58 protein-coding genes and 1 other RNA gene (2 of these 59 cut by a window edge) are annotated in these 57,671 nt (G+C 38.8%); 2 read left to right on the top strand and 57 right to left on the bottom strand.

Annotation, left to right across the window (positions count from 1 at the left end; translation table 11 throughout):
* The 18 genes from DW019_RS02315 to DW019_RS02230 all read right to left on the bottom strand — a co-directional run.
* A protein-coding gene (locus tag DW019_RS02315; protein ID WP_118442397.1) for a DegV family protein crosses the window boundary here: on the bottom strand, positions 1–520 show its 5' portion. Its footprint begins 332 nt before the window's first position; the window shows 520 of its 852 coding nt (coding positions 1–520); it begins with the start codon at positions 518–520; its stop codon lies off the left edge, out of view.
* Positions 521–589: 69 nt separating this feature from the next.
* Entirely contained in the window at positions 590–1,669 is a 1,080-nt protein-coding gene (locus DW019_RS02310; RefSeq protein WP_118442396.1) for a hypothetical protein, read from the bottom strand.
* A gap of 6 nt (positions 1,670–1,675) precedes the next feature.
* Positions 1,676–3,046, bottom strand: coding sequence for a DUF6273 domain-containing protein (locus DW019_RS02305; RefSeq protein ID WP_118442395.1), 1,371 nt, complete (start codon positions 3,044–3,046; stop codon positions 1,676–1,678).
* Positions 3,047–3,072: 26 nt separating this feature from the next.
* Positions 3,073–4,407: a DUF6273 domain-containing protein gene (locus DW019_RS02300; protein ID WP_118442394.1), complete on the bottom strand. Its 1,335-nt coding sequence runs from the start codon at positions 4,405–4,407 to the stop codon at positions 3,073–3,075.
* Between the two features lie 32 nt (positions 4,408–4,439).
* Positions 4,440–6,350 (bottom strand): PASTA domain-containing protein, encoded by a 1,911-nt coding sequence (locus DW019_RS02295; protein ID WP_118442393.1) that lies wholly within the window; start codon positions 6,348–6,350, stop codon positions 4,440–4,442.
* Between the two features lie 17 nt (positions 6,351–6,367).
* Complete coding sequence (locus DW019_RS02290) at positions 6,368–7,102, bottom strand: protein phosphatase 2C domain-containing protein (RefSeq protein WP_118442392.1); 735 nt, start codon at positions 7,100–7,102, stop codon at positions 6,368–6,370.
* 19 nt (positions 7,103–7,121) lie between these two features.
* Positions 7,122–7,673 carry a TadE family protein gene (locus tag DW019_RS02285; protein ID WP_118442391.1) on the bottom strand — a complete coding sequence of 184 codons (552 nt, stop codon included), beginning with the start codon at positions 7,671–7,673 and terminating at the stop codon, positions 7,122–7,124.
* A complete protein-coding gene (locus DW019_RS02280; protein ID WP_118442390.1) occupies positions 7,663–10,479 on the bottom strand; it encodes a DUF5702 domain-containing protein in 2,817 nt (938 codons plus the stop codon). The genes DW019_RS02285 and DW019_RS02280 overlap by 11 nt, the downstream gene beginning before the upstream one ends.
* 17 nt (positions 10,480–10,496) lie before the next feature.
* Positions 10,497–11,108 (bottom strand): TadE family protein, encoded by a 612-nt coding sequence (locus tag DW019_RS02275; RefSeq protein WP_118442389.1) that lies wholly within the window; start codon positions 11,106–11,108, stop codon positions 10,497–10,499.
* A 21-nt stretch (positions 11,109–11,129) separates the two neighbouring features.
* Positions 11,130–12,443, bottom strand: a complete 1,314-nt coding sequence (locus tag DW019_RS02270) for a WG repeat-containing protein (protein ID WP_118442388.1) — start codon at positions 12,441–12,443, stop codon at positions 11,130–11,132.
* Between the two features lie 10 nt (positions 12,444–12,453).
* Complete coding sequence (locus tag DW019_RS02265) at positions 12,454–13,110, bottom strand: A24 family peptidase (protein ID WP_182431021.1); 657 nt, start codon at positions 13,108–13,110, stop codon at positions 12,454–12,456.
* An 89-nt stretch (positions 13,111–13,199) separates the two neighbouring features.
* Complete coding sequence (locus tag DW019_RS02260) at positions 13,200–13,475, bottom strand: Flp1 family type IVb pilin (protein WP_118442386.1); 276 nt, start codon at positions 13,473–13,475, stop codon at positions 13,200–13,202.
* Between the two features lie 63 nt (positions 13,476–13,538).
* Entirely contained in the window at positions 13,539–14,405 is an 867-nt protein-coding gene (locus tag DW019_RS02255) for a type II secretion system F family protein (protein WP_118442385.1), read from the bottom strand.
* A 14-nt stretch (positions 14,406–14,419) separates the two neighbouring features.
* Positions 14,420–15,268 carry a type II secretion system F family protein gene (locus DW019_RS02250; RefSeq protein WP_182431020.1) on the bottom strand — a complete coding sequence of 283 codons (849 nt, stop codon included), beginning with the start codon at positions 15,266–15,268 and terminating at the stop codon, positions 14,420–14,422.
* A gap of 14 nt (positions 15,269–15,282) precedes the next feature.
* The gene (locus DW019_RS02245) at positions 15,283–16,527 is read right to left on the bottom strand and encodes a CpaF family protein (RefSeq protein WP_207663915.1); all 1,245 of its coding nucleotides are present in this window, start codon (positions 16,525–16,527) and stop codon (positions 15,283–15,285) included.
* 11 nt (positions 16,528–16,538) lie between these two features.
* Complete coding sequence (locus tag DW019_RS02240) at positions 16,539–17,312, bottom strand: PP2C family serine/threonine-protein phosphatase (RefSeq protein ID WP_182431019.1); 774 nt, start codon at positions 17,310–17,312, stop codon at positions 16,539–16,541.
* Positions 17,313–17,322: 10 nt separating this feature from the next.
* Positions 17,323–18,534: a DUF6382 domain-containing protein gene (locus tag DW019_RS02235; RefSeq protein WP_182431018.1), complete on the bottom strand. Its 1,212-nt coding sequence runs from the start codon at positions 18,532–18,534 to the stop codon at positions 17,323–17,325.
* Positions 18,527–19,600 carry an AAA family ATPase gene (locus DW019_RS02230; protein ID WP_118442381.1) on the bottom strand — a complete coding sequence of 358 codons (1,074 nt, stop codon included), beginning with the start codon at positions 19,598–19,600 and terminating at the stop codon, positions 18,527–18,529. The genes DW019_RS02235 and DW019_RS02230 overlap by 8 nt, the downstream gene beginning before the upstream one ends.
* A gap of 136 nt (positions 19,601–19,736) precedes the next feature.
* On the opposite strand from DW019_RS02230, the gene DW019_RS02225 reads away from it, so the two are divergent.
* Positions 19,737–19,976, top strand: a complete 240-nt coding sequence (locus DW019_RS02225) for a helix-turn-helix transcriptional regulator (protein WP_118442380.1) — start codon at positions 19,737–19,739, stop codon at positions 19,974–19,976.
* Between the two features lie 74 nt (positions 19,977–20,050).
* Here DW019_RS02225 and rpmF read toward each other — a convergent pair whose 3' ends face one another.
* The 3 genes from rpmF to DW019_RS02210 all read right to left on the bottom strand — a co-directional run bounded on the left by rpmF (position 20,051) and on the right by DW019_RS02210 (position 22,598).
* On the bottom strand, positions 20,051–20,236 hold the full coding sequence (gene rpmF, locus DW019_RS02220) for a 50S ribosomal protein L32 (RefSeq protein ID WP_022375935.1): 186 nt from the start codon (positions 20,234–20,236) through the stop codon (positions 20,051–20,053).
* A 120-nt stretch (positions 20,237–20,356) separates the two neighbouring features.
* Complete coding sequence (locus tag DW019_RS02215) at positions 20,357–21,547, bottom strand: acetate kinase (RefSeq protein ID WP_118442379.1); 1,191 nt, start codon at positions 21,545–21,547, stop codon at positions 20,357–20,359.
* Positions 21,548–21,665: 118 nt separating this feature from the next.
* Entirely contained in the window at positions 21,666–22,598 is a 933-nt protein-coding gene (locus DW019_RS02210; protein ID WP_243024083.1) for a serine O-acetyltransferase, read from the bottom strand.
* A 109-nt stretch (positions 22,599–22,707) separates the two neighbouring features.
* On the opposite strand from DW019_RS02210, the gene DW019_RS02205 reads away from it, so the two are divergent.
* Entirely contained in the window at positions 22,708–23,592 is an 885-nt protein-coding gene (locus DW019_RS02205; RefSeq protein WP_118442378.1) for a hypothetical protein, read from the top strand.
* Here DW019_RS02205 and DW019_RS02200 read toward each other — a convergent pair.
* The 36 genes from DW019_RS02200 to DW019_RS02025 all read right to left on the bottom strand — a co-directional run.
* Positions 23,572–24,246: an HrpE/YscL family type III secretion apparatus protein gene (locus DW019_RS02200; protein WP_118442377.1), complete on the bottom strand. Its 675-nt coding sequence runs from the start codon at positions 24,244–24,246 to the stop codon at positions 23,572–23,574. The genes DW019_RS02205 and DW019_RS02200 overlap by 21 nt on opposite strands.
* Positions 24,247–24,278: 32 nt before the next feature.
* Positions 24,279–24,869 (bottom strand): 16S rRNA (guanine(966)-N(2))-methyltransferase RsmD, encoded by a 591-nt coding sequence (rsmD, locus tag DW019_RS02195; RefSeq protein ID WP_279217632.1) that lies wholly within the window; start codon positions 24,867–24,869, stop codon positions 24,279–24,281.
* A 41-nt stretch (positions 24,870–24,910) separates the two neighbouring features.
* On the bottom strand, positions 24,911–26,947 hold the full coding sequence (gene recG / locus DW019_RS02190) for an ATP-dependent DNA helicase RecG (RefSeq protein WP_118442375.1): 2,037 nt from the start codon (positions 26,945–26,947) through the stop codon (positions 24,911–24,913).
* Positions 26,948–27,184: 237 nt separating this feature from the next.
* A complete protein-coding gene (locus DW019_RS02180) occupies positions 27,185–27,862 on the bottom strand; it encodes a hypothetical protein (RefSeq protein WP_117477796.1) in 678 nt (225 codons plus the stop codon).
* Positions 27,855–29,249, bottom strand: coding sequence for an ATP-binding protein (locus DW019_RS02175; protein ID WP_117477795.1), 1,395 nt, complete (start codon positions 29,247–29,249; stop codon positions 27,855–27,857). Before DW019_RS02175 ends, DW019_RS02180 begins: the two co-directional genes overlap by 8 nt.
* Before the next feature lie 210 nt (positions 29,250–29,459).
* Positions 29,460–29,708, bottom strand: a complete 249-nt coding sequence (gene rhuM / locus DW019_RS02170; RefSeq protein WP_118442374.1) for a RhuM family protein — start codon at positions 29,706–29,708, stop codon at positions 29,460–29,462.
* Positions 29,709–29,949: 241 nt separating this feature from the next.
* Positions 29,950–30,315: a transfer-messenger RNA gene (gene ssrA / locus DW019_RS02165) on the bottom strand.
* Positions 30,316–30,582: 267 nt separating this feature from the next.
* Positions 30,583–31,590 (bottom strand): NAD(P)H-dependent glycerol-3-phosphate dehydrogenase, encoded by a 1,008-nt coding sequence (locus tag DW019_RS02160; protein ID WP_118442373.1) that lies wholly within the window; start codon positions 31,588–31,590, stop codon positions 30,583–30,585.
* The gene (locus DW019_RS02155; RefSeq protein ID WP_118442372.1) at positions 31,591–32,265 is read right to left on the bottom strand and encodes a glycerol-3-phosphate acyltransferase; all 675 of its coding nucleotides are present in this window, start codon (positions 32,263–32,265) and stop codon (positions 31,591–31,593) included.
* Between the two features lie 6 nt (positions 32,266–32,271).
* Entirely contained in the window at positions 32,272–33,597 is a 1,326-nt protein-coding gene (der, locus tag DW019_RS02150) for a ribosome biogenesis GTPase Der (protein WP_118442371.1), read from the bottom strand.
* 78 nt (positions 33,598–33,675) lie between these two features.
* A complete protein-coding gene (locus DW019_RS02145; protein WP_118442370.1) occupies positions 33,676–34,029 on the bottom strand; it encodes a YraN family protein in 354 nt (117 codons plus the stop codon).
* Complete coding sequence (locus DW019_RS02140; protein ID WP_022375946.1) at positions 34,029–34,313, bottom strand: EscU/YscU/HrcU family type III secretion system export apparatus switch protein; 285 nt, start codon at positions 34,311–34,313, stop codon at positions 34,029–34,031. The genes DW019_RS02145 and DW019_RS02140 overlap by 1 nt, the downstream gene beginning before the upstream one ends.
* Before the next feature lie 13 nt (positions 34,314–34,326).
* Complete coding sequence (locus tag DW019_RS02135) at positions 34,327–35,088, bottom strand: ribonuclease HII (protein ID WP_118442369.1); 762 nt, start codon at positions 35,086–35,088, stop codon at positions 34,327–34,329.
* Between the two features lie 17 nt (positions 35,089–35,105).
* Entirely contained in the window at positions 35,106–37,820 is a 2,715-nt protein-coding gene (locus DW019_RS02130; protein ID WP_118442368.1) for a hypothetical protein, read from the bottom strand.
* Between the two features lie 14 nt (positions 37,821–37,834).
* Positions 37,835–38,362, bottom strand: coding sequence for a prepilin-type N-terminal cleavage/methylation domain-containing protein (locus tag DW019_RS02125; RefSeq protein ID WP_182431017.1), 528 nt, complete (start codon positions 38,360–38,362; stop codon positions 37,835–37,837).
* 25 nt (positions 38,363–38,387) lie between these two features.
* Positions 38,388–38,873: a prepilin-type N-terminal cleavage/methylation domain-containing protein gene (locus DW019_RS02120; protein WP_118442366.1), complete on the bottom strand. Its 486-nt coding sequence runs from the start codon at positions 38,871–38,873 to the stop codon at positions 38,388–38,390.
* A gap of 32 nt (positions 38,874–38,905) precedes the next feature.
* Complete coding sequence (locus DW019_RS02115; protein ID WP_117477785.1) at positions 38,906–41,098, bottom strand: hypothetical protein; 2,193 nt, start codon at positions 41,096–41,098, stop codon at positions 38,906–38,908.
* Between the two features lie 5 nt (positions 41,099–41,103).
* Positions 41,104–42,132: a prepilin-type N-terminal cleavage/methylation domain-containing protein gene (locus tag DW019_RS02110; protein ID WP_117477784.1), complete on the bottom strand. Its 1,029-nt coding sequence runs from the start codon at positions 42,130–42,132 to the stop codon at positions 41,104–41,106.
* Between the two features lie 40 nt (positions 42,133–42,172).
* Positions 42,173–42,919: a hypothetical protein gene (locus tag DW019_RS02105; RefSeq protein WP_147353001.1), complete on the bottom strand. Its 747-nt coding sequence runs from the start codon at positions 42,917–42,919 to the stop codon at positions 42,173–42,175.
* An 18-nt stretch (positions 42,920–42,937) separates the two neighbouring features.
* Entirely contained in the window at positions 42,938–44,593 is a 1,656-nt protein-coding gene (pilM, locus tag DW019_RS02100) for a pilus assembly protein PilM (RefSeq protein WP_117477782.1), read from the bottom strand.
* 74 nt (positions 44,594–44,667) lie between these two features.
* Positions 44,668–45,441 carry an A24 family peptidase gene (locus tag DW019_RS02095; RefSeq protein WP_117477781.1) on the bottom strand — a complete coding sequence of 258 codons (774 nt, stop codon included), beginning with the start codon at positions 45,439–45,441 and terminating at the stop codon, positions 44,668–44,670.
* 36 nt (positions 45,442–45,477) lie between these two features.
* The gene (locus DW019_RS02090) at positions 45,478–45,951 is read right to left on the bottom strand and encodes a type II secretion system protein (protein WP_117477780.1); all 474 of its coding nucleotides are present in this window, start codon (positions 45,949–45,951) and stop codon (positions 45,478–45,480) included.
* A gap of 179 nt (positions 45,952–46,130) precedes the next feature.
* The gene (locus DW019_RS02085; protein ID WP_118442364.1) at positions 46,131–46,910 is read right to left on the bottom strand and encodes a hypothetical protein; all 780 of its coding nucleotides are present in this window, start codon (positions 46,908–46,910) and stop codon (positions 46,131–46,133) included.
* A 25-nt stretch (positions 46,911–46,935) separates the two neighbouring features.
* Positions 46,936–48,153, bottom strand: a complete 1,218-nt coding sequence (locus DW019_RS02080; protein WP_118442363.1) for a type II secretion system F family protein — start codon at positions 48,151–48,153, stop codon at positions 46,936–46,938.
* A 23-nt stretch (positions 48,154–48,176) separates the two neighbouring features.
* Positions 48,177–49,313, bottom strand: a complete 1,137-nt coding sequence (locus DW019_RS02075) for a type IV pilus twitching motility protein PilT (RefSeq protein ID WP_118442362.1) — start codon at positions 49,311–49,313, stop codon at positions 48,177–48,179.
* 28 nt (positions 49,314–49,341) lie between these two features.
* Positions 49,342–51,042: an ATPase, T2SS/T4P/T4SS family gene (locus DW019_RS02070; RefSeq protein WP_022375960.1), complete on the bottom strand. Its 1,701-nt coding sequence runs from the start codon at positions 51,040–51,042 to the stop codon at positions 49,342–49,344.
* 11 nt (positions 51,043–51,053) lie between these two features.
* A complete protein-coding gene (locus DW019_RS14930) occupies positions 51,054–51,197 on the bottom strand; it encodes a hypothetical protein (protein ID WP_022375961.1) in 144 nt (47 codons plus the stop codon).
* A gap of 35 nt (positions 51,198–51,232) precedes the next feature.
* The gene (gene hisIE / locus DW019_RS15605; protein WP_278286494.1) at positions 51,233–52,474 is read right to left on the bottom strand and encodes a bifunctional phosphoribosyl-AMP cyclohydrolase/phosphoribosyl-ATP diphosphatase HisIE; all 1,242 of its coding nucleotides are present in this window, start codon (positions 52,472–52,474) and stop codon (positions 51,233–51,235) included.
* A gap of 20 nt (positions 52,475–52,494) precedes the next feature.
* Positions 52,495–53,082, bottom strand: coding sequence for an imidazoleglycerol-phosphate dehydratase HisB (hisB, locus tag DW019_RS02060; protein ID WP_022375963.1), 588 nt, complete (start codon positions 53,080–53,082; stop codon positions 52,495–52,497).
* A gap of 76 nt (positions 53,083–53,158) precedes the next feature.
* Positions 53,159–53,863 (bottom strand): tRNA (guanosine(37)-N1)-methyltransferase TrmD, encoded by a 705-nt coding sequence (gene trmD, locus DW019_RS02055; protein ID WP_117477777.1) that lies wholly within the window; start codon positions 53,861–53,863, stop codon positions 53,159–53,161.
* On the bottom strand, positions 53,860–54,372 hold the full coding sequence (gene rimM, locus DW019_RS02050) for a ribosome maturation factor RimM (RefSeq protein ID WP_118442361.1): 513 nt from the start codon (positions 54,370–54,372) through the stop codon (positions 53,860–53,862). Before rimM ends, trmD begins: the two co-directional genes overlap by 4 nt.
* Before the next feature lie 91 nt (positions 54,373–54,463).
* On the bottom strand, positions 54,464–54,691 hold the full coding sequence (locus DW019_RS02045) for a KH domain-containing protein (RefSeq protein WP_022375822.1): 228 nt from the start codon (positions 54,689–54,691) through the stop codon (positions 54,464–54,466).
* 11 nt (positions 54,692–54,702) lie between these two features.
* The gene (gene rpsP, locus DW019_RS02040) at positions 54,703–54,948 is read right to left on the bottom strand and encodes a 30S ribosomal protein S16 (protein WP_022375821.1); all 246 of its coding nucleotides are present in this window, start codon (positions 54,946–54,948) and stop codon (positions 54,703–54,705) included.
* Between the two features lie 75 nt (positions 54,949–55,023).
* Positions 55,024–56,379, bottom strand: a complete 1,356-nt coding sequence (ffh, locus tag DW019_RS02035) for a signal recognition particle protein (RefSeq protein ID WP_118442360.1) — start codon at positions 56,377–56,379, stop codon at positions 55,024–55,026.
* Between the two features lie 16 nt (positions 56,380–56,395).
* On the bottom strand, positions 56,396–56,758 hold the full coding sequence (gene ylxM / locus DW019_RS02030; protein WP_118442359.1) for a YlxM family DNA-binding protein: 363 nt from the start codon (positions 56,756–56,758) through the stop codon (positions 56,396–56,398).
* Between the two features lie 65 nt (positions 56,759–56,823).
* On the bottom strand, positions 56,824–57,671 hold the 3' portion of the coding sequence (locus DW019_RS02025) for a diguanylate cyclase (RefSeq protein ID WP_118442358.1). 1,228 nt of this gene lie beyond the right edge of the window; the window shows 848 of its 2,076 coding nt (coding positions 1,229–2,076); its start codon lies off the right edge, out of view; the stop codon is at positions 56,824–56,826.

The following is a 57,671-nucleotide window of genomic DNA, read 5'->3' as shown; positions in this document are numbered from 1 at the left end:
CGCTTCGCTCTAACATCGTCAAATCATTTAACACAAATTTCGTCATCATATCCCTGCGGAGTTTTTTTATCCGCTTACGAATTTCATCTTCGGAATACCCTTTATTTTCCCAGCGCATCAATGCTCCTGCCAGTAATGTCTGCCCCGCGGATGCACTTTTGCTGTCAATGATATAAATTTTCTGCCCCTTTTTTCCTTTGTTCTCCTCCCGCCAAAGTTTTCTCGCCAGGCTCGCGCTGTTATAAGAACCGGAAAGAGCTGAAGAAACCGTTATCACATAAATACGGTCTGCATTTTTATCGAACCTCTGCAAATAAGCATCCGGTGCCGGACACGCCGATTTTGGCAGCACATCCGTCTCTAAAATTTCATCAAACAACTCCTGTTTATTGATATGTCCATCGTCCGGCCACTCTTTCTGCCCCACTCGGATTTGCAGAGGAATCATCCGCAGATGCTCATTATTTCTCATTCCTTCCGATAAATCGCCGCAGCTGTCCATTAAAATCTGGTAACTCAAAAAATCGTCTCCTTTGCTTTTTGAGTTAGGGTTGACAAGATAACGATATCCTATACAAATGCTGCAAAATTATTTTTTTACACTTAGTCTTTTAATTTTGCTCCACTTACTAAAAACCTTTTGCTTTGAATGGGATTTATTTTTATAATATCTCACTCGAATGTAATATATCTTTTTTCTCTTTACAGAAATAGCCACACTCTTCTTTTTTCCCCAGATACTTTTGCTTTTTTTCATCTTTTTATTCGTCGCATATTGAATCTGATAACCTTTAAATCCTCTTATAATCATCATTTTTAAACGAATCTTCACTTTCTTTTTGGCAGCGTTTTTACCAGACTTCCCGGTACTTGTTTTTACCGTATAAGTCGTTACAATTGATGGCGCAATACTTTTAATGCTATCTTCTTCATATCGATATGCTATTCTTTTCTGAATTTCACGATTGCTTCCAGGCACCGGTGCAGAAGCTGACCAATCCGAATATTTTGACCATTTATGGTATTTAAAAAGCTTTTTGTACTGTTGATAGGAACAGCGATACACCGGAATATTAGCCGCAACTCCTTCTCCATATCCAATCCACCAATAGGTATCATTACAATGTTGTGGTAAATCACCATAAAATGCACCTTTGGAATCCCATCCTAACGGTGAAGAAGTAAAAAAGGCATGGAAATTCCAAAACTTATCCGTATATACTCCGTTTACTGTCCGATTCTTCTGATTTCCATAATAGGTTCCATTTCTGCACCAGTGATAATAAATATAACCAATGTGGCTGGTACTTACTGTTGTCTTGTTTGTGGCTGTTTCCGAAGGGGCTACCGGTGCACGATTGTAATATTGATAAATGCCGCTCCTTGCCTCAAAACCACTCGGAAAAGAACTTACATAGTCGACTTGCCCACTTCCTGAAGCAACCCAGCTTCCTCCCGCCTGTGTCCATCCACCTAATGATGTACTGTAAGATGTTTGTGTGGATTTATCACGAAACCGATATTCTGTCCTTTTTTCCACTCCTTTCGCACCTTCTGGCGGCTGTTCTGCATTCCACGATGTCATCACAGCTTTTGATTCACTCTGCAAAAACAGTATTGTCATCATAAACAATGCAACTGTTAAAAATAAATATCCCTTTATCTTCATAAAATGTTACCTCCTCCATTTTTTTAACAATTTTGTATACCTCTTTTTCATTGCTTGTGGTACAACAATCTTACATTTCTTAGGAAATTTGTTCTTTCCTATTTTGGTGATTGTTCGGCTTTTAATCGTTAATTGCTTTAATTTCTTACATCTTGTAAATACATTTTTGCCAATCTGCGTTATTGTAAATTTATAATCATATTTTTTAACCTCTTTCGGTATTGTTATCTTTTTGGTCTTTTTGTTTTTCACACTTATCAAACTCAGCTTGCCCTTCTTTCCTGTCAGCTTTGTGATTTTATAGTTGATACCTTTATCATTAAATATCATTCCCATTTTAACCGTTGACCTTGCCAATGTATTATTAGCGGTTTTATCCGGAAGTGCTGATGCAATCGTTTCTTTCCGTGAGTTTTGAGTTGCTTTTGCAGTTGGATTCGGTGTTACCGTTGGTGTAATTGTTGTTTTCGACGTCACATCTGCTGTTGGGGTGATTTCTGGCACAATTGCCGACGTTTGTGTTGGGGTTGGCGTTACTTCCGGTGTTGTTTCTATCCCATCTGAAGACACAGTTCCAGCCAGTTCTAATTTCCCCAATGCCGACGATATTGATATATGCATAACCGGACGAACACCAACATCTTCGTTTGAAACACTTAAGCCACTATAATAGCTGTCACCAAATACATATCCGGGGCCATCAACAATTGCAGCTTGTTGGTGATTTGCTCCTGGTGTGCGAATCCACCATACTCCATATTGAGACACATTGGATTGGTTTATATAACAGTTCATTGTATATGCTGTGTTTTTTGCCTTTCTGGTAACACTCCTCGAATTATAGTCCACAAATCCATAATTTGTATTAGTTACCTCTTTTATTGATGGAATATAAATTTTGTCTTTTGTTATATTTCCACCTGATGTTCCATACACCTCATTCTTGTCATTTACTACAGTCGTAACCTTTATCACATTTTGCTCTTCCGTTGAAAATGCCTTTCGGTAAAAATTACTGTATAACCATGTTCGCAAAGTACAAGTTTCCCAGGTAACATCAACTTCATTATTATTATATTTTTGACAATCCAAATTTTTATCCGACATAAGGAACACATCATCCCCATCAACCTGCAGCACACGCCACTTAATTGGCTCCTTTGCATCATTTTGGTCTGCTACTCCATCCCCATTTGTGTCATTTTGCCAATAGGTTCCAAAGTATACGCAATCCCAAGTCGACACACCATTTATCATCGTTGGATTATGTAAATTTAAAGTTGCTGCCTTTGCAGATTCATTTGTAACATTCACTGTCAAATAAACACTTTGTAACACTAGTGCCATTATCAATATTTTTGCACATGTTTTCTTCATAATACTCGCTCCTTTAAATCCATCTATCAATTTCTCCTGCACTTTGCCAGCAATTTAATGTATTTCTTCTTCATCGCTTGCGGTACAATAATTTTGCACTTTTTAGCAAATCTGTTTTTTTCCATCTTTGTTATTGTCCGACTTTTAATGGTCAACTTTTTTAGTTTCTTGCATTTTGTAAATACATTTTTTCCTATCTGTGTTACTACAAATTTTATCCCATATTTTTTTATTTCTTTAGGAATTACAACTTTCTTTGTCCTTTTATTTTTTATATCCTTTAACGTCAGATTGCCTTTTTTACCTGAAATCTTTGTAACCCTGTAGCTAATCCCCTTATATACAAATGTTTTCCCTGCTCGAATTGTATCCTCTGTTTTTTTCACCTGAGCAGTTTGAGTTTCGATTCTCGATTTAGGGGAATTCGTGCTGTTTGGCGTCTGCATATTCTTAATTGGTATTTGCGTTGAAGGAATTACTGATGCTGTCGGTACCGGTGTCTCCGTTGGAGTGATTGTTGGTCCCAGTGTTGTCTCCACACCATCTGAAGATACTGTTCCAGCAAATTCTAACTGCTTAGCAGCAGATAGTGACAGATGTAAAACCGGGCGAACCGTGAAATACTTTTCTGCCACACTCCAGCCTGTATAATAACTTCCTCCATAGGCAAGTCCCGCACCGTCAACTAATGTCGCCTGCTGCTTTAATGCCCCCGGTGTACGCAGCCACCATGCTCCATATTCAGGTAAAGTATCATTTTGTTTGCTTAATTGCGCCGAATATAACGTATTTTTAGCAATTCTTGTATTATTTCTGACACTATATTTGCTGGTAAATCCATATTTTGTATTAGAAATTTCTTTTATTGATGGGATGTAAACTTTATCCTCGGTTGTATTGCCACCAGGTGTCCCATGTACCTCATTCTTATCATTTTCTACAGTAGTAACTTTTATGGCATTTTGTTCTTCTTCTGAAAATGCATTCCGATAAAAACTACTATAAAGCCATTTTCTCAGGTCGCAGTTTTCCCATGTAATCTCCACTTCTGACGCATGATACTTTTGACAATCCAATGTTTTATCAGACATCAAAAAAACATCATCACCATCTACTTGCAGGACGCGCCACTTGATTGGTTTTTTTGCATCATTCTTATTTGCTAATCCATCTCCATTTGTGTCGTCCTGCCAATAGTTTCCAAAATACACACAATCCCATGTGGATATACCATTTATCATGGTAGGATTATGGAGCGTTAATGCTGCCGCTTTTACCGTTTTCTTATACACACCAAAGTCACAAAAGAGTAGCTGCATCACGAGCGTTGCTATTAAAATAATTGCACATTTCCTTTTCATATAATCACTCCTTACGTATATTTAAAATGATTTTAATTCAATTCAATATAATCATCACTGCCAATCACCTGGAAATCACTGCTTTTATTTGACTTTTTACTTTTCTTAGAAGATTTTCCAGAACTAGTAGTCGGACGCTGTGGACGCACCGTTGGTCTAGGTGTTGCCTGTGGTTTTTTTGTTGGTTCTGGTCCTTTACTGACAACCAGCTGTATTGTCGTATTTTTCTTGACTTTTGAAGAGGCCTTTTTGTTTTGCGAAATCACCTTTCCTTTCGAATATGAGCTGCTATACTTACTTTTCGTTTTCAACTTCAATCCACTCTTTTTTAATTTGCTTTTTGCTGTTGTCAAACTTTTTCCTTTAACATTAGGAACCGTCATCAACTCTTCACCCTTACTAACTTCCAAAGTTACAACAAGTGGTTGAGACTGATTTAATAAACTTCCAGCTTCCGGTAACTGACTGACAATATTGCCAACCGGAACCGTATCGCTATAAACTTCAATTGTTTTAATATTCGCACCTTGTTGAATCGATTGAATTTGCGGTGTTATTTCCTCAATCTTTTGATTTACAAGATTAGGCATTAAAACTTCCGGTGTTGCTGTTACTTCCACTGTAGGTGTTGGTGATGTTGTCGGTGTAGTAACCGCATTTTCTTTTGATGCAACATTAGTTAATTCTTTTTTATCACCAGAATTTTGTGCTGTAAATACGAAAATTCCTCCAATCAAAACAATAGCTAACGAAACAATCACAGCAAGTATCTTTTTTTTGCCATTAAATTTCACAATTCTATTTTTTTCAACTACTATCTGATCGATTTTTTCAGCTTCATCCATCAAAACTGTTTTATTCTCATCATCCATTAATACTGTACTATTATCATCCAGAACATTTTCACCAACTGCACTCTCAACCTCCATCGAAGCCATATCTTTTTTTGGAATAACACGTTTTTCCTCTTCACCGTATATATCATGAATCAAATCACTCATCGATTGATATCTGTTTTTAGCCAAAACACAAAGTCCTTTATCAATTGCATCGGCAATTTTTGTATCTAATTCGATATCATATTCTTTTAGCGATACGTATTTATCTTCTAATACGCGTTCCATGGATTCCGGTGGAATTACACCCGTCAGCATATAATACATCGTTGCACTCAGTGCATAAATATCCGTCCATGGTCCCTGATGTCCTTTGCTGCGATATTGTTCTTCCGGTGAAAATCCTCTTTTTAGCATCACGGTCAAACTTTTTTCGTCTTCCTCCTGCGCTACTCGTGTAGCACCAAAGTCAATCAATTTGACCTGCCCATCTCGGCGAATCATAATGTTATCCGGACTGATATCTCGATGAATCATACCGGTTCGATGCATTTGCTCTAACGCTTTCATAACAGGTTTCATAACCTTTAGCACATCTTCCGGCTCCATTTTCCCATTTTCTTTTAAGTATTCTTTTAATGTTTCTCCATCTACATACTCCATGATAATGTAAGCTGTTTTGTTTTCATTAAAGAAATCACGAATTGAAACAATACCTTCATATGCTTCTAATTTTGACATACTGCGTGCTTCTTTTACACTGCGACGCATACCCTCTTCAAAACTCTTTTCATCTGCATGATCAAACATATAAATTGTATTATTTCCTGTTGTCGTATCACGGCTGGCTATTTTAGGAGGAAAAAATTCTTTTATTGCAATTGGTAGTTCTAGTTTTTCATCCCATCCAATATATGTGATACCAAACCCACCTTCACCAATCACTTTTCCAATAATATATTTTCCTGCAAGTTTCGTCCCTAAACGCAGACATCTTGGATTGACTTTATACGCATTGGGGTTGAATCCGCAATGAGGACATTTGATATCATCCGTATTAATTTCCTGCATACAGCCCAGACATATTTTTTTGTTATTCTCACTCATACTCTGCCTCCTGCTAATCAATCTAGAAAAACAGCAATTGCTGAATAATTATCCATATTTTCATTTTTACCATTTTTTTTGACAACCTTAGTCATTTTTCCAAGCCAATCCTCTGCTGTCTTCGCTCGCTTCAATGTCTTTTCCATATGTTTTTCATCAATATATTCCCAAAAGCCATCGGAACAAAGCAAAAATTGATGCCTGTTTTCATTTTTTTCAATTGTCTGCACTGAATTCAATATTCCTGTTTGATCGTGCATGCCAACCGCTCGTAACAAACGATTTCTATCCTGATGATGGCGAATTTCTGACTCGTCAATTTCTCCTGTTGCTGCAAGGACTTGACAAACACTGTGGTCTTTTGTTCTCTCAACTATTTTTCCATCTGAAAAATGATATAATCTGGAGTCACCAACATGTCCCCAGCTAACTTGATTATCATCTACAAGCAAAACAACTAATGTCGTCATCATATCTTCGGTTATATCTTCCTGTCCTTTTACTTCCATCAAATTCCGTTGACATTCACTCACCATATCCGTAATAAATTTTTCAAGACATTTTTTTCTCTTTTGGTCATATTTCTTTTTGACTTCCTCCACTACAAATTTTGATGCTACATCTCCTTTTCCCTGTCCTCCTAATCCATCAGCCAAAGCAAAGCAGCCTTCGTTTTCTGTAGCAACAGCATAAGTACTATCTTCATTATATGGCCTATCGCCCTTATCACTAAACACAGCGTATGTAAGCATAATGTCCACTCCTTGTTTTTTACTTAAAGCACTTAACTTTAGCCTCTTGATGCATATACAGATACTGTTTTCCGATAAATGGAAAATTAAAACGAACCTTGTAGCTTGCTTTCACAACAACATCATCACCAATTTTTGATCCAGCAAAATTAATATCACTTACTCCATGTTCAATACCAGCCCATTTTATATAAGTTTCTCCATCCATTGTATTGTTAGATGTTATAACATATTTGAACTCCTGTTTAATAACATCCACGTCCCCTTTATGTGTTATTTCATTTACCTGTTTTCTAGATGGCAACTTGCCTTGTCCAAAAAACAATTTCATATATTCATAAAACTGTGTTAATCCATCTGCCACAATCTCCACCTTTGAATCAGGCAATGTTTCATCATATACTGTTTGAATAGATAGATTTCTTGCCGTCTGAAGCACTGCATGATTCACCATATTTTGTGCAATGTAAAGTTTTCCAAAGGACAATATAAATACAATCAATAAAATAAAAATAGTAAATGAAATTGATGCTTCTATTGTCATAATGCCATCTGAACGCTTAATATCCATTGTAAGTCACCTCATTCATTTTAAATAAATCGATCGAAAAACTACCACCTGACATTGATTTTACTGGTAATAGCGGATTTAAAGTAGCAGTCACATCGCTTCTTAAATATGTATTAGCTTTACTAAGTTTAAATGTTGCCTTTCCTTTTTTCTTTCTTTCCTCATAACGCGTTTCCATTTGTATCACGTCCCCCATTCGCTGTAACGAACGCCCCTGCGGCAGAAGAATTAAAAATAAAAGCAAATATTCTTTGTATGACCAATCCCAAAAAGGTATTTCTTTTGAATCCTGCAGAAAATTTTCTGTCTTCTTTTTATTTTCTTCTTTTTTATCATTTTCCATGGCATCATCACATATATTCTCTATATAAGCCAATAGTGTGCCTTCTGGATCCTCTAATGTTTCTTTTGATAATACTAAATGTTTTTTTATCAAAGGAACTTTTGTCTCCACACGAACTAAAAGATTCATGTCCACATTTGCTTCATAATAATTCCATGCCAAAAAAACAAGGGGCGCAAATATCGAGCAACTGCTTATAATCTCCATGCAATTTTCATCCATTAACATTGTTATCATATTCGAAAGCATTCTTAAAACAAGGATTCTGCCAAATACTTTCTCTTGATTTACTTTTTCACTCGGATTTCCGTACAAAACATATTCCAGATTGCACGAATTAAATATTTGCGCATCCGAGTAATTATCATTTCGAATGTCATCTAACCTTGTTGTTGCTTTATTTTTGATATAATAACTTGTCAGCAATTTGTCTCCAATTCCATCCACTAAACTTTCTAATACAACCTTACCCTGACCATTTATCATAAGTTTAGCAAGCCACACAACACTATCATAAATATTTTTCACATCATTAATTATTGGTTTTAAATTCAGCAAAACCTTTACAACATTAACGTTAGTTCCTGGCATTAATATCATAATCGGATCATGATTACTATTTCTGGAAATCAAATCATAGACCCCCTCATACAAATTATCCATTTTTTGTATAATCTGCTCATATAAAGCATCATCATTCTGGCTCTCTTCTTCTGATAACCGGTCAATGTCTGCCAAGTATTCTGGCGGAACATATTTTTTTGCATCTTCTAACAGTTTTGTTTTATTATTCAAATCTCTTAATCGGTTTTCATTATCATCTGCATCTCTTGAATTATTTGTTCGAAGTGTCTGTTGAGACAATATCACCTTTTTCCCTGGTACACTCCTATATGGAAATGGTGTCAATGTGTTTCTAAGCTTCTTTAACCCTTTAATTATTTTCATAATTGGACTTGCATCCGCTAATACTTTTTTTAATTTCAACCCATTAATAGCTACTGCCAATGTTCCTGCATCTATGTAACTCATGTGATATTTTTTTAAATCAGAAACCGTTGGTATTTTTACGTCGTCCTCTGTCATATTATCAATATTCTTATCTTTTATTTCCTTTGATTTACTCTCACATAATTTTAATCCACCATCCACTTTATTAATATATTTTTGAAATCCGCCCTGAAAGGCTTTATTTATCGCTTCTAATATGGCTTGGCAAATATCTCCCTGTTCACTTCCTAACTCTCCTGATAGTTTTGAAACAGTATCACCAAGTTCTTTTACTTTTGTTTGATAAGCAACCATTTTGTCTTTTACATTATCAATAGCTTTTATATATTTCTGCTGGCAATCCATCACCTTGTTTGTTGCCTTATCTAATTTTTTTGTATTCTTTTTCCCTAACAAATTCTTTTCATTACCTATAATGTTCTCAATTTCATCAATAGTAAATGACTCGCCAATATTTTCAAACTCATACTTACTTTCTTTTACAAGTTTGAACCATTCATCAATCGTTGCATCTTTTTTCAAATTCAGACTATCAATTCCATCAAATCCGGGTATCATATTCTGCAAATTGGTTAATCCCGTTATTTCTGTTTGTTCGTTTGCAGCCAAATACTCTTGAATATTTTTAGCCACCTGAATAATAGATGCAATTTCCTGTTCTTTTGATTTCAGTTTATTTATTATTTCATCACGCTTTTTGATTGCGTCAAGCAACTCATCTTGTGCTTTTTTATATGATGTTCCTTTTGCTGGAACTTCTTCTTTCTGAAAGAATTTTTTTATATTTCTCCAGCCATTTGCCGCACTTTCAAAAATGTTATATCCTTCAATGCTTCCTTCTAAATCCATAATTGTATACATAAATTCTTTTGTTTTAGAGACAAAATCTATGCATGCACTCAATTGCTTAATAGATGTTTGAACTGCATTGTACATATGAGAACCAAAGATTTTCTTCCCTAATTCTTTTAAAATATCTTTTTTGATTTTTTCAAGATTCACCGCATACTCACACAAATCAGCCGGTGCCCGATATTTTGAGTATTCCTGTATCTGCCTAAGTAAAACATTATTTGTTCTTAAACTATAAAAAGTATCTACATCTACATCTTTTGTTAACTTCATTAGTTTAGATGCTGCCACTGCATATTCACTTTCTGTTGGAACAGTCTGGCAATTTGCTTTTAAATACTTTACAAAATTATCTTTCAATTTTTCTTCATCTTGTTCATCAAATGCAAATAATCCAAACTTGCTATACAAAGTCTCATTGTAATCGGCAAGAATAGAAATGGCTGCATTTTGTGCTGCTTCTTCCAATAAGTTTACTGCACTCTTATAACGTCCAATTTCCATCAACATGGTACTAAATATCATAGTTGGAAATAGAACAATTAGTAAGAATATTGAAACAATGCCTTGATTTCTTTTATTCATACAAAATTTCAACATCTCTATGTGACCCTCCTCTATTTCTTTATGTAATCAATCATTTGCCTTACCAATTTTATTTCTGGTGTTTCTGTTATTTTTTCAACCTGTTCCCACAAAAAATCAACCGCATTGATATAAGAAATAGGGTCAACGCATTCCGCACAAGCAGTCACACGAAACTCTACCTTGTCGTTAATTCCAAGCATAGATACAAGTGGAATATGATACGATTCCGTCATCGTAACTATTAAATCTTTCTGCATTGTTTTTCCTTGCTTTATATCAACTTTTGCTTTTATTTTTACACCATCTTTTTTCAGCAAACAATTTTTACTCAATAAATAATAGCCAAACCATTCTGCCTGACGTTCAATTGGCAAATCTAGCTTGTCTGTCGTCCCAAAAATCTCCCGATATAACACACTTCGATTATTTAATTGTTCTTTATTAATAAAGCTCATAAATGGGTCTTTATCAGAAAACCCATAGTTTGCAGAAACACAGCTTACTGTATTATTTGCAACTGTCGTTAAAGTAATTCTTTGATACATTAGTAACACAAGAAACATTAGTATCCCATAAATAATAAGAACCAATGGAAATACAATACTTGCTTCTATTATCATTTCTCCCTTATCATCCTTCATCTTTTATCCCCTCTCTACCACTTAAATAAGTTTCTTAATTATTGTCCACAAATCGTTTTCTTTGACAAAACAAGTTTTGTCCTTTGTAAAATACAAAACATCCTGATAGTCACCCTCCATTTGAAATTGGTTTTCGGCATTTATAAATCCCCATTTCCCATCTTTTTTTACTCCCGCATAACCATTACTGAATGCCTTTGCCTCTTCATATTGTGGTTCTATTACCACATTTCCCTTATAATCTGCAAACCCCCATTTTCCATCTTTCTCAAATGCAAAATATCCGCCCCCATAACATATGTCCACATCATCACAAACAAAAGCTGATACCTTTTCCATTTTAGCATTCAACATATGCCATCCACCTTCTTTAGCAAAAATAACATCGTTTGTAATGCATTCTTGTAGATTGTTTAATTTTATATCGCTATATTTTAAAGATATCCTTTTCCCTTCTCCATTAACAATATACCAGCTGCCGTCTTCATTCACCGCTGCCATATTCTGATTAAATTTTCCCACATAATCAAATTCTTTTGACGTATATGTTCCATCTAATTTTATCCAACTAGATTTATCACCCTTATTTATAACAACCAGACCATCTCCTATTCCACATGATGATTTAACATCTTCATCTAAATACTTCCATCTCTTTCCGTTTTCATCCGCTATATATACAAACTGTCCACTTTTTACAACTGCATATCCATCATAATAAGGGGATGCAAAATCATACATACACCCTATCTGTGTATTACCGAGTCCATCAACATATCCATATTGTTTGCCATCCGAAACACAATACCATTCTCCATTAGAATATTTAACATCCTGAAAGCAAACATCAAGTTTTGCATATTCTTTTGATAATCTTTCATAAGCCTGATTAATTTTATCGCTTGATATATTATTGATCAGTGCCCTTTGAATCACTTCAACCATCTGTTCATTCTCATTCTCCTTGTCGAAATACTCTAATGCCGTTTCATAAATTCCTACTTGATTCCATAATTGATCTACGGATGCTAAAACAAAATCATCAACGATTGTCTGTTCATCTATTTCACCATCCTTCAAAGCCCCTCTATATGCCTGAATCATTTCTCTCCTTACTTCAACCGTATCTGCTTTTTCCAAAGCATCTTGATAAAAATCCAACGCTGCCATATTCAAATTTTTGTCTTTATAATCCCTAGCTGTTTCAAGGGCATTATTCAATTCGTTATCTTCTGTCACTTGCATCTTTGTATTGTCTGCTATTTTTACAATAGCTAACACATTAAATATAATTAATGCTACAATAATTAACCTTTTTCTCGATTTTGAATTCATTTTTTCCTCCTCAATAGCTACCAACAATAGATGTTACAATATAACCAATCAATATTAACGGTGCAAATGGAATCGTTGTCTTTTTTCCTTTATGAAAACACAGCAACATGACAATGCCAATGATTGCCCCTAATAATACAGAAACAAACAAAACAGAATACACAAAAAAAGCTCCTGTATACAACGCCATTAACCCAAATAGTTTTATATCACCCATTCCAATGCCTTTATGCGTTAATGCAGCAAAAATTAAGAGAACCACGACCAAAAGCAATGCGATACCTTCGGAATAAAATTCAAATCGTAAATCACCCCCTAAATTTACATACTCAAAAATATATACTATAAGTCGTATGCACATTCCTGCAAGGAGCATTCCATTTGGTATAATTTTCATTTTATAATCAATCCACGCACATATCAGTAATAGCACATAGAAAATAATCAATTTTATTAGATTAAGTTTTGTGTCTACATTTTCATAAACTCTGCTTATCATAAAAACAGATATAAGACACGACACCAATAGTCCTGCCAATAAATTTTTTTCATCATATTTTAGTTTATTTTTTTCCCCATTCTTATTTATCAGTTTAAATTTTCTTAAACTTGCGTAGCACAATATATGTGAACATATTGCTATAATTGTAATTATTAAATATTTCATTTTTGTCTCCTCGAAAATTTTTATATGGGGGAGAACAGTTTCCCCCATATAAAAGTATCAACTCATGTTTCGCTGAATCGATCCAAAGTTTAGCGACTACCACCACCAGAAGCACCTGGTGCTCCAGAACCGCCTCCGGATTTTAACTTATCAAAGTTTGTAACATTTGCTTCATTGCCACTAATACTGTTCCAAATCGAATTTGCAAGATCAATAATCTGGTCTTTGAAGAATATTCCAAGTGCAATTACAATTGCTAAAATGATAATAATTTCAATAACTGTAACACCACCATTTTGTTCTTTAAACCAATTTACTGCTCTTATCCTCATCAGATTAAGTTCATGTAAAGCTGCATAATACATATTTTTTCACCTCCTTAATTTATATTCTAAACCCCTATATAAAAGGGAATTAGTAACAATTTATTAAAACATATTGGTAACAATTGGCACCATTACCATAATTAAAATTCCAACAAACATCATCATGATTGGAATTAAAACTTTATTGCCAGCCAATTCTGCAAGTTGTATAACTCTTTGTTTTTTTGTATGCCATAATTCTTTTGACATATCACTTAGCATTTCTGCCAGCTCTTTATTTCCTTTTTCCATCCCCTGAATTATAGAAGATGTAAATTTTCTTAATTCCGGTGTGGCACACCGATTAGCAAAACGATTTAATGCCATCTTTAGTGATACGCCATTCTCTATCTCTTCCATTGTTATCTGCATCTGTTTATGTAATTCATCCTCATCTTCATAAGCTATAACTTCCCATGCTTCTGTGACAATCATACCAGCATTGATAAGTAATGCCATAGTAGATGCAACATTTGGAAATTGTAACAAATACCGGTCACTATTTTTCTTTATCTTTTCGGATAACAAAACAATAAAATAGTAATTCACTACAGCAAGTACAACAAGCATCAAAACGACCATCATGAGTCGATCTTTTGGTGAACATACACATAGCAAAAACATAAACACATCTACTAAAAACAATGAGAATGTTAATCTTTGAGCGTAATATACGCTCACATAATATTCTGCATATTTTTCACCATATATTACAACCGCATCTTTTCTCATCTTTAATGCAATTGTGCCTTTCAAATTTACTCGAAGCAATTTCATTAAATGGAATCCTACCCCATAACACTCTTTCAAAGCAAATTCTTCATCATCTAATGGTTCTATTACATTCTGATATTTAGATGAAACCAAAAAAATCACTGTCATCCACATACAAATTGTTGTTATTCCACCAATCAAAATATTTAATATCATAAAACAAATCTCTCCTATGCCTTAATATCTAGTACTTTCCTGCCAACAAAGTAAGCAACAATAAATACAAAAATTGATACTGTTGTCGAAATTATTCCTGAGACAGAAACAAAGTTTTCTGCGAACCCCTCTCCAGAGGATTTCAGCATAGCAATCAAAAAAATTGGCATTAGAATCATGATATTCATTTGATTTGCACTACTCGCTACTTTTGTCTGAATCTCCATTTCTATTTCTATTTTTTCACTTAATATTTCATAGCAGTTCTTTATAATTTCTTTTAAATTGCCACCACGACGGTATGCTACTTCAAACACCTTGCCAAAATTTGAAATATCCTCAATCCCTGATCTGTTTCCGAAATCTAAAAACAACTCCTCTATTTGAATCCCATTTTCCATTTCACGTAAAAAAACAGAAACTTCTTGCACAATATAATCTTTTTCTGTATACTGAATCAACAAATCATCTTTTACCGTTTGCATTGCATTTGGCACATTTTGTCCTGCAGCAATCGAAATAGACAATGATTCTAGCATATCCACAAATTGCTTTCGAATCTTTCTTTTTCGATTTGTTTTTAATTGTTTCCTTCGCATAGGCATAAGAATTTTGAATGAAATCCCTCCAAAAACAACCATCACACTCGTGTTAATTATATAAGTAATTCGAGTAGGTTCTCCATGTATATTAATTCCAATTCCACCATAGAATATATAACCAATAATTGCTCCCAACACAAAAAAGGCAATCGCATATAAAACCCATTCCATTTTTTTCATATAATACTCGTTATAATTTAACACTGGTATTTTCGTCGATGACATATACCACTGTGGCTCTCTCTCTTTTTTCTTGCTCATACAAATCCCCTTTCTCATATAACCTGATTAATTCCGGCAAGTTTCAGTTTATAATCATTCACCAACGGATTTTTTGTTCGTAGCAAACTTCCGCTGACTTTTTCCAGTGTACTATTCTCATCTTCTTCGAACACATACAACGGATTTAGTTGTATCTCACCGTCCTGATATCCTAAAACTTCTGTAATCTCCATTGTCTTACGTGAATGGTCACGCAATCTTGACAAATGAACAATAATATCTACTGCGGACGCAATCTGTTGCCGAATTGCTTCCAGTGGCAGCCCATCTGCTCCCTGCAGCACCATTGTTTCTAATCGGCTCAGCATATCATGAGTCGAATTGGCATGTCCGGTCGACAATGAACCATCATGTCCGGTATTCATTGCCTGAAGCATGTCGAGCGCTTCACCGCCTCGAACCTCACCGACTACAATTCTCTCTGGTCTCATTCGAAGAGAAGATTTAATCAAATCACGTATCGTAATTGCACCAGCTCCTGCTGCATTTGCATTTCTAGTCTCCATACTTACCAGATTTTCAATTCCGGTAATCTGCAATTCTGCCGAATCCTCAATCGTAATAACACGTTCCGTCTTTGGAATATAATTGGAAAGCGCATTCAAAAAAGTCGTCTTTCCTGAACCGGTTCCGCCACTGATAAAAATATTGTATTTCGCCTTTACCAGACATTCTAATTTATCCGCAATCTCCTGTGTCAGAGAACCATAGGAAATCAGTTTATCGATTGTCATCGGTTCCTTGGAAAATTTACGAATCGTTACCGTTGGACCACACAATGCAATTGGTGGTAAAACTACATTAACACGCGAACCATCCGGAAGTCTTGTATCTACAATTGGATTTGCCTGGTTGACTTCACGACCTGCCAGACCGACAATACGCTGGATAATATCCTCCAATCTGCGCTGACTCTCAAACTTGCGGTTTAATTTTGTCAAAGTTCCATTCTTCTCAATAAAAATATTGTCCGGTCCATTAATCATTACTTCAGTCACATTATCATCCGATAAAATGGAATCCAAAATACCAAAACCACGAATAGAACCGTAAATTTCCTGAACTATTTGAACCTTTTCCTCAATTGAAAAGAAGCCATCCTTTGTTTTTTCAAAAATTAATTCTTCGATTTTATCTTCCAGTTCTTCATTACTCATAGATGTTATCGCTAGGTTATCCATGATATACTGTCTGGTTTCCTGGATCATGACATCCATCTGTGTTTCTTTCTTTTCCATGTTTTCCTCCACTACGGTTCTACCCGTATAGCAATTGCTGTTATGTTATCGGTTTCCTCTCTTTTTTTATTTTCTTCCACTAACTCCAACAGATTTTTTTGTATTATTTCATCTTTCTTTGCTTTATTCGGTCGAAGTTTTCTCCACATTTCTTTTTCTTGTAATTTATGGACAAATCCATCCGAGCAAAGCAAAAAAGTCTCTGCCAAATCGATATTTCCGGAAAAGAATTCTGTCTGAATATTGCCCCTTGCTCCAATGCACTGCAGTAATTGATTCTTTCTTGTATCTCTCTCCGCTTCAGTCGGTGTAATAATCCCCATCCGGACTTCCTGCATCACTCTGCTATGGTCGTTTGTAATCTGCTCCATCGTTCTTTTACCGATTTTATAAATTCTGGAATCCCCAACATGTATTCCAAAATAGCGTCCCGGCAACATCAGCAAAAGTGACACTGTCGTTCCCATTGCTCCTCCCATATCATTGCCGTACTCTATGAGATACTTATTGTGCTCTACCAAAAGTTCGTCAAGCTGCTTCCTTAATTGATTTACTTCCACTCCCTGTACTAACAGTTCCTTGAATTCACTGTCATACCATTTTTCTATTTTCTCTATCATGGACTGACTTGCGAACTCTCCATGGGATAATCCCCCCATGCCGTCACAAACCACAGCAAGCCCAACATTTCCAACGATTGAATCCTGAATATGGATACACGCCGAATCCTGATTCACTTTTCTCGTTGTACCCACATCGGATACTACACCACATTGAAACTCCATATTTTTTCTCCTAACGCAGTTGCAGTATATATTCATCTCTTCCAAAACGAATGACATCGCCATCCTTGATTTGAACATTAATATTGCTTTGTATTTTCTCCCCATTGACAAAAGTTCCATTTTTCGAATTGGCATCTCGAACAAAAACAATTTTCCCCTGTTCGTCCAACACGATGCTGGCATGCAGCCTTCCAACTGTCGGTTCAGAGGTTACATAATCTACATACTTTTCTTCGCGCCCAATCTTAAAGTCTTTTTTATTAATCGGAATTTGACTGTTTGTTTTTTTATCTATCAAATATGGCATAAATAATGACGCTTCACTATCATCAGCTAATAAAGTTTCGCCGATTTCCTGTACCGCCTCTTTTTCCTTTTTCTTTGAAACATCCACTGATTTTTTCTGTCCCGGAATTTCAAAGGCAAATGAATCCGCCTGTTTTTTTTCCTGCTTCTTCTCTTTTTTCTTTTTCTTTGAAAATAAGCCAATTATGCCTTCCTTTTTTTCTTCTTTTTCTGTTTTCATAACATCAGAGGATATCTCACTATTGGGGTCCGGTACATTGTATATCACATTTGGTTTTTCTTTCATTTTTACTTCTCTTACTGGTCTTTCACTTTGTTTATTTTCCTTTTTAACGTCTTTGTTTCTTGCAAAACCAAGTGTTTTTATCTTTTCAATTTTTTCTGCATATTCCTTTAAAGTAATTTTTTCATCTGCCAAATAACTTTGCAAAGTTTCTAATTTGCCAATATCATCTTTCATATCATAGTTTAAATTATGTAACAGTGTAATCAGAAAATCTTTCCATGTTATCTGTGCCAGCAATTCATTTTCAACAGGAAGAAACATCAATTCAATCTTTCGGCTCGACAAATCAATAAATATGTTTTCTGCCTCCAGTACAAAATGCCCCTCATTAAGCATATACTGCGCGCAATCCATTATTGCCGCAATGATTCCCTGTACCGCCGGATATAACTCCTCCCAGCGAACAAGTCCGCCTAAAAACTGGGATAGTTTCATCTTATTTGTCATTTCATACATAAACTTAATTTCATCATTATTTTGTGCAGAAGAAAAAGGAAGAAGTCCTTTAATATCATTATTCTTCAACATCTCCACTTCAACATGATCCATTTGTGCTGCATCATCGACACGATACATCAAAAATTTCTTTTCTCCAAATTCAGCTTCCTGAAAACTAATATTTTTATACATACTCCTGTCCTCCCGGCTGGTATATCGATAATAGGCTGGCATTTTCAGCATTTACAAGGGTGTCCATAATTAATTTTTCCATTCTGGTTTCCTTTACATATGGAAGCTCAGCTAAAATAGGCAAGCCAATTTCCCGCCTTGGTCCTTCACATTTATTTTGTATCACACTTACTTTTGTGGATAAATCAGACCCATTCACTTCATCATATTTGCTTATACAAGTCATAAGTGTCTGTGTTTTTTCCGTTGTTGTGTCACTTCCATCTGTAATAAATAAAACACGGTCAGACAGTGGCATAATTTTTTTTGCTGTATCTTCATTCGCACACGGTAAGTCAATAACAATACAATGAAACTTCCCCATTGCCCGCACAGCATCCAAAAATTCATTCCATTCATTTTGATCCAACTCATCAATTTCATTTGGATTCATCGGTTTAGAAAAAAAATAAACGCCACCATAAGTTTGCTTTAACGAACTTTCTATTTTCATTTGCAGATTTCCTTTTCCACATTTCACAGCAAATAAAACATTCGAGAAATTTGAACTTCCTTCTGCGTTCAGAAAATAATCTATATTCGAAAAACTCTCAAGTGACAAATACATCACCTGAAATCCCTTTTTGACAAGTTGCCTGGTGTAGACTAAGGCTGCCGTAGTTTTTCCTACCCCTCCTGCCGCTGAGGTAAAAGCAACCACTGGCGATTCTTTTGACGTTTCATATGAATAAGTAATTCCGCTTTTTTGCTCTGCTATCGTATCTAAAATTCCTTTATATAGATTTTCTACTTTTTGATATTTGCAAATAGCCGGTCTTCCATTCATTTCCTTAATTCCCATTTCTGAGGTTAATATCATACTCTTTTCTTCAGCTTCTTTGGGAAGCAAAGACGCAACGGAAAGCAAAATATCATATGCTCTGCTTGAAATATATTTTTTTAATGCCGTCGAATCCGAAAATGTGACGATATCAACTTCATTAAAATAATAAATTTTAAAGGCACGAATAAAATGATCTATGTATTTTTCGTCGGTATCTGCTAAAACAATTCTTATCTTCATCATACTCTCCTCGTCCAAAAATCTATTTAATAAATATATTTACTTATATTATAGTAAATATATTTACTAAAATCAATAGTTAATCTTCTCTCTATGCTATTATCAGTATCTAATAATAAAAGAAAGGGATGATGATTCGTTGGCTGATTATTCATATTATACTCGACGAATTCGCGATATTAGGGAAGACAATGATTTAACACAACAACAAATTGCAGAAATATTAGGAACATCCCAAACAATGTACGCACGCTATGAGCGTGGTGCAAATGAATTACCAATCCGGCATTTAATAAAACTTGCAGAATACTATCGACTCTCAACAGATTATCTGCTTGGTCTTACAAATGAAAAGAAACCCTATCCAAGCACAAAATAAAGACGAGATAAGAAACCACACAGTTTCTCCTCTCGTCTTTATTTTATCTGTACACGGCGGCTAGGCCGTCACAATTATTCTGCTGTAGTAGAGATAATCTCTTTTTTATTGTAGCTTCCGCAATTTTTGCAAACACGATGTGGTACCATCAAAGCGCCACATTTACTGCATTTTACCAAAGTTGGAGCAGTCATCTTCCAGTTTGCTCTACGCTTATCTCTTCTCGCTTTCGAAGATTTATTCTTAGGACAGATACTCATGTCGATTACACCTCCTCTGAATTACTCAAACACTTTTTCCATTATACTTGCTTAACTTAGTCTTGTCAACAGTTTTTTAGAAAAAATAGTCGAATTTTCCAATTATATTTTTCAAAAATCTTATTTCAAAAGAGCAACTGTTTCATGAGCAATTGCCAATTCCTCGTTTGTCGGAATAACAGCAACAGTAACCTTAGAATCCGGTGTAGAAATAATCTTCTCCTCACCGCGAATCTGGTTTGCTTCTTTATCCAATGTGATTCCCATATAACCAAAATGATTAAGAATCTGCTCACGTACAACGATGTTGTTCTCGCCAAGACCTGCGGTAAATACGATGGCATCTACACCATTCATGGCTGCAATATAAGAACCGATATATTTTGCTGTGCGGTAACTGAATACTTCAACGGCAAGTTTTGCTCTTTCATTTCCTTCGTTAGAAGCCTTGTCCAAATCACGGAAATCACTGGATACGCCGGAAATACCGAGCACACCGGATTTTTTATTTAAGATAACCATAACTTCCTCTAAGGATTTATTCAGGCTGTGTGCAAGATACTCAACGATAGTCGGGTCCATATCACCGCAGCGGGTTCCCATAACAAGACCTTCCATTGGTGTCATACCCATACTGGTATCTACAACTTTTCCGTTCTTTACAGCGGAAATACTGGAGCCGTTGCCAAGGTGGCAGACAATAATTTTAGAATTATCCGGGTCCAGGTTCAACATCTGAATCGCACGCTTGGAAACAAAGCTGTGGCTTGTTCCGTGGAAGCCGTAACGACGTACTTTATATTTTTCATAATACTCATATGGAAGACCGTACATATAAGCAACCGGTTCCATAGTCTGATGAAAGGCGGTATCAAATACACCGATGTTTGGCACGCCCGGCATAATTGCCTGACAAGCGCGGACACCGATTAAGTTTGCCGGATTATGTAATGGTGCTAAAGGACTGCATTCCTCTACACCGGCGATTACTTCGTCATCTATAATAACGGATTTTGTAAATTTCTCGCCACCATGTACCAGACGATGACCAATGGCATCAATTTCATCTAAGTTTTTGATGACACCATAATTTTCATTCGTCAAAGCATCCAATACCATACGGATTGCTACTTCATGGTCTGGCATAGCCTGCTCAATTACTACTTTTTCTCCACCATTTGGTGTGTGGTTCAAACGTCCGTCAATTCCAATTCTTTCGCAAAGGCCCACTGCCAATGCAACCTCTGTTTCGGAGTCAATCAACTGATATTTCAGTGAAGAACTTCCGCAGTTAATAACTAATACTTTCATCATAACCTCCATTTCAGAGCGTAGCTAAATACTATGTCTGTTATTCATACCGTATTATTATACGCCTGAATTTTCAAAAAAACAAGCGTACATTTGTAAATTTATGCAATGGATAATCCTAAATCACCCAATCCCAGAATCCATCCTGCTCTAACTCACTTCTCGAATCTCTGCTGTACTGCAATTCCGGATTTTTCACATTTACTTTCATGCCGGCGGAAACCGATTTAACAATAAATGCATTACCGCCAATTGTAACACCGTCGCCAATGACGGTATCGCCGCCAAGTACCGAGGTTCCGGAGTAAATCGTTACGTTGTTTCCAATTGTTGGGTGTCGCTTTTCGCCCTTAAGAAGCTGACCTCGTTTTGTGGATAACGCTCCAAGCGTAACTCCCTGATAAATTTTTACATGGTCTCCAATTGTTGTTGTCTCACCAATTACAATGCCGGTTCCATGGTCAATGCAAAAATACTTGCCGATGGCAGCACCCGGATTGATATCAATTCCTGTCAGGCTGTGTGCATACTCTGTCATAATACGCGGAATCAGTGGCACACCAAGAAGCACAAGTTCATGGGCAATGCGGTAAACCGTAATAGCAAAAATACCGGGATAAGAAAAAATAACTTCATCGGTACTGTATGCTGCCGGATCACCATCATATGCTGCCTGAACATCGGTGTATAAATACTCTCGTATCATCGGAATTTTCGAGAAAAATTCTTCTACAATTTTTTCCGCTTTATTTGATAAATCCGATTTTGGGCACTGGTCACATGCCTCATCATTTCCCAATACGCGTGCAATCTGTTTGCGGAGATGGTACTGGACAAATTCCATGCGGTCGCCCACTAAATATTTGATATATTCACTTCTCACGCGGTTGGTATCAAAAAATCCCGGAAACAAAATTCGGCGAAGTTCTTCCAATACCTGAATCAATACATTTTTATTTACAATATTCTCCGTATCCATCCGAACTGTCACCGGATACTCTTTGTAACTTTCTAATATGGCTTCTATCATTTTCTCTGATTTTTCGCTCAAAGTCTGCCCCTCCATTCTTTTTCCATCCTTTCTGATTATCGTAACACAAAACACTTCTATTTGTCCATCTCTACCGCATAAGATAGAGTAAAAACCGTGAGGTATTGTTATGATTGTCGGCTCACTTCTCTTTATCGGCTTCCTTTTATTTTGCCCGGAAGCAGCGATTTCCGGCAGTAAATATGGCTGTTCTCTGTGGATTTGCGAACTAATCCCGACACTTCTGCCATTTTTTATTGCCTTAAATTTCTTCCGGCTGCAATTAAAAAAAGCATCCGAGCATCCGGCATTTCTCCTTCTTGGTCTGCTGTGCGGTTATCCCGCCGGTGCGGATTTGGTGAGTAAACAATACGAAAAAGGACTGCTAGCAACGGACAAAGCCTATTTTTATCTTGGATTTGTCAACAATCCAAGTCCAATGTTTATCATGGGGTACTGTTGCAGCACCATTTTAAATGTTTCAACACCAAAAGCGATCCTTTTTTTCCTCACACTGGTTCTGTCCGCTTTTTTAGGAAGTTTTTTTGTTTCTTCCATTCTGAAAATAACCGGCAGAAATAAAAACACTTTCCATGGCAGCAGTACACAAAATGCATGTTCCCCGCAAAAGCTTTCTTTTTCCAAACTAATGGATAAAATTATTTTGGATAGTTTTATCCTGATTACAAAAATCGGCGGCTATGTGATTTTGTTTTCGATTTTTGCCTGTTTCTTGAAAATGCTTTTGCCTACCTCCAGTTTATTCGGCATTGCCTGTCTTGGTTCTATGGAAATCACAACCGGAATGTCCTATGTTGAGACTGCTCCACTTTCTCTGCAAATAAAAGAAGTTCTAAGTGCTTCGATTCTTGCCTTTGGCGGTCTGTGTGCAGCCGCACAAACGAGCAGTGTTCTATCGCAGTCAGAACTTCCCATTTTCCCATATCTTGTTAATAAACTGATAAATGCCGTAATTGCCGGCAGTCTGGTTTATTTACTCTTCTGCATTTTTTAAGAAGGCATCTTCCGGAACCTCAAAGGATTCCTGTCCTTGTGGCTGTGGCTCAAGCTGTTCCGGCTCTTCCGGCATCTGCGGCTCACTGGCTGCGGCTGCTTTAGTCGGCTCAAGCTGCATCATAAGTTCTTCCTTATTGCTCCTCATCAACTGAATACTGTTTTTAAGTGCGCTGGTAAGCATGCGGGATTTATTATCAATTTCTTTTAATGATTCTTCCACATGTCCCTGTGCCTCGCTCAGTAAATCATTTGTATACAAAAGTGCCGCTTTTCTCATCTGATCGCTTTCGTCCTGTGCGGCATTCACCAGACGCTCTGCCTCTTCCGTTGCCTGACGCATAACGTCCTCGGCACGCTGATATGCGGTTTGAACAATCTCGTTCTGGTCAAGAATCTGTGCGGTCTGCTGCTGTGCCTGAGAAAGCATGTCCTCCGCACGCTGCTGCGCCTCATTTAAAATGCCATCGCGGTTTGTAATGATTTTCTGATAGCGTTTGATTTCTTCCGGTGCACACAGACGAAGTTCGTCTAATAAATCATAAAGCTGCTCGCGGTCTACGACAACTTTACTTGGATAAAGTTTTGATGGTTTACACTCTTCTACATAATTGTAAATCTCGTCAATTGCCTGCTCAATTCTGGATGGATTCATATTCTTCTCCTTTTCTCGTTCTTCCGGCTCCCTTATTTGGCACGAAGGAACACATGCTGATTGTTTTTATATTCTTTGATTCTCACAATTTCAAACTGCTCGGTGTCGACATAATCGACCGGTGTATCTAACGAAGTTTCTAAAATCAGAATCGTATCCGGATTCATGATTTTAGCATCACTAAGCCACTCTAAAATCTTTGGCTCAAAACCTCTCTCATAGGGAGGGTCGGCATAAATAATATCAAACGTTTCCTGCTGTCTTGCCAGTTTGGAAATCGCATAACTGACTTCCACCGGAAATACAACTGCCTGACTTTCTAACTTTGTTTTTTTCAAATTCGCCCGAATACAGGAAAGTGCTTCTTTGCCAAATTCAACAAAGACTGCTTCTTTGGCACCTCTGCTGATTGCCTCAATTCCAATCGCTCCGCTTCCACTAAATAAATCCAAAAAACGGCAGCCTGGAATGTCATCCTGTAAAATATTAAAAAGCGTTTCCTTAATCCGGTCAGTCGTAGGTCTTGTCCCCCTGCCCTCCGGAGAGACTAGAGGAAGCCGCCTTGCCTTTCCTGCAATCACTCTCATATCCAATTCTTCCTTCCCAATGCTTATCGTTTTCATTGTATATGATTTACGCCTTTTTTTCAAGGAAAACATTCACCTTACAGCGTAATCTGCCCCAAATACCGGTTCAAACGGTTTCTCAAACGCTCATTTTTCTTATATAGAAGTGCTTTTTCATCCGCAGACATCTCTTTTGCCTCTTTGGACGCCTGCTGCAATAACTTCGCGTCTTCAAAAATATCGGCAATTAAAAACACCTGCTCTCCACTCTGGCGGATGCCAAATAAATCCCCCTGTCCGCGGAGCACCAAATCTTCTTTTGCAATATAAAATCCATCGTTGGAATTGACTAAAACCTGTAGCCGCTCCCTGCTCTCTTTGGTTTCTTTTGTCGACATCAAAATACAATAGGACTGCCACTTACCACGTCCGACTCGTCCTCGAAGCTGATGTAACTGCGCCAGTCCAAAACGCTCTGCATTTTCTATCATAATCACACTGGCATTTGGCACATCAATTCCAACCTCAATCACTGTTGTTGAAACTAAAATATCGATTTCACCTTCTGCATAACGTGCCATAATATCTTCTTTCTGCGCCGGTTTCATTTTCCCATGAAGATATTCAATCGTTACCGAAGGTGGAAACTGGCTTTTGAGTTCCTCGGTGTAAAGCATTACACTTTCCAGTTCGGATTCGTCGTCCTGTTCCACCATCGGGCAGATAATATACACCTGCCGCCCTTCTTCAATCTGTTTTAGCATAAATCGATAGGCATTCGGACGATAATCCGTGTTGACTGCACAGTTCTTTATCGGCAGACGATTAGCCGGTCTTTCATCAATCACAGACAAATCCATATCACCGTACAAAATTAACGCAAGCGTCCTTGGAATCGGCGTCGCACTCATCGCAAGAACATGTGGTTCTTTTCCTTTTTGATAAAGTTTCTCACGCTGCTTTACACCAAAACGATGCTGTTCATCGGTAATCACAAGTCCCAAATCGGCAAATGCAACACCATCCTGAATGAGCGCATGCGTTCCAATCACAATATCCCATTCCCCGGAAACAATTTTTTCTTTTGCCTGTCTCTTTTCTTTAGCTGTAAGAGAACCGGACAATAATCCAACCGTCACGCCGTAATCTGCCAATAATTTCGTCAGATTTTGATAGTGTTGTGCCGCTAATACTTCCGTCGGTACCATGAACGCTCCCTGATATCCGTTTTTAACGACTTCCAAAAGTGCTAACACGGCAACAATCGTTTTTCCCGAACCAACATCTCCCTGCACCAGACGATTCATCACAAAACCGCCTTCCATATCCGCACAAATTTCTTCATACACTTTTTTCTGTGCGCCGGTCAACGAAAATGGCAGATTTTCCAAAAACTCAGCAGCCTCTTTTGTCTTTCGAATCCGGTGTGTGCTGATTTCTTTTCCATTTTCACGGATATAATTAAGTGCCATTGTATATAAAAATAACTCATCAAAGGCAAGTCTTTTCCTCGCCTCTTTCAATTCCTTATGATTTGCCGGGAAATGAATCTGACGCATCGCTTTTTTGTATTCAATCAATTGCTGGCGTTTGCGCAAATCCGCCGGTAAAAATTCTTTGAAATCCTCTACCGCCATGATTGCCTCCTGCATTAATTTTGCCATGGTATGATTGGTAATCCCCGCCGTAAGCGGATAAATCGGCTGCATTTTCCCTACAATTTTGTAAAATTCCTGCCTTGTGTAACGCTTTGGCTGCACCATCTGCAGCCGCCCGTTTCGCTTTTCGACCTTTCCACGGAACAAATATCTTGTCCCCATTTTTAACTGATTTCGCAGAAAAGGCATATTAAACCACGTAATTAACAGACTGCCGGTCGTATCCCGCAGCGTTATCGTTAAAATACTTTTTGAGCCACGTTTCATAATCTGCGGCCGCGCCATAAGCACGCCTTCTACAGCCGCTATATCTCCTTCTTCCAATGCTTCAATCAGACAAACCGGCTTGATTTCATCGTAGTTTCTTGGGTAGTGCTCTAGCAGTTCTCCCACCGTTTCAATTTTTAATTTGTGAAGATTTTGTTCCGCTTTTTCGCCAACACCTTTGACGCTGCGGACCGAGTCTGTTGTCTGCATTGCGATTTCCTTTCCATAAAATACTCAATCCTGTTGAGAATTTTAATCTATACTAGTATCATCCAATCTCTGTCTTTCGCGAATGCAACGCCATTTTACTGTGCAATCATAAAGTTATGCCAGTCTCAAGATTCGCTTTATATCATCCAGATTTTCAACAAAATAAATTTCCTCTTGTCGATCGTTGGAAGACAGACCATTACTATATTGCTAATCATACGCTGCTCCTCTCAAAATTCACTTTTCAAATATTAAATTCATATTAGAGTGTCTTTCTAAAGAATGCTTGTCCTTTTCAATAAATCTCCAAGTTTCCTTATATGTACCTGGGACAGCTACTGCTTCATCCGATATAAAGCTAATAAAATCATTTACCTTACCTTCATATCTTTCAGCAAAATCATCCGACATTTCTTCTTTCTCATCATCCGAAAAATTCTTCAGTACACCATATAATACATGTTCTAAATTACAGGAATTAAAATACAAGCGGTATCCTATATTATGAATTTTACCGGTTGAATAAAGCTTAAATAAGATTTCCGACTTATGTTTATTTCTACGTTCTATTGCTTCAACAACTGCTCCTTCCATATGATCTTCATAATATTGAATTTCCTCAACATCCGCCTCCACCACACAATCTTTTGCAAACACTCCATCTGTATCGGCAATATGAATCACCTTTATAAAGTCATCCCAATGATATCCATACTTCGACTTTATGCCATCTAAGAGACCATCTATCTTTCTAATAACATTATCAACCGTAGTAAATTCATTTGATGTAATATCTCCATGTACTACAGCAAATTGCACCTCTTCGGAAGAAAAAAACTCTTTTAAAATTCCACCGATAGCATTTTCATCACTCGGTCCTTCTACAATTACCGCAATAACTTTTTTTTCATTCATCAGAAAGGCTCCTTCCTGCTTTACGAAATGCTCGCGCAATCTTTAAACTATCCGTCTCTTCATAAATCGCCTCATCCTGTCCACCCAGAGTAATGCTTCTGATATACATACTACGAAGATTGTTATTCTCCTTTACTCTCTTCATATGGATATAGCGATTTTCCGGATTAACAGTTGAAAACATAATACTGCTCTTATCAAGCATCTCAAGAGCACGCAAGTTATGAGATGTAAAAATCAGCTGTCCCTTAGCACTCTTTTGAAAGATATCAAGCAGCTCTCCAAGCATATATTCAAAAATTCCTGCATCTAATTCATCAATCACAAGACAAATTGATGGATTCCCAAATGCCTGAATAAGCACATTCAAGATAGAAATAATCTTAATAATTCCCTCTGATTCCATACGAATAGGAATCGGATTTTCCCCTTCGCGCACAGACATCAACTCTACCTTCCATCCCTCTTCGCCAGAATCTAGTGCCTGTTTCCCATAATCTTTCACATCAATCATCATTCCTGGAATGATTGTATATAATACAGCATTTATTTGTTTAATAATTACATCCAAAATTTTCTTTGTTTCAACATCTAATACAACTGGTTCAGTCAAAGGTACCGCAAAATCTCCCTTTGCACCAATCTTGTTATTTTCTATACGAAAAGCCATTGGTAAAAGAAAATTTGCTGTTATCATTCCTGAATGAGTGTTTCTAATAACAAATAAATCCTTAAAAGAAAATTCAAATAATGCTTTGATTACATTAGAATAATTCTTAAATTTATCCTCAACTTTTTGACAGAAAATTTCTCTACTGCTATCTCCAAAAATAAAAGAACAATTACTTTTCTCTGCCATCTTTCTGGCCACGATTAAATCTGTTCTTCTCTCTTTATCCTTACCAATTAACTCATCAAGTCTCTTTTGTGGTTTAAAAATACTCTCCGACTCGCAGCGTATATAATCCATGAAAATATTCTTATTCGTTCTCTTTCCATCCTGGTTAATTGCACAATTCAAAAACTCTCTCTCTATTACAACATCACCATCCATTTTTTTCAACTCAATATTGTATCCAACCTCATATATTTTTTTCTTACCAAATATCTTAAATTCAGCATTCATATGAGCCGCATCATCGTTCACTCCAATATAATCACTTATACTCTGATCAATGGTCTCACCAATCATTATCTGCTGGAGGAAATATAAACCATCTACAACAGCCGTTTTTCCTGAACCATTCTGTCCATAGATACCAAGAATCTCTGCACCGCCAACATTAAGTGATTTTTCATTAGCCATAGGCATAAAAACAGTACCTTTTTTTACATTTTTGATATTTTGCAATGTCAATGAAGACAAACGGACAATAAATTCTCCCATTTTGTCACCTCCACAATTCGTCTATGTACAAAACCATAATAACATATTCTCTGTTTTTAGTCAACGCAATCTCTTTTCTGATACATTTTGTTCTTTTTTCCAAATTTCGATATTATTTTACATTACTACATCTCTTTTTTCTGTTCATTTGGATCTTCACAAGAATTACTTTGTTTAGCATATATCGAGCCTACGCACATTCGACTTTCCCTATCCAGCTGCAACTGCCCTTACCAAGTCTCCAATAAAATCTTTTTCTTTGGGATCTGACTCTGCACTCATCAATGTTATTGCCACTAAAGCACCTTCGCTTATCCTCTTTTGTCCCTTTTCATAAAGCACATTATTAGCCCATTGTCTAAATTCTACGCCCCGATTAGATTTCACTCTATAACCTACAGAAATAATTACCTCCAAACAATAAAACTGAACCGGCCTGTCAGAATTTGGAATGTGCATTTTTTGCACATTTCTTTGTTTAATGCATTATTAATATGTTTACCGATTGCCTTTACATCTCTTCTATAAATCCCATTTTGTCAAATTCATATCCGAATTATACCATAAAAATAACAGCACTGTATATCTTTATTCATATACAGCACCGCTATTTTTTTCGATACACCAAACAACTTCGGACATACTCTACATATGTTGTCAGAACTCCTCCCAACTTCGTTGGGTCCCTCCTTAGTACAAATAATGGACCTGGCGGGAGTCGAACCCGCGTCCAAACCAGAATCCCACGTTCTTCTACTATCATAGTCAGTTCTTTTGTTTTCTTGCGAAAACCATTCCCTCCAAATAGCGGGAACTAACACCCACTAAATATCAGTAGCTTCATGTTTCTCTTACCGATTCAAAGCTTTACCGGCAAGGTTCCCTACAAAGGAATGATGCTGTAACCTAGGTTGTAGGACGCCTAAGCACAACAGCCGCCATAATTAGGCAGCGTAAGCTAATTTATTATTATCAGCGTTTAAATTTAAGTCTGCGTTTTAACGTGGTCACAGTCCACGGATAGCTTCACCGTCTTCAGCTGGCCTGTCGAAACCAGTACAAGCCCGTACTGATAGATAACGTCAGGATCACAAAACACCCTAACTGTTATACATATACTATCACACACACATTTACGTGTCAACACCAATTTATCATGAAGATACCAAAACAACTCTTTCGCTAAAATCTACGAAACAGAGTTGCCTTAATGGCTGCCGGCACAAAAAAATATCCGTATTGAAAAGCCAGCGGATTTTTAACTCACTACAAGTGCAAAAATCCGCTGGCAAATATTTGTATTTTAGACTTTCTGCTTACGTTTAGGCATTCCCTACCACGTCAAACTCTTGTACTCACTGACTTTATCGCGCATCAGCAAGTCTGCCACTGCCTGCTCTGCCGTTTTATCGGAGAACAAAATTGCGTTAATCTGTTCCACAATTGGCATTGTTACGTGGTTTTTATTGGCAAGTGCCATCGCAGCTTTTGCACAGTTTACGCCCTCGATAACCTGCTTGATTTCTTTCTTTGCTTCCTCTAACGTCTTGCCCTGCCCTAACATATAACCGCAGTTATGATTCCGGCTGTGGGTGCTGATACAGGTTACAATCAAATCACCAATACCTGATAAACCGCAGAATGTTTCCATTTTTCCGCCAAGTTCCACACCAAGTCTGGAAATCTCAGCAATTCCGCGTGTCATCAAAGCAGCTTTCGTATTATCGCCAAGTCCCATGCCATCCAAAATACCGGCAGCCAGTGCAATCACGTTTTTCAGTGCACCGCCAAGTTCAATACCAATCATATCCGGACTTGTATATACACGGAAGCGGTCACTCATAAACACATCCTGTACAAACATCGCCGTCTTTTCCGTCTTTGCTCCGACAACAACCGTTGTTGGCACCCCATGGGAAACTTCTTCCGCATGGCTTGGTCCGGAAAGGACACAGACATCTGCCATCGGCAGCTCATCCTCAAGGATTTCGCATAATGTCATCAATGTATTTTCCTCGATTCCCTTGCCGACATTTACAATAATCTGATTATCTTTGATAAAAGGTTTTGCTTCCTGTGCCGTCGAACGGACAAACGGAGAAGCGACTGACCATACAATAACATCCTGATTGGTACATGCCTTTTCCAAATCTTCTTCAATCACAATACTATCCGGAAGTTTTACACCAGGCAGACGTTCCAGATGTTCTCTATGCTCTTTGAGCATATCGGTCTCTGCTTTCACCTTTGACCAAATCGTAACCTGATGTCCATTGTTTGCACACAAAATAGCAAGTGCGGTTCCCCAGCTTCCTGCTCCTAAAAAACTAACATGTTTCATCTACTCGTTCTCCTTTTCCTTTTTTTCTCCCAATTTACGTTCTGTATGATTCATCAACCGTCTTATATTTCCTGCATGCTTAAAGTAGGCAAGTGCTGTAAAAAGCAGCGCAATGAAAAGCATAATGACAAACAAAGACGTTTCAATCCCATGATACTCTAAAATCACATAAAGCGGAAAATACCACACAACAATCAATGAGCCAAGAGACACATATCTGGTAATTCCAACTACAATAATAAACACTGCCAAAAAGACACCAATCATAATCCAGCCAAGACTCGTATTGGAAGAAGAAGCAACAATAACTGCCGCCGATACCGCAATTCCCTTGCCGCCTTTAAAATGAAGGTAAAAAGGGAAATTATGTCCAATTACGACGCCAAGACCAATCACCAAAGTCATAAGATAGGTCATTTCCGGTGAATACCCCATGTTCGGACAGAAAACAAAGCGCACCAAAAGTGTCGGAATAAATGCCTTTAATAAATCTCCGGCAAAGGTAAGTGCACCGCCTTTTGCTCCCATAGTACGAAGAGCATTGGTCGTGCCAATGTTTCCGCTTCCCTCCGACTGGATATTATGTCCACTCATCTTTCCAACCACATATCCGGTTGAAAAGCTTCCAAAGCCATAACCAATGATTAAAAAGATTATTGAATAAACAAGTTCCATGATAAATTACTCCTTTTCTTTACGTTCCCTGATAAAAATACGAATCGGTGTACCCATAAAACCAAATGTATCACGAATCCGGTTTTCGATATACCGCTGATACGAAAAATGCATCAGTTCTTTTTTATTGACAAACAAAACAAACGTCGGCGGCTTTGTACTCACCTGCGTCATATAAAACAGTTTCAACCGCTTTCCTTTGTCAGAAGGTGGCTGCTGTAATGCGACTGCCTCCATCAAAATCTCATTTAGCACACCGGTCTGGATGCGCATTGCGTGATTCTCAATAACTGTTTCAAGCATATCAAAAATTTTCTTTGTACGTTGTCCGGTCAGAGCAGAAATAAAAATAATTTCTGCATACGGAACAAAGGACAAAATATCCCGTACTTTTTTCGTATATTCTTTCACCGTATGATTGTCTTTTTCGATTGCATCCCATTTGTTGACCGCAATAATCAATCCACGGCCTCTGTCGTGGGCAATTCCCGCAATTTTCGCATCCTGCTCAGACACGCCTTCCGTGGCATCAATCATCAGAATGACCACATCCGAGCGCTCAATTGCTGCAACTGTGCGAATAATACTGTAGCGTTCAATATTTTCCTTAATTTTACTCTTCCGTCTGAGTCCGGCAGTATCAATAAACACATATTCCGTGCCATTGTAAACAATTTCTGTGTCAATCGCATCTCTTGTTGTTCCGGCAACATCCGAAACAATAACACGATTTTCACCTAACAGATTATTAATTAAAGAAGACTTTCCGGCATTTGGCTTACCGACAATGGCAATCTTAGGTCTGTCATCCTCTTCCTCTTCAATTTTTTCCAAATCAAATAATTCCATAACGGCATCCAACATATCACCAATACCAAGCTTAGATGCTGCGGAAATCGGATGCGGGTCTCCAATACCCAAATTGTAAAATTCATACACATCCGGCATATATTTTTCAAAATTGTCGACTTTATTTACAACTAAAATCACCGGTTTCCCGGATTTTCTCAGCATATCTGCCACTTTAAAATCCGCATCTACAAGTCCCTGTCTCACATCCACGAGGAACAAAATCACATCCGCTGTGTCAATCGCAATGTCCGCCTGTTCTCTCATGTGCTTTAACATCTTATCCTTTGAATCCATCTCAATACCGCCGGTATCAATCATTGAAAAGGAATGATTCAGCCATGTAACATCTGCATAAATACGGTCTCTTGTAACGCCGGGATGGTCTTCTACAATCGAAATCTTTTCCCCGGCTAATGTATTAAATAATGTTGACTTTCCAACATTCGGCCGTCCAACAATAGCCAATATTGCTTTTCCCATGCTCATCCTCCATTTCTGCCAATCTATCCTATTATATTGCTTTTAGGAACAAAAAGCAAGTAAACGTTCTACTTTCTTTCATCCGAAAAATGAAAAAGCATCCCTCACAAGACGACATTCATCCCCGATTATAAACACGACATCATACCGCACCGGTGTATCCTCCGGCAATTTATGCTCCCATAAATAAAACTGACTCGTTTTGCAAATCCGTTTTATTTTCGTGGGCGAAATAGCACCTTCCGGCGCACCGTATTTTTCATTTTTCCGATATTTAACCTCGACAAAGCAAAGATACTTTCCTTCTCTGGCAATAATGTCAATCTCGCCAAACCGGCAATAATAATTTTTTGCTTCCAGTTCATAGCCGCAGGATTTCAAATATTCTCCCGCCTGCTCTTCTTTTTTTGCTCCCACTTCTCGTTGATTCATTATTTTTTCTTCACCTTACTTTGAATTTTATCCATATCATCCACAAAAACTAACACCTCTGCCACAATCGAGTACAGTTCCTGCGGAATATATTCTCCAATATCAAGAACCGACAGCGAGCGGGCAAGTTTTTCGTCTTTATGAATCGGCACATTTTCCTCTTTTGCCACATCTATGATTTTATCTGCCAGATAACCGCGTCCACTGGCAATGACCTTTGGAGCCTGCTCACCCGGCGTATATTCAAGCGCAACCGCTGTCTTTTTTTCCTTTTCATATGCCATACTTATTCCCTCCTTAGGAAATCCAGTTATGAATAAATGTGCTCCTGTGAATCGGACACGGTCCGTATTTTTTCAGTGCCTCACGGTGCTCTGCCGAACCATATCCTTTATTTTTTTCAAAGCCGTACTCCGGATAAAGATCTGCATATTCGACCATCATGCGGTCCCTCGTAACCTTTGCCATAATGCTGGCAGCCGCTATGGATAAACTTCTTGCATCTCCTTTTACAATACCGACCTGACGAATCGGAATCAAAGGAATCGTAACTGCATCGTTTAATAACAAATCCGGAACAACATCCAAATCCTCGACCGCATGCTGCATAGCTTCATAAGTCGCCTGTAAAATATTGATTTCATCAATTCTTGCCGGTGAACTCATGCCAATGCCGACACTCACAGCCTTTTCCTTAATTTCATCATACAATTCCTCACGCTTTTTTGCACTCACCTGTTTTGAATCGTTTAACCCTTCAATCGTAAGTCCTTTTGGCAGAATGACTGCCCCTGCAACAACAGGTCCCGCAAACGGTCCGCGCCCCGCCTCATCAATACCGCAGATACAGGAAAATTCATCCCCATATTTGCGCTCAAACTCTAGCATTCGATACAGTCTTTCCTGCTCCTTTTTGTGTTTCAAGAGCTTATTCTCATACTGTGTAATAAGTTTCTGCACACCTGCACGTTCATCCGTTTTATACTGCGAAAAAAGAGCATTCCACTGCTCTTTTTCCGCCTGTTCAAACAATTGCTTTATATCTTTAATACTCTGCATAATTCCACTTCCGTTTCTTATTCCAGACTAAACAGCGTCCGCTCACCAATCGTAATCTGAGAGGTGACAGGGCTGCCCATAATCGTCTTTTTCTTGCGCTCGCTGTACGTTCTTCCTACGGTTTCAAATTCGATGATGTTATATCCCTTTGCCCAATCCTTTATGGAATATGGGATATACGCAATCAAAGGCGCCGATGTTTTTACCTGATAACCGGTCTTACCACTATAGGTAGTTTTCTCGCAAGCTGTCGTCATATCCTTTGTCGTATACAGAATAAGATTTGAGCCGGGTGCCGTTTCACCGCTCTCGTTCTTTAGCGATATCTTTGTCACCAAACCATCTTCAGTATTGTTATTATCGTGAATCTGAACTTTCAGATACGAGGTTTCGCTGGTATACGAACGGTCGGACGAATAATCAATCAAAACCGAATCATCGGCTAATTTCACATATTTCTTTGCCTGTTTTAATGCCTTTACGACCAAATTATTTACGGTTTCCGGACGATTATTCATAATCTGAAATGCCGTATCCATCGCAACATTTAAAACATCTGCATTTTCCGTATTACCAAGTAATGTCGAATAGTTTTCATTGTTTGCATTTTGCGGAATTGCCACATTACCATGTTCACCGTCACTGCCCTTGGCTTTCATTCCCATCTTTGATGATGTAAAAATATTACTCGCATCATTCACATCAAAATAAGAACGATTATAGCCATAGGAAACAAATTTATCTACGTTAATATTACATTGGCTGTCTGTACTCCAGAGCGCATCCATCTCATCTGCTTCCGGATAGAAAGTAAGCGGATTCCACAAATAATAACACTTTTGCTTTTCGGTCAAATCATCGGTTTCAATTGTCTTAGGTCTGACATAATAACCGGTGTTATCTGCCGGCGTTTTTGCATCTGTTTTCGCCGTATCATTTAAAACTATCTGCTCTAATTTTCCCGTCATCAAAATGTCATCATAAAAAGTTCGGATATACGATTCATCCTCTTCTTTTTTCGCCGTCAAATCAAACTGTGACGCAATGATATAAAGTTTTGCCAAATTATTCAGCGTCGCTTTTCTCGTCACATTCGGCGTCTTTTTCGATTGATACATCTTAACATCTGCCGTTCCATATTTTTCTAGATTACCAAGACGGTTTGTCATGACTAATGGCAGATTTTTGTTATTACACAAACGATATATCAATTTAAAGCACAAATTCCAATCCAAATCCTCGTCCATAAATTCTGCTACTTTGGACGAATCGTACTGATAATCCTTCTGATTTTCCACGTATTTATAATATAACTTATATACATTCGCAATATTATTTGTTTCTGAATCGTAACTGCCTAGATAGAACATATCCGCGCGCTCTATCATATCCACCTTTTCTTTGGTATCCTTTTTCCCAATGGCATTAAGTTCCGAAGGTGTCATGCAAATAACCTGCATGTGGAAATTATCGTATGCTTCCTGCGTTGTAAAATGGAACAACTGACGTTTTAACACGTTATTATTTTTCAATCCATAATAAGAAAAGGTATAAACATCCTTTGTTTCCTGTGGAGACTTCACATATTTGCTGGTCAAATTGCTGTTATCGGATAATTTCAGCATCATTCCAGTCAACGCCGAAGCCTCTTTTCCATTTTGATTATTATCATAGTTATATAACTCAGATGTTGAATCCGTCCAACCAATATTCGTTTCGTTATTCCAAAATCCATACTGCCCAATTTGTGCCGTCCGGTTTGTGTACCTCTCCAATACCCCCTCCGGCAAATCCTCTTCCTTCTCGACATAAATCCAGCGGTCTGCATCCGTTCCCATTTTTGTGAAAATGAAATTTGAAGCATCACTCTCGCTGGCAAAACCAAACTCACCTTTACCCGGCTCTACTGCCACAAGATATCCGGTTTTCTTATAAATCTCTTCTTCTGCTTCCGTCACAACTTCCGTTTTCTTTTTCACCGACCAGTTATTAATATCCTCTTTTGCCGGTTTACGAATGGTATTTTTATCGCTGTCTTTCTCAAAAAAATCCGGATATTTTTTGATTAATGCCGGAACATCATAAACTTCTCTGTTGAATTTCTGTGTTTTTCCTTTCTGTAACTGCTCGTCAAATGCCTCTGTTGACACACCCGCCTTTTCTAAATCGTTTGATGTAATCTCAACATTATATAACTTGGCAATCTCCGTATAAGGAATGGATTCTTTTTCTGCCTTTTTCCCAATTTTATAAACCGAATATTTCCAGTTGCAGAACCACTGTCCGATTTCTTTCAAATTATCCTGTCCCATAATAGAAGAACTGCCCGGAACATAAGATCGTTTTTGCTCTGCGGCAGTATCAATGCCGTACTGCAAAATATCCAGCGGTTTCGTCTCATTTTCATCCATCGCAAGATACCCCATCTGCTGCTGCGCCTTGTCTGCAACAATCTCCAAAATCACAAACGAATTATCTTTTGTTCCTTTTTTCCCTTCGCAGGTCGGCACATCCGAGATTGCCGGTTTCGCTCCGGTACCCATTTCGCCAATCCAGTTCTTTCCTTCATCCGTCACGGAATCCAAAGCAATTGAGTCCGGTTCCCCTTTCACATACGGTTCTTTCGGACTAAACATACCAAATGCTCTTGTATAAACGCCGATACCTACAACAATGGCGATTACAATTGGAATCAAACTATATAAAAACCATATTTTCTTTCTTGTCCTCAAAAAAACCGCCTCCTTTATTGATTTCTCATCATAACTTCTTTATCACAGGTAAACTCTGCCATATCTTCATTTTTCAACTGCAGTGAAATATGGAGAATATCCTTTTGCTTTTTCTCTTTATCTTCTTTTTTCTCACATGTAAAATCTTTTACATGATCTAATAAAAGATGTTTTTTATCCGAGGTCAAAACCGCCTTCTTCGTCTCGGTGTCCTTTGCAAAATAAACGGCATCGCCATCCTGCCAGTAATAACTTGCAAGCGAACTCTCCGGCTTATGATCTGCACCGATTTTATTCTTTGTTATTGTAAGTCGTTTTTTATTGTCATCCCATTCGACACGGCTTCCTTCCATCACATAAGTCGTCATGTGGTTTAATGTCTCTTTTGCCTGATTCTGCAAATCCACCGAGGTCTGTGTAATTCTCATGTTCCTCGTTGCAAAACCAATCAGACCAATGATTGCCGTAAGAACAATAGCTGAAATCGCCATGGCTATCATTAATTCAATCAGCGAATATCCCGCTCGTACTTTTCCTTTCATACAATCACCTTCCACAATCAACTCTTTACTGTAATTCTTCCACATAGTGTTTACCGGTATCTTTTACCAGATATACCATGTAGTCATTTACATTATCGTCATAAACTTCAATTTCTTCAGGTCCAACGGAAAATGCGCCGTCTTTTTTCTGAATTCCTATCGTGATGACCTCTCCGTCCGTCAATTCTTTTCCATCATATTTGAGGGAAATGCCAGATTCGCCAACCGACTCTCCTTCCCCTGACGGGGTGTAACTTTCCTCTTCGGTATAATCAATAAAATAATTTCCTGACTGTTTATACAAATGCATAAATAACTGCTTATTGCTTCCCATGTTTTTGGATTTCAAGTTCGTCAAGCTCGAATCAATATCATAAGCCATCCCCTTTACATCGGCAGAACGGACCATATTATAAGTAACCGCAATACCACCGGTAATCATTCCCAAAATGGCAATAACAATTATCATTTCCATTAAGGAAAATCCATCTCTTTCTTTTACTTTTTCCATGTCCGCTGCCTCCTTTCCAATGTATTTTCCGCTTAATAAGAGTTTTTCTCCCAGTTTTCATACGAAATACAGGATGAAAAATCCGTTGCATTCTGTACACCGCGTCCGGTATATCCATAAAACAGTTCTTTCAATTTATCGTCACTTTTTGCCGTTTCCAAAAGTTTTCCAACCAAAACCATATTGGATTTTAAGTTCAAATTACTTCTTGTCGTTGTCACTTTTCCTTTGGCTAAAATAAGTCCCTCGAAATCACTCTGTACTTCGACATCACCACCGGCAATAATAATTCCCTTTTTCATCGAACCATCTACAACATAATCTCCCGGTGTCGCATAAATTACACCGGAATTTTTTTCATCTTTCTTTGTCATAACCGTCGTTAATTTAGAAAAATCAATCAGCCGGTCTGCTACCAATGCATTTGCATTTTCCGGCAAACGCATACCTCCCGTTGCTCCGGAGGCAAGAAGGGATAACTGATAACCCACATAATCCTGACCCTGCTTTCTGCCATCCGCTAGCAATTCTTCATTTGGATTTCCGGCATTATTAAAATAATTATCGGACTGCATACTGCTTCCACCCGCCGCATAATAATTCTGAATCACATTACCGGCAACTAAAAACAGTTCCGAAGAAAATTTCATATTCGTATCATCCACCGTAGATACATACGGTTTTGCCCGCTCGTCAAGCTGGTCCTTATTGGATACAGTTTCTCCATCTTCCTCTTTTGAACCTTGATAGTAATTTCTGAAATATTCGTTTGCATTCTTCTCATCTTTAAATTTCAAATAATAAAATACATAGCCGCCGGAGTTACTATAGTTCGCCGTATATGGCTCGGCAGAGTCTAGATATTTTCCAATATCCGAATTTAAAAGTGCTGTTTTATCAATCGTAATTTTTTCTCCTCGAATCACCGGATTGTGTGTATCCTGTGCATCTCTTCCATCTTCCGGAATAATATACTCATCCGGCAAAAGATAGGCAATCTGATTACTCTTTACTGCGATGGACTCACCCATCATAATATCGGAAACCCTAGCATTTCCGCTCTCATCGTTTCTCGAAACAAAAGTTCTTCCGGCAAGAATCAGTTTATCCAGATTTTTTGCTTTCAACGTTGTATTTAATCCATTCACCAAAATCGCACTGCTGTAATCAGAGCGCGCCGTCGATGTTGTCTTTGTATTCTGCTCATTATAACTGTAGCCATAATACTTTCCGGAAAGGGTAACAATCGAATTGTTTGCCTCAATATCCAAATCATTTGCCACATAAGCATTTTCATTCAAATCCAATTTTGTCTGCAGCGTTGACTCCGAATCCATCCCCTGTGATTTCAGGCGGATGTTCTGTACCCACAGATTTCCCGCTGCTTTTTCACCCTGTAAAGAAACCGTCGCACCGCCAAGCAAATCAAGACTTCCTCTGCTGATAATGGTCGGGCTGTAAAAATAGGCTGCATTCTGGCTCTCTACTTTTATACCGGCATCTTTATCCCCGGTATAAATATTTCCCCGGAAAGTGACACCTTTGTTATTATCATTATTCGCTACCGCCAAAGAAGAATCCGAAATTACAATGTAATCCTTAATCTCCTCTAACGTAGAATCCCCCTCAAATTTGTAATCCGGCACCTTCATGCAAAGATCGGTGCGAATCGTCGAGCGGTAATCCGCAGCGTCCGTATAGTCAATCATCATATTTTTAATGGTCAGCGAATACTGGTTATCCGAATCCACATCAATCACAAATGCTAAGTTCGTTCCCTTCTGCGTTGTAACGGCATCCGGAACTTTCGACAATTTCTTCAAAATGGAAAGGTCACAGTTCTGCTCCGTTCCCACTTTGCTTTCATCCCACGCATACGAATATCCCATCAGTTTTGATGCCAGCAAACTGATATACTTTTCGGAAAAAGTTTTGTGCATACTGTCTTTTGTCTTTGTGTAATGCTCCACCACATCTTTATAAGCTTCTTCTCCTGCATCCCCGGCATACTCCAAAAGTCCGGTCTTTACTTCCTCAAGAATTCCTTCGGTCTGGTAAAAATTATCCGATGCGTTGTGGTCAACATTTACTGAAATCAAATAACGGCTTGCAATCGTCAAAAGAATCGTTCCAATGGCAGCAATAAAAAGAATCCCAATGATTACGGTAACCAATGAGGAACCCTCTCTTTCTCTATGCCAAATATTTTTTATCGTATTTCGCATCCTTTTCACGCCCCCTTCGATGATTGCAGACGGACAATTCGATTATCCTCTGAATAATTCGTTTCTGACGCTTCATAAACATCTACCGTAACACCGGCGATTCTCTCCTGCTTTTCATGGGTAACAAAATCTGTCTGAAAACTTCCGGCAGAAAGAGACGCCCCGTTTGTATAATAAACAGGCTGTAAGAAATTCCCAGAGCCACTAAGCATAATTTTATAGCCTGCCGCCGGTGCTGCATCTCCTTTCTGGCATATGAAATAGAACTTCAACTGTTTCGCTTCGTCAATTGATAAATCTCCCATATTCACTTCAACCGAATCCGTCAAAGCATTGTCATGAAGAAGATTATATAAAATGTATATATTTTCTAATGTCTCTTTTTCCGCTTTCTGGTTTTTCACTACCGCGCTAAACTCAGACCCATTATATGAATAACGGTAGGAAACATCAATCCGGTAAATGCCTTCCTGTTCCGTATCATTCTGAATATCAATCACAATATCTCTTGAAAGTCCATTTTCAATTGTGCTTTTGCTGACACTCAGATTTTTGTAGTAAAAATGACTTACCGCCGCCTGCATCTGGTCAGATTCAACAATAACAGCATTTTTCGCCGAATAAATTTCCTGCAGCTTTGGCTGCTCATAATTATTGTATTTGGATTCCACCTGGTTTCCCTCAGAATCCGTTGTGTCATAATCATAATCAAATAACACGCGTGCCTGATAATCAGAGCCATTTAATGTGACTTTTTTAGACAATGTCATCTGCTTGTTCTTTTTTTTCACAAGCGTCCACGCACTGCCTGTCGCCGCCATCAACTGACTGTCAATATCCGTAAGTGTCTTGCAGGAGTCTACCTCTTCTAATACCGATTGTGCCACAAGATCTGCTTCCTGCGTGCTCTTACCGGTTGATGAATAAAAATTTGCACTCGAAAAAAAGGAAAGTAGAGCCAATGAAGCGACACCCAAAATGGCAATCGCAATCAATACTTCAATCAGCGAAAACCCCTGTACCTGTCTTTTCATTCTCTCACTTCCCTTCACTCACATACAACTTATATATACCTTATTTCTTAAACGTACCGAAAACATCTTCATTTCCAAGAATGATGCCTGAAATATCCGGCTCAACATATGCCTTTCCGTTTCCATTCAAGCTGAAAAAGTGAACTAAAATCGTTCCACTTAATTTTCCGGTACTGTTATCAAACGTAAGGTTAATTGATACAACCGACATTGGTTCTACATTTTTTGCCACCCAGTCAATTGCCTTTAAAATCTGTTTTTTCGTACCGGTCAACTCAATTTCATAAGGAGAAGCCTTTCCAACCATCTTCATAACAGAAACTTTTTTCTCCGGATTCTTTTCCACATCACTCAACGTCGTTTCTTCGGATTCTGTGGACTGCTCCGCATCATCACCGGTTCCTGTTGTCACAATAAACTTCCCATCCTTAAAAAAGGTCTTATCTGCCTGTGGACGTATTGCACGCAGACGAACACCACTTGCCACTGACATTTTGTAAATATTACTAATCGCTTTCTGCTGTGTCATCTTGCACGGATACGTCTGCGATTTTTTCTGAATTTCCTTCTGCGTCTTTGCCTGAGAAGCATTCATCTCATTTACGCGAATCTGTAAATCACTTAAATAATTCACTTCATTCATTTTCTGACTGGAATCCGTTTTCAAACGATTTGCCTGCTTCATATTTCTTTGAAATACAAATATCACGGTTCCAAGCAGAATCAATAATCCGCCAAGAATCAATATCAATCGTTTTTGTACGGTTGTCAATCCATTCTTCATCATTTCATCCCCGCTCTCTTTTTACTCTGTCTGACTGCCCTCTATCTCAGATGCTTTTTTATTCGCATCCACCACTTTATTGTAGGCAAAGGTTATCGTATATGAATATTGTTTCTTCTTTGTCAGTGCTTCGTTGGTCTCGGTAATCGAGTCAATTTTCACACTGGAAATTCCATCAATTTTTTCAAGCTGAATCTGCAGGGCAGACAGCGATAAAAGTTTATCGGTACTGATTGCATTAATCGTAACTTTTTCTTCATCACTGGTAATGCTCTGAATCTTAAAGGATTTCGGGCACTGTGCTTCCATACTCTTTAACAAGGCATGAAAATGATTGTTTTTATTATCACAATATAAATCAAACACATCGAGCATTTTCCGATTCACTACCTCTTCCAGCAAGGTAGCGAATTCAGACTCTACCGGTTCCATCGCCTGTACGCGGTTCGTCCACATACGGTTGGTTTCTTTTTCCTGCAACAATCGCATCACAGAAAAGCCACCCACTAAAATACTAATCAAAAGGCAGCCTGCAAAAATCAGAACTGCGCCTGTCATGGAACCTTTCTTTTCTTCTTTTTGACGCACGGCGTTGGATACAAAATGAACCGAATCAAAAACAGCTCCAAAACAGTTAATATACTGTAAAATGTAAGCGTTAATATTTACTTTACGGTTAAAGCGAACGCCTGCAAGTTCTTCCGGCGTATGTGTCTGGATTCCCAGTTCATTTGACAACAGTTCATGAATTCCTGCTACTGCACAGCCTTTTCCCATGCAAATAATTTCCTGTATCGGCCGGTCTTTGTATTTGGAATTATAATATTCAATCACTCGTCCAATATTGCCAATCAGATAAGACGCATTATCTGTCACTTCAATTCTTTTATCCAATGACGGATTATTCTCCGGATTTTCTGAATTTAAGTTGTGTAAAATCACACGATTCCGTTTCAGAAGTGTATAGGCTTCTTCTTCCGTCTGCACCTGAAATACCGGTTCTTGCAAGAGAACCTCTGTAAATACGTTAATTCCATACGGAACTACTCGCTGTAGCAAAAGTTTATTATCACTGATAATATTAACAAGCGTTGCCGACTGGTTAATCTGAATCGACATTGTAACGCCCTCTTTGCTTTTAACCTGACGGCGCATCACCTGGAAAACAGCGTTTCCATCAGCATCAATTGATTCAATATGAAGTCCTGCCGCATTAGCAAGTGTGTAATAGGAATCAATCAAATCAGACGGTGCTGCAAACACCATGACATCCTGAATAAGTCCGCCCTCTTCTGTTTTCTTCGGTTCCCCCTGTTCCACATAAGAAAAAATATATTTTTCCACGTCAATCGGGAACAAATCCGACACTTTTGCCATAACTAACGGCTGGATTTTCATTTTCTTTTTAGCAATTGGAACACTGGTTTCACGGCTTGCAATCTTTCCGCTCGCTACGGTAAAAATAACATCCTTCGTGCGAATCCCTTTATCTGCACATGCTTTCCGGATGCAGGTTGCCAGTTCAGTAACCTCTATAATCATACCGTCTTTTACTGCATTTTCCGGCGTAGGAAAACGTACACAGCCATATACGGTCGGATAATTTGCCGTATATTCCATATGCACAATCTGAACTTCATTTGTACCAATTCGTACAACAATTACTTTTTTCGCCATTCATTCATCCTCCTATAATCCCTTTCGCCATTTTTACAATGCTTTATGATAAAGCACTCTAAAAATGGCAAATGTTAATATACAAAAGTACGGACGTACCAATTTAACACGGTATCGCCCCATAACAAAACAAGATAAACTCCCATCGCCAGATAAGGAGTTGTTGGAAATCTTCCTGATTTTTTATGGTATAACTGAATCCCCCCCTGAATCACTGCACCAAGCAGGCAGCCGACAATCAGTGCCAGTAAAGAATGTCCAAATCCGATACACAACCCAATACACGCCATGAATTCAATGTCGCCCAAACCAAGTCCTGCTTTTCCCGTAACCTTTTTAAACAGAAGTGCGCACACAAGTAAAAATACTCCCATAAACAAAGCGCCTGCGATGTAATACAGCCACTGTGACGCATGAAAGAATAAATGAACTACCCCAACGACAATCATCAAAATCTCACAAACAGTCGGAAACTTCATCGTCTTTAAATCCGTCACCGCAATGACTATCATGATAGAAGTAAGGACACACCAAAGGATACTGTCCGGATTCAATCCGCAGATAGCAACCACTAAAACGTATAAAATCCCGTTTGCCAGTTCGACAAGCGGATACTGAATCGAAATCTTTGCCCCGCAGTACCGGCATTTGCCACGAAGCACCAAATAACTAAACACAGGAAACAAATCATACCACTTCAAAGGGTGCTTGCAATTCATACAATGGGAGCCCACTGTGACAACACTTTCCCCCTTTGGCATCCGGTATATGCATACATTAAGAAAACTTCCTATTATGATGCCATACAAGAATACAATTATGTAGAGGATAAAGTGTTCCAATGCCATAGCGGGCTCTCCCTTGTAAATTTTAATTAATTATTTTTACTCTTTAAATGGCTGACCATCACTATCTACAGCAGGTTTCTGTCCATCTTTAGAAATCATAACATATGTCGTAGATTTTCCTGATGCATCTTTTGTATTAACTGCGTAAAACTTGCAGCCAGAGCATGCTGTTGACTGGAAAGCCTCGGCATCCGCAATACTGCTTGCAGAATCCTTGTTACTCTTCATATACTTCTCAACCGCTGCTTTTAAAGTAGCATCTGATGAAATCGCCGTCGGTGTTTTATATTCTTTAGCTGCATTTCCTTTTGTAACTGCCGAATTAAATGCTGTACTTACTGCTGATAACGATGCACGATCAGATGATTCTCTTGCGCTTTCCAAGTAAGGAAGCACTACCAATGCCACAACGCCAATCAAGATTGCCATAATAGCAATAACGATGATTAACTCAATCAGAGAGAAACCCTCTCTCTCACCACTTAAATACTTCTGAATTTTTCTTCTCATAGTTACACTCTCCTTTTTTTAATTTTCCCACGACCAGTATAGGCTTAGCCGTACGGGTGACTTTATAAGTCTTATATTGTTATTATACACGAATTTCTTTAGGGTTTCAAGTGATACTTTGACGTTGTTGTCATTCTCACCGTTGAACATTTACATATTTTTCTCTCCCTTGTAACAATTCAAGGCATATACGGAATCATTATTTCCTTAATCTTCCCCTTATTTACTGTTAAATCAGCAAACTGCCCTACAATAGATTTGTCTACCCTTTTCTTCATCCATTTCTTGCTTCTCTTATATGCCTTCTCAGGACTTTCTGAAGCATCCTTTATCGTGCATTTGTCTTGTAACACTGCTTTAAAAGTCTTTGGCTCAATACTATAAATAGATCCATCACTGCCCCAATTATCCACCTTGTGATACCAAACCGTATTTCCTTTTATTTTTGTAACAATGGCATAGTCATCAAATGATTTCTTTGTTGTTGACGGCTGTATACTTTCCAACATTTTTCTGGCATAGTTTTCAACTGTAAAATATAGTGATGCTGTATTATATTCTTCCATCATTTTATTTGCAGATTTTTTATAATACTGAATATATGTCTTTCTTTTTTCTGATTTGTCTACAAGGAGTTGAATCAGCTGTTTTTTCAAGTAGTACGCCCTATACTCTTTTCCTTTAATTTTACCATAGGAAAACATTAGGTCATTTCCATGAAAATAATAAGTCATTTTCCCCTTTTCAAAGTTCAAAGTAACCGTTTGATTTTTTGTTTTTAATTGTTTTGATTTCTTGTAATAAAACTGCTTGATTGTATCAATGCGCTTTGAAACAACACTTTTAGAAAAAATCTTGTGTTTATACACACTTCTTGCAAAGGCAGTTTCTGCTGTATTCATAACAACCATAACAAACAACAAAAAAATCACACTCATATGAAACAATATTTTTTTCATTTTAAATTCCTCCCATCATAATTTCCTATGCTTTTCCTGCATCCTGGTAAATCTTAAGCATTGGCATCATAACCGCTCCAATTACGCCTCCTACAATAACAGCAAGCACAACAATAATAAGTGGCTCCATAGCTGATGTGAGATTTTTGGTAGCTGTTTCCACTTCCCCTTCGTAGTATTCTGCTACTTTATCTAACATCTGCTCTGTCGTACCGGTTTCTTCACCAATTTTAAGCATATGCGTTACCATCGGCGGAAACACACCAGACGCCTCCAGAGGCTCTGACATCGGGATTCCCTGCATAACCTCTTCACGACAGTCTTTTACCGCTTTTCGAATCACTCGGTTTTCAATGACATTTCCCACAATTTCAAGGGCTTCCACCAAAGGAACACCCGACATAATAAGCGTAGACATTGTCATCGAGAACTTTGCCGCCGCATTTTTTACGGAAAAATTGCGAAACATCGGTATTTTTAAAGCGACCCGGCTGGTAAACTGTTTGCCCGGTTCTGTCTTTTTGCCGCAGATAATAAAAGTAAGCAGCAAAACAAGTCCTATCGCTATCGCAATAAAATTGCTCGTCATAAAATCACTCAGTCCAATTACCATTTTGGTCAGCATCGGCAGTTCCTCGCCCATACTTTCAAAAGTCTGCTGGAAGTTTGGAATTACTGTAGTCATCAAAACAATAATCACACCAACTGCTACTACTAAAACAACAATTGGATAAATCATTGCAGATTTAATCATGGAATTTAATTTCATGTCTTTATCAAACTGCGTACAAATACGGTCAAACGCAATTTCCAGATTACCGGTTGCCTCACCCGCAGCAACCATATGAATCAAAAGAGACGGGAAGATTTTACTTTCCATTTCCATGGCATCTGCTAAACTGTCTCCCTTTTCCACATTTACCATGACACGGTAAAGAGCTTCTCTAAGATATTTATTTTCTGTCTGATCCTGAACCATACGCAGACCGTCAATGACGGTTACGCCCGCTGTCAAAATACTGTAAAACTGTTTACAGAAAATGGTAATATCCTTTTTCTTGACCGGATTTCCAATCGTAATATTCCAACTGGCGTTGTCAAGGTCAAATGCTTCACTAAGCTCCAAAACGATGCTGCCTTCACCCTTGAGTTTGCGCATTGCCGCCTCTTCACTGACAGCTTCCATCGTTCCTTTTTTCTCTTTGCCATATTTATCTGTAATGAGATATTTATACTTTGCCAATTCATTCTCCCCTTTCTCGTGTTTTAAAAGCCACCGCTCCCAAACGTAGGACCATCCCAGTCATCCATCTGCCACGAAGGTTCAGCTAACGGTGTTGGCATTTTCCCAGCCGGAATACGTCTTGCCAAATTCGACGGGTCCTGTGCAAATGTCATCGCATCCTCAGCCGTAATCTGATGTGTGCGGTAAAGCTCATAAAGCGCATCATCCATCATCATCATGCCGCTTTGTTTATTGGTCTGGATAATGGATGGTATCTGATGTGGTTTCGCCTCTCGAATCAAATTACGGACCGCACTGTTGGCATACATAATTTCAAAGGCTGCCACGCGGCCTTTGCGGTCAGCCGTAGGCAGTAACTGCTGGGAAATAATCGCCTCCAAAAGAGTCGCTAACTGCAAACGAATCTGCGCCTGCTGATTCATTGGAAATACATCAATAATACGCTCAATCGTAGGAACCGCTCCAATGGTATGCAAAGTCGATAGTACAAGGTGTCCGGTCTCTGCCGCTGTGACCGCGGTAGCAATCGTATCTAAATCTCGCATCTCACCAACCAGAATGATATCCGGGTCTTCTCGCAGAGCAGCGCGCAGTGCTCCTGCATAAGACTGAGTATCAATTCCGACCTCTCTCTGATTTACAATTGATTTTTCATGACTATGTAAATACTCAATCGGGTCTTCCAGTGTAATAATATGTTTGTTCTGTGTCTGGTTAATAACATGAATCAAAGATGCCAGTGTCGTCGATTTACCGCTTCCTGTCGGTCCGGTAACTAAAATCAGACCACGCTTTTTCTTGACCAGTTCCAAAACGGACTGCGGCAGGCCAAGTGATTCCGGACTTGGAATTTCGGTATTCACAAGTCGGATAACAAACGACATCGTTCCACGCTGTTTGAAAATATTGACACGAAAGCGTCCCACGCCTTTAATCGCATAGGAAAAATCGACTTCTCCTTCGCGATTAAATCGTTCTACCAGACGCCCCGGTATCATCTGTTCTACTAATGCTTTAGAATCTGCCGGAAGAATCCGTCCTTCCATCAACGTCACAAGTTCTCCGTTTACACGGCATTTCGGTGGGATACCTACCGTTACATGAACATCACTTGCGCCCATTTTTCTTGCTCGAATCAGCAAATCATCAATCGTCATTACGACCTCCCCATTTCCATTCCTGCCATTATTCTGTCGCGATGCGCTCCACTTCTGCAATGGAGGTAACTCCCTGCAAAACCAGTTTTGCCGCACCAATACGCAACGTTGTCATTCCCTCACTTAAGGCAACTTTCTGGATTTCATCGGCACCGCCACCGGCAGCAATTACTTTTCTTACTTCCGGAGATACCGTCATAATCTCATACACACCAATTCGTCCACGGTAACCAGTACCGTTACAGAATGCACAACCCTGTCCGCCCGGCTCGTAAATTGGCTGTGTTCCTTCTCCGCGAATCCGAAGTCTTCTCTTATCTTCATCGGTTATCATCCTTTGTCTCTTACACTTCGGACACAGACGGCGCACCAGCCGCTGTGCAATGATACCAACCGTAGAATCCGCAATCAGATATGGCTCCACACCCATATCCGCCAGACGGGTAACGGTACTTGCTGCACTATTTGTATGCAGGGTGCTTACTACCAAGTGTCCGGTGATTGCGGCTTTTACCGCAATACTTGCCGTCTCTTCATCTCGAATCTCACCAATCATAATGATATCCGGATCCTGACGAAGAATGGAACGAAGTGCGGATGCAAATGTAAGTCCTGCCTTTTCGTTAACCTGAACCTGATTGATTCCATCTACATCTGCCTCAACCGGATCCTCAACCGTAACAATATTTACACTGCCCTCATTCAGCTCACTCAGTACCGTATACAATGTTGTCGATTTACCACTACCGGTAGGTCCGGTAACTAAGATAATACCATGCGGCTGGTGAACCAGATGGTCAAACCGGCGCATCTCTGCTTCCGGAAATCCAAGTTCACTTTTATCTCTCGTAAGTGCTGACTTCGATGCCAGACGCATTACAATCTTTTCTCCAAAAGTCGTCGGCAGGCTCGATACACGAATATCATATTCAACACGGTCAAAACGCTGTGTCATACGTCCATCCTGCGGTGCTCTTTTCTCAGAAATATTCATGCCGCTGATAATTTTAATACGCGCTACAATTGCATTTAATAATTCTTTTTCATAACGCATCATTTCCTGCATCACACCATCAATACGAAAACGCACACGCACGCTGTCTTCCAACGCTTCAATGTGAATATCACTTGCTCTTTCGTTCACTGCCTGCTCAATAATTTTATTTACCAGTAAAACAATCGGCGCATTATCAACTTCTTCGTTTGCTTCCTCCTGTTTTTCTCTGGCATTCTGCTGCTCCCTGCGCTCTTTGGAATACGTTTCTGCCATCTTGGCAACCTGCTCATTTCCATAATAGCGCTCAATCCCAAAACGCACATCGGACGGTGTCGCAACCATCGCCTCAATCTGCATGTTCGTCACAATCGCCAAGTCATCAATTGCGATAATATCCATCGGGTCCGCCATTGCCACACGCAGGATATTCGGATTATCCGGATCAACTTCAAACGGAACCACATTGTGCTTTCTTACAATTGTCTCCGGCAAAAGTGAAATTACTTCCGGTGCAATTTTTGCCTCGCGGATTTTTGCTACCGGATAGCCCATCTGCTGATGAAGAGCTTCTACAATTTCGTTTTCATCGGTAAATTTTAACTCAATCAATGTCTCGCCAAGCTTCAAGCCAAGTTCTCTCTGCTTTTTGAGTGCTTCCCCAAGCTGTTCACTGGTAACCACGCCGGCATCTACCAGCAAATCGCCAAGTCTCTTACGTTTTCTGCCAATCATATGGATTCACCTTAATTTTCTGTATTTGCTTCTTCTTTTGCGTTTTTGTTTTTACGAAGTTTAATACCAACCGCAATACCGGCAGCCGCTGTTGCTCCAAACATAACCAAACGAATCAAATAATACCCCAATGCTTCCAGAATTGTTCTTTCCATTCTACACACCTTCCTTATTCTTATTGATTTAACGTTTATCTGCGATTTGCCAACTCTCTGGTGATGTCTTCCCAAGTCAGACCACATTCTGCCATAAGTACCATCATATGATAGAGGAAATCAGCAATCTCATACTTTAACTCTTCTGCATTTGGATTCTTCGCCGCAATAATAATTTCCGACGCTTCTTCCCCGCATTTTTTCAAAATTTTATCAATTCCCTGCGTAAACAGATAATTGGTATACGAACCCTCTTTCGGATTTTTCTTTCGGTTTTCAATCGTCTCAAAATCTTCCTGTAAAATCGTTAATGGATTGGTATCAATGTAATCTTTCTTTGCCAGTTCTTTGAAAAAGCAGCTGTAAGAACCGGTATGACAGGCAGCACCAACTTGATGCACTTTTGCCAGAATCGTATCGTTATCACAGTCTAACGAAAGTTCTTTTACATACTGATAATGGCCGGAGGTGTCTCCTTTGCACCATAATTTTTGACGGCTTCTGCTGAAATACGTCATCTTTCCGGTCTCACAGGTAGCCTGATATGACTCTTCGTTCATATAGGCAAGCATCAGCACCTGACCGGTACGGTAATCCTGCACGATACAAGGAACTAATCCTTTATCATCTGTTTTAAATTCTGAAAATGGAATGGCACTTTTAAATGTATTCATCTCAATACCGGCCTCTTCCATATTTCGTTTTACTTTGAACAAATCGCGGCGCTCAAAATAATTGGTTGCCACGCCCTGTACCTCTTCGATTTTCAACAAATCTTCCAAATCGTTGCGGAGCAGACTGTCTCGAATCAGAAAGTTCTTTCCGCTTGCTTTTATTCTGCGGTTTAATGGTTCTCCGGTATTTACATGTTTCAATAAAAGTGTCGATACCGGAAAAGCAATTTTTTCAAATGGAAGCCCTTCATCCACTTCCACAAGAATTTTATCTTCACCAAATCTGGCTGCAGCTTCTTTAATCACACCTTCATCCGGGCAGATTTCGTATTTCACAACTACGCGGTCCGCTCCTGTGTAAAATGCTTTTTTTACATCTTCAAAACGGGCTGCATACATGCCAACAATAAATGGTATATCAATTTTTTTATCAATCTCTTTTAAGGTTGCTAAAAATTCTTCTCTTTCTTCTGTTATTTTGGAGTAATTGTATAAAAACAATTCATCTGCTCCTGCAAAACAATAATCTTCTGCCATCGTCACTACATTGGCAGCTAATTCATTCTCCCCGTTAATAAAGGGAATCAGTTTTTTATAAGACACGTCTCTTCCTCCTCTATCGTTTAAAGAACGCCCTTTGTCGAAAGGACTCCTTCAATTCTGTCATCTACTTTTGAAGCCATATCCATCGATTTTGCAACCGCTTTAAACATCGCCTCTACTACATGGTGAGTGTTTTCTCCTGCTAACTGCTTAATGTGCAGATTCATCTGTGCACCGCTTGCTAATCCCATAAAGAACTCTTTCACCACTTCCGTCTCCATCGTACCAAGCCGCTGTGCTTTTAGCTCAGCGTCATAGGCAAAATACATGCGTCCCGAAAAATCAAGAGAAGCAAGCACCAGTGCATCGTCCATCGGCAATACAAAATAACCAAAACGGGCAATTCCCTTTTTGTCACCTAATGCTTTCAAAAACGCCTGTCCTAAAACAATTCCGGTATCCTCTACCGTATGATGGGCGTCCACATGGGTATCTCCCTGTACCGATACTGCCAAATCAAACAAACCATGTTTGGCAAATCCCTCCAGCATATGGTCAAAAAAGCCAATTCCTGTATGTATGTCATACTGACCGGTTCCATCCAAATCCAGTTCGATAACAATTTCCGTCTCCTTGGTATCCCGCTCGCACCGTGCAAAACGACTCATGTTCTTCTCTCCTTTCACTTACGCAACATATCATTTTTATTATATCGTTTTCCCTTGTAAAAAGCAAGGTTTTCGGTCAAGTATCCGAATTATTTTCAAGCCAGCTTTTATACAAATCCGGTCTTCTCTCACGTGTGCGCATAATGGACTGCTCTTTGCGCCATTCATTAATTTTTTCATGGTGTCCGCTCATCAAAACATCCGGCACTCTGCGCCCTAAAATTTCAACCGGTCTTGTATACTGCGGATATTCTAACAGACCATCCGAAAAACTTTCCGTCTCCGCAGACTCCTCATTGTTTAACACGCCGGGAACCAGTCTGGCAATCGCATCCATCATCACAAGTGCCGGCAGTTCTCCGCCTGTCAGTACATAATCACCAATTGACACATAATCTGTCACAATTTCTTCCAGCACACGCTCATCCACGCCCTCATAGTGGCCGCACAAAAAGACAAGCACATCTTCTTTTGAAAAATCTTTCGCAATTTTCTGAGAAAAAACATCACCCTGCGGTGTCAAATAAATAACACGTGGTCTTTTCCCCGCTTCACTGCATATCTGCTCATAACAACGGTAAATCGGCTCTGCCTCCATCACCATACCGGCACCCCCTCCATACGGATAATCATCCACTTTTCCATGCTTATTGAGCGTATAATCCCGTATATTCATTACCTGCAGAGAAATCAGTCCATCTGCCATGGCACGCCCCATAATACTCGTGTTCATCGCCTGTTCAATCATTTCCGGAAATAACGTCATTACATAATATTTCATTCTATCAGCCCTTTCATGACATGTGCTCTTACAATTCCTTCTTTTGTATCCACTTTCTTGATACAGTCCGGGATAACCGGGAAAAGCACTTCTTTTCCCTCTTTTGTCTCAATTACAAATACGTTGTTTGCTCCGGTTTCCATAACATCTGTTACTTTGCCGATTTCTTCTTCGGTATCCTCGTTAATAACAACGGCTCCGGGAACATCACAAAGATAATACTGCCCCTCTTTAAGCGGAAGTGCATTATCTCTCGTAACCATCAAATCACATTTACGGAACCGCTCAACATCATTTATATTATTAAATTCTTCAAATTTCAAAATTACAATATTTTTAAAATATTTCACACTCTCCACATGAAGCGTTAAATTTCCCTCTTTTGTAATCAAAATAACCTCATCACATTTTTTAAAACGTTTTACATCATCCGTTGTCGGGAATACTTTCACTTCCCCTCGGATCCCATGCGTTGTTGTCACAACACCAATTCGCAGTAAATCTTCCATAATTCATCCTTTCCCTCTTTTTGGTAAGATATAAAACACCCCGCAGACAAAAGCCCGCAGGGTATTCATGACGCGAGAACACGCCTCATCCTTATTGAATGTCAACCATAATCTTCTTGTCACCTTTAGAACCGGCGGCACGGACAACGGTACGAATTGCTTTCGCAATACGTCCCTGTTTACCAATCACTTTACCCATGTCTTCCGGTGCTACCGTAAGATTCAAAACAATCTGTTTTTCATCTTCTGTCTCCGTGACAACGACATCTTCCGGACTGTCTACTAATGCACTAGCAATCACTTCTACTAATTCTTTCATTACCAGCCCTCCTATTTCTCAATACCTGCCTGTTTGAACAAACGTGCAACTACGTCTGTCGGCTGAGCACCATTCTGCAACCATTTCTTTGCTGCTTCCTCGTCTACCTTTACAACACATGGTTCCTGATTTGGGTCATAAGTACCAATCTCAGCGATGTTTCTTCCATCTCTAGGAGATCTCTCATCAGCAACTACAATTCTATAAAATGGTGATTTCTTCTGCCCTAATCTTTTCAATCTGATTTTTACTGCCACGTCTTTCACCTCCTTATTCTAATCTAAAAATCTATCTCCAAAAAATTTCCAAAGAAATTCTTTTTGGATATCATATTACATCCCGCCAAACGGGAACTTAAAGCCGCCAAACCCGCCTTTTCTGCGTCCTTTTCCAGACATCATGCCAGACATCTGCTTCATCATCTTACGGCTCTGTTCAAACTGTTTCATCAGACGGTTTACCTCGCTGATATCTACACCGGCACCTTTTGCAATGCGGCGTTTTCTTGATGGATTAATGATTCCCGGATTTGTCCGCTCCTCAATTGTCATGGAGTAGATAATTGCCTCCGTTCCTTTGAGGGCATTATCATCAATTTCTAAATCCGCAGGCAGTCCCATGCCCGGAAGCATACTGAGAATACTGCTTAAGCCGCCCATCTTCTTCATCTGCTGCATCTGCTCTAAAAAGTCATTAAAATCAAATTCAGCTTTTTTTATCTTCTTTGCCATCTCGGCGGCTTTTTGTTCATCAATCTGTTCTTCTGCTTTTTCAATCAGTGACAACACATCACCCATACCAAGGATTCGAGACGCCATACGGTCCGGATAAAACTGTTCCAAATCGGATAACTTTTCACCCATTCCGACATAATAAATCGGCCGTCCGGTCACAGCACGTATCGAAAGCGCCGCACCACCTCTGGTATCACCGTCAAGCTTCGTAAGAATGACACCATCCACATGTAACTTTTCATTAAAGGATGATGCTACATTCACCGCATCCTGACCAGTCATTGAATCCACAACCAAAATGGTCTGATGAACTTCTACCTGCTCTTTTATCTTCGCGAGTTCCTCCATCATGTCCTCATCAATATGAAGACGTCCGGCGGTATCGAGAATCACTACATTATTTCCATTTGCCTTTGCGTGCTCCACACCGGCTTTTGCAATATCAACCGGATTGTGATTCGTTCCCATCGAAAATACGGGAACTTCCTGCTTGTCTCCATTTATCTGTAACTGCTCAATCGCAGCCGGACGATAAATGTCACACGCAACTAAAAGCGGTCTTTTTCCTTTTGCCTTTAACTTTCCGGCAATTTTCGCTGTCGTAGTCGTTTTACCGGCACCCTGGAGACCACACATCATAATAACCGTAATCTCATTACCGGGAAGAAGGTCAATTTCTGTGGTTGTTTCTCCCATCATCTTGACCAGTTCTTCATTTACATATTTAATAACGGTCTGTCCGGGCGTAAGACTATTGAGTACATCTTCCCCGGTCGCACGCTCCTGTACCGCTTTGACAAACTGCTTTACTACTTTAAAGTTTACATCTGCTTCAAGTAAAGCCATCTTTACTTCACGGAGTGCAGTCTTAACATCTGCTTCCGTCAAGCGTCCTTTACTTCGCAGACCCTTGAATACATTTTGAAGTTTAGCCGTCAAATTATCAAATGCCACGAGTAATCCCCTTTCTTTATATCAGTTCATATATCTCTTCGGCGAGTGTTGTAATCTGTCCTGCCGTTTGTTCATCAAAATTTTCTTTTGCAATACTTTCAATCTCACCAAGTTTGTCCTTTGTTATCTGAAATTTTTCAATCAAATGCAGTTTTTCTTCATACCCCTTCAAGCGGGTGCGGCATCTCTTTACAATGTCATATACACCCTGTCTGGTAATATCGCGCTCTTTTGCAATCTCGCTCAATGACAAATTACTTAAAACATAATCTTCAAATACAACACGATTGCTCTCTTTAAGCAAAGCACCATAAAAATCATACAAATAAGATAATTCTACAATCTCATCTAACTCGGATAACGATTTTTCCTTCGACATAAAAGCACCACCTGTAAAGGTTTTTTCTTTACAGGTGGTAAGTATAGCGTATTTGACTGGTGTTGTCAAGACTTTTCTTTGTTTTTCTCTGACCTTTTTGAAAGAGTGTGCGGCACCTCCACAATATCGAAATATGCCGGAATTGCTGCCTCTTTAGCAAGAGCATTGTATTTTTTCAAAATACGGTTAGCTACCATCACACCATCTTCTTTCGTCGCATCCATAAGAACAACCACCTGCTGAGTGGAACTAAAGCGGCTTGTCACATCTCCTCTGCGCAGTGACCGTACAATGGCTGACTCCAAAATCACTAACGAATCTTCAATTCGCTCCAGTGATATTTCTTTATCTTCCGGCAGTTCCATGGATAATAAAACAACCTGTACATGCTGTCCGTTTCTCTCCACATTTCGTGCAATAAACTGGTAAATAAATGAAAAACGGTCGTATTCTACCGCATAAGCACCCGGACGGTATTTTCTTTCGGTCACCTGCCGCATCAACTGGTCTAAATCCATCTGACAGCCGGTCTGTCTGTTATTTTTTAAGTCTTCCGGCATGGATTCAAACAGATGATACGCGTCTTTTCCATTATTTTTTACATAATATAATGCCTGATCAGCTTTTTCATATAACTGCTCGCAGTCCAGTTCCTCACCACCATAATATTTTGTCATGATTCCAATGGAAACAGAACACATACTGCATCCCATCTCCGTTCTAATTTTTGCAAAATCTTTAATAATACTTTCCGCACGTTCACAAATGACACGTTCCTCCTCCAATTCAAAGAAAAACACCGCGAACTCATCTCCGCCCATGCGGCAGACAAAGTCATCATCTCTTGTGTTTTCCCGGATAACATCAGCAAATGCCTGAATCAGTTCATCGCCGGTTTTATGCCCATATGTAT

The sequence above is a fragment of the Clostridium sp. AF37-5 genome, assembly GCF_003477605.1.
Taxonomy (GTDB): Bacteria; Bacillota; Clostridia; order Lachnospirales; family Lachnospiraceae; genus Eubacterium_F.
This window is presented reverse-complemented; position numbering and strand designations above follow the sequence as displayed.

Coding starts and splice junctions, on each gene's coding strand:
- DW019_RS02310 (WP_118442396.1), bottom strand. CDS start 1,669: ATGAAGATAAAGGGATATTTATTTTTAACAGTTGCATTGTTTATGATG.
- DW019_RS02305 (WP_118442395.1), bottom strand. CDS start 3,046: ATGAAGAAAACATGTGCAAAAATATTGATAATGGCACTAGTGTTACAA.
- DW019_RS02300 (WP_118442394.1), bottom strand. CDS start 4,407: ATGAAAAGGAAATGTGCAATTATTTTAATAGCAACGCTCGTGATGCAG.
- DW019_RS02295 (WP_118442393.1), bottom strand. CDS start 6,350: ATGAGTGAGAATAACAAAAAAATATGTCTGGGCTGTATGCAGGAAATT.
- DW019_RS02290 (WP_118442392.1), bottom strand. CDS start 7,102: ATGCTTACATACGCTGTGTTTAGTGATAAGGGCGATAGGCCATATAAT.
- DW019_RS02285 (WP_118442391.1), bottom strand. CDS start 7,673: ATGGATATTAAGCGTTCAGATGGCATTATGACAATAGAAGCATCAATT.
- DW019_RS02280 (WP_118442390.1), bottom strand. CDS start 10,479: ATGTTGAAATTTTGTATGAATAAAAGAAATCAAGGCATTGTTTCAATA.
- DW019_RS02275 (WP_118442389.1), bottom strand. CDS start 11,108: ATGAAGGATGATAAGGGAGAAATGATAATAGAAGCAAGTATTGTATTT.
- DW019_RS02270 (WP_118442388.1), bottom strand. CDS start 12,443: ATGAATTCAAAATCGAGAAAAAGGTTAATTATTGTAGCATTAATTATA.
- DW019_RS02265 (WP_182431021.1), bottom strand. CDS start 13,110: ATGAAATATTTAATAATTACAATTATAGCAATATGTTCACATATATTG.
- DW019_RS02260 (WP_118442386.1), bottom strand. CDS start 13,475: ATGTATTATGCAGCTTTACATGAACTTAATCTGATGAGGATAAGAGCA.
- DW019_RS02255 (WP_118442385.1), bottom strand. CDS start 14,405: ATGATATTAAATATTTTGATTGGTGGAATAACAACAATTTGTATGTGG.
- DW019_RS02250 (WP_182431020.1), bottom strand. CDS start 15,268: ATGAGCAAGAAAAAAGAGAGAGAGCCACAGTGGTATATGTCATCGACG.
- DW019_RS02245 (WP_207663915.1), bottom strand. CDS start 16,527: ATGGAAAAGAAAGAAACACAGATGGATGTCATGATCCAGGAAACCAGA.
- DW019_RS02240 (WP_182431019.1), bottom strand. CDS start 17,312: ATGGAGTTTCAATGTGGTGTAGTATCCGATGTGGGTACAACGAGAAAA.
- DW019_RS02235 (WP_182431018.1), bottom strand. CDS start 18,534: ATGTATAAAAATATTAGTTTTCAGGAAGCTGAATTTGGAGAAAAGAAA.
- DW019_RS02230 (WP_118442381.1), bottom strand. CDS start 19,600: ATGATGAAGATAAGAATTGTTTTAGCAGATACCGACGAAAAATACATA.
- rpmF (WP_022375935.1), bottom strand. CDS start 20,236: ATGAGTATCTGTCCTAAGAATAAATCTTCGAAAGCGAGAAGAGATAAG.
- DW019_RS02215 (WP_118442379.1), bottom strand. CDS start 21,547: ATGAAAGTATTAGTTATTAACTGCGGAAGTTCTTCACTGAAATATCAG.
- DW019_RS02205 (WP_118442378.1), top strand. CDS start 22,708: ATGATTGTCGGCTCACTTCTCTTTATCGGCTTCCTTTTATTTTGCCCG.
- DW019_RS02200 (WP_118442377.1), bottom strand. CDS start 24,246: ATGAATCCATCCAGAATTGAGCAGGCAATTGACGAGATTTACAATTAT.
- rsmD (WP_279217632.1), bottom strand. CDS start 24,869: ATGAAAACGATAAGCATTGGGAAGGAAGAATTGGATATGAGAGTGATT.
- recG (WP_118442375.1), bottom strand. CDS start 26,947: ATGCAGACAACAGACTCGGTCCGCAGCGTCAAAGGTGTTGGCGAAAAA.
- DW019_RS02180 (WP_117477796.1), bottom strand. CDS start 27,862: ATGAATGAAAAAAAAGTTATTGCGGTAATTGTAGAAGGACCGAGTGAT.
- DW019_RS02175 (WP_117477795.1), bottom strand. CDS start 29,249: ATGGGAGAATTTATTGTCCGTTTGTCTTCATTGACATTGCAAAATATC.
- rhuM (WP_118442374.1), bottom strand. CDS start 29,708: ATGCACATTCCAAATTCTGACAGGCCGGTTCAGTTTTATTGTTTGGAG.
- DW019_RS02160 (WP_118442373.1), bottom strand. CDS start 31,590: ATGAAACATGTTAGTTTTTTAGGAGCAGGAAGCTGGGGAACCGCACTT.
- DW019_RS02155 (WP_118442372.1), bottom strand. CDS start 32,265: ATGGAACTTGTTTATTCAATAATCTTTTTAATCATTGGTTATGGCTTT.
- der (WP_118442371.1), bottom strand. CDS start 33,597: ATGGGAAAAGCAATATTGGCTATTGTTGGACGGCCGAATGTTGGAAAG.
- DW019_RS02145 (WP_118442370.1), bottom strand. CDS start 34,029: ATGAATCAACGAGAAGTGGGAGCAAAAAAAGAAGAGCAGGCGGGAGAA.
- DW019_RS02140 (WP_022375946.1), bottom strand. CDS start 34,313: ATGGCATATGAAAAGGAAAAAAAGACAGCGGTTGCGCTTGAATATACG.
- DW019_RS02135 (WP_118442369.1), bottom strand. CDS start 35,088: ATGCAGAGTATTAAAGATATAAAGCAATTGTTTGAACAGGCGGAAAAA.
- DW019_RS02125 (WP_182431017.1), bottom strand. CDS start 38,362: ATGAAAGGAAAAGTACGAGCGGGATATTCGCTGATTGAATTAATGATA.
- DW019_RS02120 (WP_118442366.1), bottom strand. CDS start 38,873: ATGGAAAAAGTAAAAGAAAGAGATGGATTTTCCTTAATGGAAATGATA.
- DW019_RS02115 (WP_117477785.1), bottom strand. CDS start 41,098: ATGCGAAATACGATAAAAAATATTTGGCATAGAGAAAGAGAGGGTTCC.
- DW019_RS02110 (WP_117477784.1), bottom strand. CDS start 42,132: ATGAAAAGACAGGTACAGGGGTTTTCGCTGATTGAAGTATTGATTGCG.
- DW019_RS02105 (WP_147353001.1), bottom strand. CDS start 42,919: ATGATGAAGAATGGATTGACAACCGTACAAAAACGATTGATATTGATT.
- pilM (WP_117477782.1), bottom strand. CDS start 44,593: ATGGCGAAAAAAGTAATTGTTGTACGAATTGGTACAAATGAAGTTCAG.
- DW019_RS02095 (WP_117477781.1), bottom strand. CDS start 45,441: ATGGCATTGGAACACTTTATCCTCTACATAATTGTATTCTTGTATGGC.
- DW019_RS02090 (WP_117477780.1), bottom strand. CDS start 45,951: ATGAGAAGAAAAATTCAGAAGTATTTAAGTGGTGAGAGAGAGGGTTTC.
- DW019_RS02085 (WP_118442364.1), bottom strand. CDS start 46,910: ATGAAAAAAATATTGTTTCATATGAGTGTGATTTTTTTGTTGTTTGTT.
- DW019_RS02075 (WP_118442362.1), bottom strand. CDS start 49,313: ATGACGATTGATGATTTGCTGATTCGAGCAAGAAAAATGGGCGCAAGT.
- DW019_RS02070 (WP_022375960.1), bottom strand. CDS start 51,042: ATGATTGGCAGAAAACGTAAGAGACTTGGCGATTTGCTGGTAGATGCC.
- DW019_RS14930 (WP_022375961.1), bottom strand. CDS start 51,197: ATGGAAAGAACAATTCTGGAAGCATTGGGGTATTATTTGATTCGTTTG.
- hisB (WP_022375963.1), bottom strand. CDS start 53,082: ATGAGTCGTTTTGCACGGTGCGAGCGGGATACCAAGGAGACGGAAATT.
- trmD (WP_117477777.1), bottom strand. CDS start 53,863: ATGAAATATTATGTAATGACGTTATTTCCGGAAATGATTGAACAGGCG.
- rimM (WP_118442361.1), bottom strand. CDS start 54,372: ATGGAAGATTTACTGCGAATTGGTGTTGTGACAACAACGCATGGGATC.
- DW019_RS02045 (WP_022375822.1), bottom strand. CDS start 54,691: ATGAAAGAATTAGTAGAAGTGATTGCTAGTGCATTAGTAGACAGTCCG.
- ylxM (WP_118442359.1), bottom strand. CDS start 56,758: ATGTCGAAGGAAAAATCGTTATCCGAGTTAGATGAGATTGTAGAATTA.